Raw genomic sequence first — 56,871 nt, forward strand, 5'->3', positions numbered from 1 at the left:
GCGGCACTGGAGTCGGGTGACAGCGTCGGCTCTACCGCGCTCAGCGATCTCTTGACCACTCAGGTGGCGGCGCTGACGGCGACCCAGTTGAAAGCCCTGTCGACCAGCGCGGTCGCGGCAATGCAGTATTCGCAGGTTCAGTCCCTGACGAACGTGCAGGTCGGCGCGCTGAGTACCGCCCAGCTTGGCGTGACCATCGGCAGCAGCATGGCTATCGCCGACCTCACGACAACTCAGATGGCTGGCCTGACGACGACCCAGCTGAAGGCGTTGACAAGCGGCCAGGTTCAAGCGCTGTCGACGCAGCAAGCGAACGCTTTGGTGACAGCACAGGTCCAGGCGTTGGGATCAAACGTTCAATATCTGGCATGACGGGTAGTTGACGGCGCGCTGTTTTCGGCCGGATCGTTTGGGGGCACTCAACCTGGTGTTTCCGGCGATCGGGTCGAAGCAGCGATAATATGAAGATGGATGACTGCAGCTTCCGTCGCGAAACCTGCAGTCATCCGGAGAGGCCGGCTCGACACGTATCCAACGATGCCTTGCCGATTGGGCAAGTTGGGCGTAAGCAGACGTACTACGTACGTGTAATACGCCCGTATGATGATTTATCTTTTGGGTGACCGGTAACAGGCCGGGGCAACATGGGCGAACAAACTAACTTGACGGACGTACTGCTCGACCAGATCAATCGGGGGGAGAGAGATAGCGCCTTGGAACAGATCGCTGTTCTGTTGAGTCAGCAGCCCAATCACCCTGGGCTGCTGACCCTGAAGGCTGAGGCACTGCGGCTTTCGGCGCGTACCGTAGAGGCGATCGACGCATACCGCCGCGCGGGTTCCGTCGGTGGCGGCGCGCGCAACTGGTTGCTAGCGGGACTGCTCTGTGGTGAGCATGGGCGCCCCCATGAGGCGCTCACCTTTCTGGCCTACGCCGTTGCCGAAGACCCGGCAGATGAGAAGGCGCTGGAGGCGCTGGTTAACGCATTGCTTGAGCAGATCAACCGACGGGAGGTCGTGCCCGCGTTGGAGCAGATCGACAATCTGCTCGGCCGGTTTCCGGCTCACCTTGGCTTGCTGACACTGAGGGCTGAAGCGTTGCGTTTCGCTGGACGTGTCAACGAAGCCGTCGAGGCATACCGAAAGGTGGCTGTCGCAGGTGGAGGCTCGCGTAACTGGCTTGCTGCGGGCCTGCTGCTTAGCGACGAACGACGCGTCGACGAAGCGCTCGAATATCTGACTCATGCGATCGCCGACGAGCCGGGCAACGAAGAAGTGCTGCATGCGCTTGTCACCACGTCGTTCAACGCCAATCGTTCCGCGGAGGGGACGCCGTTCGCGCTCCGTCTGTTGGCCATTAGCCGGAATTCGCAGTTCCTGTCGGACGCGGCGTTGTTGTTGCAGACCGGCGGACGATACGACGAAGCGGCTGCTGTTTTCAAAAAGATCCTCGCGATGGGAGAAGATCATCCCGCCCGGCTGGGCGCGGCTCTGGTCCCGTCGCGGTACACCTGCGAATGGGACTGGATCGAGTCCCTTCAGGCGCGCATGAGCGCTTACTATGCCCGGGGTCAATATGGAGCGCCGGCAGAGTATCCACTAACTCACGTGACTTGGTGCACCAACGAGGCTTATAACCTGGAAGTCACCAAAGCCTTCACCGCATCGCGGATGATGGCCGACGTCCGTCCGCTGGCGGTGCCGGCACGCATGAGCGATACCGGCGGGCGCATTCGCGTGGGCTATCTGTCATGCGACTTCTGCAATCACGCGACCATGCACCTGATGGCCGGCGTATTCGAGAATCATGATCGGGACCGGTTCGAGGTATTCGCCTACGATTACAGCTCGCCGGATGATTCCGAGTACCGGCGACGGTTTCTCGATGCGGTCGAACATCACGTCGACATCACCGCTCTGACGGACGCCGAAGCTGCCGCACGCATTGCGCAAGACCAGCTCGATATCGTGTTCGACCTCAAGGGGCACACCGGCTGGGCACGCCCCGCCATCCTCGCGTACCGCCCCGCCCCGGTTCAGGTCGCTTATCTGGGCTACCCCGGTAGCAGCAGTACGTCGTACATCGATTATCTGGTCGGCGACCGCTTTGTGACGCCTGACAGCAGTGCGCCGTTCTATGTAGAGAAGTTCTGTCGTCTGCCGCATTCATACCAATGCAACGACCGCAAGCGCCGCCGTGCCGACGATCCGGGCACGCGTGCGTCGCACGGGTTGCCGGAAGACGTGGTGGTCTTTTGCACCTTCAATCAGGCTTATAAGATTGATCGCAACAGCTTCAACGTCTGGATGCGCGTGCTCAATGAAGTGCCTGACAGCGTGCTGTGGCTGTTGGGGCAAGGCGAGGCTGCCGAGCGCAACCTGCGTCGAAGCGCGGAAGCGGCCGGCGTGCACCCGGACAGATTGATCTTTGCTGGCTTTGCGCAACCTGAGCAGCATATCGCCCGCGTGGGTCTCGCCGACGCGGCGCTCGACGCGCTCGTCTGCAACGGACATACAACCACGTCGGATGCGCTATGGGCCGGCACGCCTGTCATCACGGCGCGCGGCAGCCACTTTGCTTCCCGCGTGAGCGAGAGTCTGCTGAATGCGATGGGTCTGGCTGAGCTGGTCGGGCGCGACGCCGATGAGATGGTCCAAATCGCGGCCCGTGTAGGGCGCGACGTCGAGTACCGCATTGCGTTGCGCTCCAAGGTCGCTTCAGGCATCGCCAATGCGCCGCTGTTCGATACTGAGCGCTTCACACGAAACTTCGAAAAAGCCGTCTGTATGATGATTGAGGCGAGCAGGAGAGGCGAGCCGCTTGCTCATCTTGATGTATCGGGTGTCGCGACATCGGTAACGCATGAGGCCGTCGAGCGTATCGCACCCGCCTCAAATGGGTGAATTTCATCAGCCGGTCGACGCGCGGAAGTCAGCGCAGGGCACCGCGTGCGGTGGTCCTGTTTAACCCGGCCTGACTACCGGCACAGGCAAGTGCGGAAGGAGGGGCGTGGATGGCCGTGCGCCGCAATCAGCATAACGAAAGAAGCCTCGATGCTTTGCGACCGACGAGGCTCTTTGTTTTGATGACGTTCAACGCCGATGTCTCTAATCGAATATCGGTGCGCAGTGACCGCGCGATGTCTACAGCGCTTCTTGCGGTGGATGTTTTGACGCAATCATCAGAAGCGAGATATTGTTGAAGAAATACATCCCTCTCACGTGCCACGACGTGTACTTTCGCACGACGTTCAGCAGCGTGTATGGCGTGAACCAGTAGTTGTGGTCGGGGTGCACGATCTCCACGAACGTATCATCCCTGTCTGCGAAATCGAAATGCCTTGGGTAACACTGTACTGCATCGGGTACTGTGATAACGACGGTTCCGAAATCAATGCGATCAATCTGCTCGAGAAACGTTGCGACATTGCCTACGTGCTCGATCACTTCTGGCTGTGAACGGCGGTCAGGAAGCGCGTTCAAATGGCGGGCAATATCGGCTCTCGCGGAAACGGTACAGCAAGTTGCCACCTTTTCAGAAATGGCGACATCGATACACCGGTGCCATCAATATGATGCTGCGTCTTGTGCAAGGAGCATGGCCGCTTCCGGATCCACCACGCACCGCGCTCGAAGTCTTTCATCGCGATATCGCTCCATCTTCAGGTGAGCCACGGATCGTTGATCCGTGTGCTCGACCTACTACCATGGGTGACGCCTCATTCGAGGGCACTCCCGATCGACGGAATTGGGACCTCTTTGCACCTTATCTCGACCCTTTGGGATGGCGATTTACTCAGATAATCCCATTGTGCCGACGTTTCTCCCGGCAAGCACGCCTCCCGCACCGTTCATGACTCGCTTGAATAACCTCTTTACGCCGACATTGAGCTTCTGAATGAAATTCGCCGTGACTGTGATTTCGCCGCCTGGATACATTCATTCCGCGGCGTTCTTCGAAATTGCTGAAAGCCTGCACTACGGCTTATTGCTGCTCGGTCACGATAGCGTCTTGACGAGCGAGGGACAGTTACCTGGCAGGCAGCACATCGTGCTGGGAGCGAATCTTCTGCCGCATTACGCGCTACCGCTTGCGCCCGACGCCATTCTCTACAACCTTGAACAGATTCAGTGCGGTTCGTCTTGGATATCTCCGGCGCTGATTGAAATTTATCGGCGCCATACGCTGTGGGACTATAGTCCCACGAATGCGGCAGCGCTAGCCAGTCTAGGTGTCGGCGTCTCCAGGATTTTGCCTATTGGTTACGCCAGCGAGCTTACTCGAATCAGACGGCCGACCGAGCCGGACATCGACGTGCTGTTCATTGGCTCGATGTGTCCTAGGCGGCAGCACGTCATTGACCTGATGCGCTCCCGCGGGCTTAAAGTAGAAGCGGTCTTTGGCGTTTACGGACAACAGCGTGATGCTCTTGTGGGTCGCGCAAGGCTTCTCATCAATATTCACTATTATGAGGCGAAAGTACTGGAGATGGTGCGCATCTCCTACCTGTTGGCGAACCACTGTACAGTACTAAGCGAACGCAGCTCGGATGCAGCCGAAGACGATGCACTTGCGCAAGCGATCGCCTTTTCCGACTACGACGAACTTCCGCGGCGTGCCCAAGAACTGATCGAATCGCCAGATGAGCTTGCGCGCTTTTCCCGTAGCGGCTTTGAACTTATGCGGTCACGCCCCGCTGCTGAGTATCTTCGCGCAGCTTTGTCGTGAGATAGATCGTGATTTATAAATGATGAAGAGGAATGCATGGAAACCATGCTATCGCTACCCAAGAAGCTGAATTTTGGATCTGGAAAGAGCTGGAAGGAGGACATGTTCAATGTCGACGTCCTGCCCGAGCGCGGACCGGACCTGCTTTTCGATTTTAACCATCCCTTCCCATTCAATACGCCGCTTCTTACCGGCAGGTTTGGGGAGGTGTCAATTCAGCGTAATTACTTTGACCATATCCTGTCGGACAACGTACTCGAGCACATTCCGGATCTGATCACTGCAATGACCAATTGCATCGAACTCCTCGATGTTGGGGGAATACTCGAAGCAATGGTTCCTTATGATTTATCGTACGGCGCGTGGCAAGATCCCACCCATGTTCGCGCGTTTAATGAGCGAAGCTGGCTTTATTATACGGATTGGTGCTGGTACGTCGGCTGGACCGATCATCGGTTCGACCTGATTGAGCAAATCTATAACATTACCGAATACGGCACCGAGTTGATGCAGCAGTACAACGACATCACCAAGGTCGCCCGTTTTCCGCGCGCGGTGGACACCCTGCACGTCAAGCTGAGAAAACGCGCCACTACTGCCGAAGAGAAGCTGAGCTACCAAGCTTTCAATAGAAGCGCTTGATTGTCGCTGCTTCGGCGGATGAAGCTTCAGGCGAAGCAGCGACAATCTTGGCGGGATGACGAAACGCAAGTCATACGCGAGTGACGTGTCGGACGCATTCATTTGCATGCTCCTTTCGAGAAACGAGTCTTTGAATCCCCGTTTTGCGCCAGGGGGCCTACCTCCACAGCCCTTCCTGAGAAACTCGCTCACGTCAGGTCGCTTTCGCTTGCAGGATGTACCGCAGCGATGCGGCGCGACGAGTAAGGTTGTTCAGGACCCGCTGCCGGTAGCGCTCTTCATAGTAGGCAGCACCGGGATCGACATATTCCATGCCGTATCGCAGCGTGTTGTAGAAGAGTACCGCGATCTTGCGCGCCGTCGCGGTCACCGCCTTGGCGTTGCCGTGAATCTGCGTCAGGTCGACGCTGAGCATGTCGTACAGTGCTGCGCGCCATCAAAGCTGAGACTGTTCGGCTGCTTCATTCGGCACCGTGGGGCGGGCAATGGTGTGGTGGTCGGTTCGACGCCGGTCTGCAGATGCCTGAGCGCCAGTTCGATACGCTCATCGCATTGCGCGACGTGGGTCTGGTAAAAATCGTACAGGGCTACTGCCTGGGTCAGTTCGAACACGTGCTCGGCCAGGCAGTTGCCGATCAGCGTATCGCCTCAGGTGATGCCTTGCACCGCACGTCGCGGTATTTGGCCAGTTCGCCGGCGTTGCGCTCGCCGGCGACGATGGCACGGATGATCTTCATGCCGGTGGCACCCGTCACGTCCTGCACAACGTGATGCAGTTGCGGATTCATCTGCATCAGCGCCTTCTGCATGTGCTGGATATGTGCGGCGGCGTATTCGAGCAGGCGTTCGCGCTGTCGCAGATAGGAACGCAGGGTCGCCGCGTCCTGCCGCGGGCGGAAGCTTCCTCGCAGCAGCCCGTACGAGTGCAGCTTCTGCAGCCATTGTGCATCGTTCACATCGGTCTTGCATTCCGGTACGTTCTTCACATCCCGTGCATTGACGAGGAGTACCTCGAAACCGTGTGCCTCCACGATCTCGAATACCGGAATCCAGTAGATGCCGGTCGACTCCATCGCCACGGTCGTGATTCCAGCCTGCTTGAGCCAGTCGGCGAGATCGTGCAGGTCTTTGGTGAAACTGCGGAATGTACGGACCAGTTGCGGGCCACGTTCGGGTCCCAGTGCGACCACGTGGAACTGCACGCCGATGTCAATGGTCGCCAGCAAGCTGGTGGACCATGGATATTTGCGCCGCGGCGCTGGCGCGTCGGAATCTTGTGGCCGGCATGTTGCCCTCCTTCATCCGGCTGCTCAGGTCGGAGGGCGGGACGGCGGTATCAATCACAGCGGGTAGAGGGTTGACCGTGTTGCATACCTCGCGCTGATCGGCAAGCGCAACAGAAACCGCCGCCCTCGTTGCTGTGCTGAGTTGCTCGTCGTGCGCCAGAAGAAAACGGCGGATCGCTTCGAACGCCCGGATGTCGCCCCGGAATTTGCCCGTCTCGAGGCCGTGCCGCGTCCACTTCGAGATGGCTTCGTCAGCAGCAGCCAGCGTGCAGTCTCCGGAACCCGCTGGCAGCCCGGCTTTCCCAGTGCACCAGCGAGGACAAGGTGCTGCGCGAGCAATACGAAGTGCTGTACGGTTCCGCATCCGCGATCGAGCCAGCGCAGTGCAAAGTGATACTCGAGCGCGGTGCGAGTGAGGTCGCGTTACGGCAGCGGCTGGCGATCGCGCGGACTTTGCCGCACGCGCGTGTGCGGAACAGGGACCGGAGGGACGAATTTCTTGTGCAGCATGACTATGGGCGGTAACCGTTTGCCGGTATAACGGCACCCTCCCGGCCAATCTGAACCGATTCTCGGACGCCGGCCCGCGGAAATCGGTCCCGAGCAGTAGAGGCGGACCGCTTCAACCTGGGTCCCTACCGCGCAACTCACGGCCTGAACCGCCCCTTACTGGACCGTCGCGTTATGTGACAGCTCAACCGCATTACCCTTTGGCCGATTGCTCACATTGAACTCCTTAACCGAGCGCAACGTCGCGCCCACCGGCGTCTTGCTGATCTTGCCGTTCCACGTGACCATCGGCCCAACGCCCACCGAGTGCTCCTGCGCGCCGCCCACAAGGTCTGCGAGACCGCCGGTGTGATGACCGAGCTGCTGGATATAGCCGCCCACCACGCCCACACCCCAATCTGCACCAAAGCACTTGAGCGCGAGCACATTGAGCACGCTGACCGGCGTGTTGTGATATCGCGTCTGGTTGTTGGTGGTATAGAACTCGACCCCGTAATTCAGCGACAACTCGATGTGTCCTTCGGCAGTAGCTTGGCGTCCGCGAAAATCGGCGTGAAGGTCCACGTATTCTACCCGGCGTTGGCGAGTCGGTCGGTGTTGTACGCACAGGTCGGAGTACAGATCTGCACGCTTAATGCGATGTGATCGGTCCTGGTCAGGTGATAGCGCGCCACCACAGGCGTAAAGAAGATATCGGCAAACTGCATGAGGCAACCGGTCAGCGCGAGTTGCAATTCTGATGAGTCAATGCGCTCGGGCAATGCTCTGTCGCAAGCCGTCACCCGCCTCGCACCCGGCAAGTGCATCAACAGTGCCGCTGATCTCGCGATATCGACTACGCTGCAAACGGCGGTCAACGGGCTGAACCAGGGCGTGTCGAACTTCAGGCAGTGAACGGGAAACTGCCGGGCTCTCCGAAGGCGCTTCCATTACATACGTGCCCCGCCACGCCGCAAAGACAGCAGGTCAGTGACGCAACACCGTAAGCGGCGCTCCGCGCGCGTTTAACCGTGTGCCGAAACGCCGTACATTTTATTTAGCGCGCGCGTATGGCGGCCGCTCTCCAGTAGCGCTGCCAGCCGCGCGAGACGCGGCGCGGCCAGTTCGCGCACCGCTGTCTCGTCTGCGAGGATCTTCCGGGTCAGGTCATGCTTGCGTACGCGCTGCGAGTCGTCGAGCGGGATGCTCGCGTCGACTGGCCGCAGGGTATCGACCAGTGCCGAATACCGCGCCTGCAATTCGATGACGGCATCCCAGTCGTCTTCGCGCGCTGTGCTCAGCATCCGTTCCACCACATGGAGAATGCTGTCATAGCGCATAAGTAACTGATCGGCGGTAGTGATCGCTTCCATATCGAATCAGGCGGTGGCGGTCAGTTGTGTCAAGCCGGCCGAACTCTTGAGCTCCGGCTTGATGCCGTTCCAGCCGTCTTCGATAGTCGCGAGCAGGCCATCGATTTCATCGAGCAGCGCCGGGTCGTTCTGCACATTCGCCTCGAGCAGGCGGCGCGTCATATAGTCGTACAGGGCATTCAGGCGCTGCGCGAGATCGCCGCCCTGCTCGAGGTTGAGTCCCTGCTGCAAGCCGCCGCCGACAATCATGATGGCTTGCGAAATCAACTTGCCTTTCTCGGGGATGTTGCCGTTTTGCATGTGCACGCGGCCCATACGGATCGCGCGGCGCGCGCCCTGGAAGAGCAGTGCGACCAGCTCATACGGGCTTGCGCTGTTCACGCTGGTTTCGAGGCCAATGCGTGCATAACTGTCTGCTCCAAACTTACTTGGCGAATACATGAATACTGTCCTCTTCTTGCGGGTGGGCCGGCGTACGGCTTGCCTTACGGCGTGGTTCCGTCAACCGCCGGATGAGGTGGGCGGGTTGAAGGTCAACTGCAGGAAGCTTGCGGTCGATTGCATCTGGACTACCAATGCGTTCATTGCCGAGAACTGGGCCTGGTACTGCTGCTGCACCTGCGTGATGTATTGCTGCAAATTCGTTTGCTGTGTCTGCAGCGACGTAATTTGCGTATTGAGCGTGTTCGTCGCATTCGTGATCGAACCGCTAGTCGAATTAGTCGCGCTCGCGACGATGCCGTTCAGCAGCGCAGCATAGCCCTGCGAGTAGTTGACCGAGCCAAGTGCGCCGGTGCTAGTCCCGGTCACCAGAATCTGCAGGCCGGCGGCCGGGCCGCTGTTGCCGACTGTCAGCGCCTGACCATTGCCAGTTGCCGCATAGCCGTCGATCGTGCCTTGCACATCGCGGCCGGTAGCAGACGTCGGCGAGCTGCCGAAGAGCTGCGTCGCACCTGTACCGACGATCGAGACCGAGGACTGCGAGCCGTAACTGGTCGATGTCACGTTGAGCTGGCCGTTGCTGTTCTGGGTCACGTCGACTGACACACCGGCCTGCTGCAGCGTGGTGTTGGTGTTGATGGCAGTCTGCAGTGCCGTTGCAAGCTGCGAGGGCGTATAGCTACCGGCCCCCAGCGTCACGTTTGCCATCACGCCGTCCACCGTCACGCCCAGCGGCAGACCGCCGGACGCGATTGTGGTCGTGTTGCTGACGTTGCCGCCGAAGAGCTGGGCCGAAGCGTCGGTGCCGCTGCCGTTAGTGGCAATCGAAATCGTCTGATTGGTGCCGCTCGCCGGTACCACGCTCAGCACGCCGTTGTTTTGGGTCACGGTGGCGGCGGAGCCGATTGCGCTTTGCAGCATGGTAGCGACAGCGGCGGGCGTAGCGTAAGGGCCTGCAGTCAGGTTCACGGTGGTCGGCGTGCCACCTATCGTCAGGGTGAGCGTGGCCCCCGACGCAATCGTGGTCGGGCTGCTGAGTGCGACGCTGCCGGTCGCGGCGTCGGGAAGTGCGGCCGAGCCGGTGAAGGTCCCCTGGGCCGCGGCCTGCGTGATGTTGACCGCATACGAACCGGGCTGCGTATTGGTGCCGCCAATCAGGTAGGTGACGTTGCTGTTGGTCGCGGAGCCAGCGGTGCCGAATAGCGCAGCGAACTGGTTCGGATTGCTTTGCAATGCCTGAGACAGCGTCGAATCGTTGACTGACAATGAGCCGTCGTTGTTGAGCGAGATGCCGACGGCGGACAGCGACGAATAGCCGCTGCCGGTGCCCGACAGCGCGCTTGCGACCACCTGTTGCAGCTGGTTCCGGATCTGCGTCGTGGTGGCGTCGCCGATCAGCGGGCCATTGGTGCCGCCGGGATTGTAGGCCGTCAGGTTGTTGATCGTGCTCTGCAGCGTGTTGTAGGCCGATACGAAACCATCGATATTGGTCTGGATCGCACTCGAATTGTTTGCGACCGTGAGCGTCGACTGGCCCGTCTGCAGGAGGTTCAGGGATATGCCGGGCAACGCGGTTGCGACGGCATTGGTCGAACTGGTGAGCGTGAGGCCGTTGACTGTCAGGTTGGCGTTCTGCGCCGGCGCGGTCTGGATCATTGCGCCGCTGGATGGGCCGCCGGTGCTGGGCGGGTAGGTCAGCAGGGAGCTGATGCCGGCATCGCCTTGCACCGAGATCTGCATGCTTTCGTTCGCGCCGGTTGTGTTCGACGTCAGCACGAGCCGGTATGGCGTGCTGCTTCCGTCGTTGACGATCGAGGCGGTGACGCCGAGGTTGGCGCTGTTGATTGCATCACGCAGACCGGCCAGCGTGTCGTTGCTGCTGTTGACCGTGATGCTGCCGCTGCTTTGCGACAGATTCGGTGTGAAAGTCGGATTGCTGGTCGAACCGCTTTGCGTGCCGAACGTAAACGTCACGATCGAACTGCCGCTGCCGCTCGAGAGTTGCGTGTTCAGGCTGGCTTGGCCGGCCGTCGCGAGCGACTGCGCCTGGGCCAGTTGCGTCGTGTTGATGGTGTATGTGCCAGTCTGGGCGCCGACCACCGCGCTCGCGGAGAGCGCCGACGTATTGCTGGAGGTCGCGCTGAGCGTTTGGAACGCGGTTGGCAGCGTCAGTTGCGTCAGCGATTGCTGAAACGTCGAGAGTGCCGAGCTGAGCTGGCCGTAAGCGGAAATCTCCGTCTGGACGCCGCCTACCTGGTTTTGCAGTTGCGTGAGCGGGATGCTCTCTATCTGCATCAGCCCCGTTAGCACCTGGCTGATTGGCAGTGTGGTGCCGAGGCCAAGGCCGACCGACGAGATGATCGACGAAGCAGACGGCGTCGACGAGCTGCTGCTGGACGAACTGCCGGTACTGGTCTTGACGCTGGTGGTGCCGGACGTCGCCGTGCTGCTGGTCGGAGAGATCGTTGTAGCCATGCTGAGCCTGTGCCTTCTGGAGCGGCGCATCGCGCCGGCCTTGCAGCGAATGTGGCGGTGTGTGAGCGAGGCTGCCAGCATCCGCCGCTTGTGTGTCGGTTTTGGAGGCGGCGCTGTAAGAGCGACGCCTCCAAAACCGGCCGGCGCATACGCGCCGGCCGTCTACTATCTGCTTACTGCGTTACGCCAGAAACGTTACTGCAACAGCTTCAGGACTTGCTGCGGCAACTGGTTCGCCTGCGCGACCATTGCCTGGGCGGCCTGCGACAGGACCTGCGCACGCGACAGCGCCGACGTTTCGCTGGCGTAGTTCGTGTCCTGAATCGACGATTGCGTCGACTGGGCGTTTTGCACCGACGAGCTCAGGTTCGAGATGACCGACGTGAAACGGTTCTGCACCGCGCCCAACTGACCTTGCAGCGTGCTGATCTGGCTCAGCGCAGCGTCGACGGTCTGGATGGTCTTTTGTGAGTCGGCAACCGTCAGCACGTCGACGTTCGCAAGCGAGCCGCCCGAAGAGGCGACGTAGCTGTTTTGCTGGACATTGGTGGCAAGACCCGTAGTAGCGCTGTCCGTGATCGTAAGGTTCTGGCCCGCCGTTGCTTGCGAGTCTTTCAGGACAAGTTGGCCTTGTGCGTTAACGCTTGCAGTTATCCCTGCCGCTTGCAGACCTGCGGTGTTGTTGATGTTTTGGGCAACCGTTGACGCTGTGTCAGTCGCGGCCACGGCAACAGTCACGGCGGCTGCGCCAACGTTGCCGCCAGAAAACGACAGGCTGCCGGCGCCACCTTGCGTGAAGGTACTGCCCGTGTACGTCTGGACCGTTTGCAGGTTGTCTGCGGAGTTCGTGGTGTTATCCGTTTGCTGCGCGATGTCGTCCGCGCCCGTGCCCGAGAGCGCCACCTGGCTGGCCGACGACAGCGTGACCGAACCATGCAGCGTGCCTGTCGACGTGCTGACGTCAGCCCCAGCAGTCAGCTGCGTGAGCTTGCCGACTACGCCGTTGATTGTCTGTGCTGTGTTGTCCAGGCCGCCGTTAAAGTCGGTACCGCCGGTCGTGCCTTGGGCGATCGTGATGTTGCTACCGTCCGCTGCGTTGAACGTGAAGGTTTTGCCATCCGCGCCGAGCGTTGCGGTCACGCCGGTCGTGCCCGATGCAGCGTTGATTGCGCTGAGCACGGTCGTGGCGCTCACGGTGGCGCCAGCGGCGACCGACAGGCCGCCCGACTGGCCGAATACGCTTTGGCCGTTGATCGACAGGTTGAAGGTCTCAGCCACCCCGCTCGCATTGGTATTAACAATGTTGGTGAATGTTGCGGTCTGCGTGTTCGAAGCGCTTGCGGTGAGGCCGGGGATGTTCGCGTTGGTGATCGCTTGCGCTGCGGCGTACGCGCTGTCCGCGCTCTGGCCAGGGGCGCTGCCCGCGACGGCAGCGCCGATCGTGACGGCAGGCGAGCCACCCACTGAGACGTCCAGCGATTCGACCGAGAGGCCGCCGCTGGCCAGGCCTTGAAGCGAGAACGTCGTATTCGACGTCTGGCCGATTTGCGACGTCTGTGCGCCCTGGGTCAGGTTGACCCCGATCGTCTGGCCGGCGTTCGCGCCGATCTGGAAATTCTGCGTGCCGAACGAACCGTCGAGCAGGCTCTGGCCGTTGAAGGCGGTCGTCGTCGCGATCGTGTTGATCTGTGCGAGCGACTGCTGGACTTCCTGGTTCAGCGCCGCGCGGTTCGCAGCCGTGTTCGATGCGTTCGATGCCTGCACGGCGAGCTGGCGGATCGTCTGCAGGTTGTTGGTGATTTGCGTCAGCGCGCTTTGGCCGGTTTGCGCCAGCGAAATGCCGTTATTCGCGTTCTGCTGCGCAACGGTCTGGCCGTTGATCTGCGCTTGCAGCGTCGTTGCGATCGCGAGGCCGGCGGGGTTGTCCGCTGCGCTGTTGATCGAGAGACCCGACGACAGCTGGGTGATCGCGTTGGTCACCGCAGCCTGGTTGTTCATCAAATTGTTCTGCGCGATCTGCGACGCAATGTTGGTATTGATAACCGTAGTCATTCCAGCACTCCTTTATTCAATAGTTAGCGCATTCCGGCAACTCCGCCGTAACGTTCGGCCGTGCACCGCACTGTCCATTTGCCGCCGTTAAATGGGTTATCGGATAGGCTCTGGAAATCTTTAGCCCCGATATCTGGTCAGTGCCGCAACATTCCACCTTTCTGACCGCACTGAAGGCAGGCTCACCAGTCAGTGGAACAGCCAGTCCGCATCATCAGCGCACGCTCGCGGCCAGTCGGGTGCCGCAGCGGGGCCGCCGCTCCCGCCGCTTGCCATCGCGCGATGCCCTTTCGGCCGCTTTGGCGTCGAGCCCCTGTATCTGCGCGAGAAGACGCCGTCCATCCGCCTCATAGTCTCGTTCGGCCCCGTCCGAACTGGCGCACGCCGGTCATTCGATGCTGCTACGCAACAAGTGGTGATTCCCCAAGTTAGCCCTAACTTAGCCCGCTGTTTCGACCTTTGTTGCCCGCCGACCTGATTAAGAATGGCGGCATTCACTTGTCAACACCCTTGCTTATGCTTATGTCGGACCCGCTTTGTCGAATGTGCGCCGGCCTGCATACCGGTCCGGAAATCGACGCATACGCCGAGGCGCATGCGAGCGCATCCGCATTGCTGCGGCTCGCCGCGATCCTCGATGCTCAATGCCGCCATGCGGACGCCGCCACTCTATTAAGGGCTGCACATATTGCCGTGCCGGCATTACCCGGCTTGCAGGCGCGCCTCGCGCTTTCGCTTTCGGCCGCCGGCGACCATGCCGCGGCGCGTGAACAGTTCGAAGCCGTTCTGGGGGGCGATGCATCGACCGATGCATCAAGCGCGGACAATCCCCCGATAGCGTCGCGACTCCAGCTTGCCTATTCGCGCACGCTCCTCGCGCTCGATGCGCCGGAAGAAGCGTTGGCGCAAGCGGACCATGCGGTCGCGGGCAATGCCGACGACGCCTGCGCCCACGCTGCGCGCGGCGACGCATTGGCGGCGCTGTGCCGGTTGCCGGATGCGCTCGCCGCCTATCAGCGCGCGGCCATGCTCGAACCGTCATCGGCATGGGCACACTATGGAATCGGCAAAACATTCATGGAGCTCGGCCGGGCCATGGCCGCGTTGCAGGGACTGTCGCGCGCCCTGGAGCTTTCGGAACGCACGCGGCAGGATGCTGACGCAGCGGCGCGGACTCTCACGCCACCGGCGCCGCTCAGCTATCCGTGTTTGCCGGTCCACGCTTTGCCCACCTCCGCTATCTGCGAGTCGATCGGCCTGGCGTTGGGCAAGGGCGGCCAACCCGGGGAGGCACTGCCCTGGTTCGAACGTGCGCTGGAACTCGAGCCGAACCGGGCGACGGCTCTGCGTCATATGGGTAACGCGCTGGCGATGATGCGTGCCGACGACGCGGCGCTGGCGTGCTTTCAGGCGGCCCGTCGCGTGCGTCCTGACTGGGACGAGGCCTGGCTCGACGAGGCGGGCCTGCTGCTGCGCCGAGGCGACTATGCGGGAGGCTGGCGCGCGTATGGCAAGCGCGAAGGGCAGCGGATGCTCGAAAGTCTGCCGTCGTGTTGGTCCGGCGAAGAGCCGCTCGCCGATAAGACGATTCTGCTGATTGCCGAACAGGGCCTCGGCGACACGATCCAGTTCGCGCGCTATGCGCCACAGGTAGCGGCTCTCGCGCAGCGCGTGATCCTCGAGGTTCAACCGCCGCTGCGGCCGTTGTTCGACGAAGTGAGCCGGGACTGGGGTGTCGAAATCGTTGCGCGCGGCGACGCGCGACCCGATGGTGACCATCAATGCTTGCTGCTCAGTCTGCCGCGCGCACTCCGGACGACGCCTGACACCGCCCCTGAGCCGAGCGGCTATCTTCGCGCGCCCGTGGAGCGGCGAGCGCTTTGGCGCGAGCGGCTCGCGGCTCGCAGCGCGACGGGACGATTGCGGGTTGGTCTCGCAACGGCCGGCAATCCGCAGTTCAAGAACGACGCGCTGCGCTCGATTCCGCTCGCTGCTTTCGAAGCCTGCTTTGACTTACCGGGTGTTGACTGGGTGATCCCGCAGCCAGAGATCCGCGACGCGGATCGCGCTGTGTTGGAGCGGCATGCCGGCGTAATCTCGTTTGGTGCCCAACTGGAGGACTTTGCCGATACGGCGGCACTGCTCGAACAACTCGACCTGGTGATCTCGGTCGACACCTCGATCGCCCATCTGGCCGGGGCACTGGCGCGCCCGGTGTGGATCCTGCTGCCGCACTTTCCGGATTGGCGCTGGATGCACGATCGCACCGACACGCCCTGGTACCCGAGTGCGCGGCTTTTTCGCCAGACGGGAGCGCATGACTGGGGCGGAGTGATCAAGCGCGTGCGCGACGAGCTTTCGTTACGAGTCGCGCGGTTCACGTGAATAGGCGGCCATTTCGTCCTCTGTTCCTTCTTTGAGTTCCGTCCGGTTCCAGTAATCTAAGCTGGGGGCGCGATTTGAAATCTTCGCGCAGGCAGCTTCGCGCCCCCGCTTGTACCGGATTTTTTTTCTACGAAAGGACATAGACATGTCACGCATCAACCGCCTGAAGCTGTCCTTGGTTGCCAGCACACTGACTCGTGTCCCGCCTCGCGCGAATCAGGAAGATGCAATGTCAACGGCGATGATGCCCGAAGGATGGTTTTGCGACGAGGTGGGTTATGTGGGCGAGACCACTGCGGACGCTCGTGTCCTTACGCTTGCCCGTCCACCGCGGCTTGACTGAAACCTGCGTAAGACAACGCATGCGAGGGTGACTCCTCTCACCCTGTATCACTTTATCGAAGCGTCCCATATCCATGAATCCTGTTCAAACACCGCTCGCTGTGGAGGCGGGGCATGCGCCGCCTTATCAGCCATTGGGTCTGGCCACTTTGCTCAGAGAAGCAACAGCGGGAAACGATCTCACGCCGCTTGGGGATCGCTTGCTCGCGCACAGCGAGCGCCATGAAGATCCGTACGCTCTGCTCGATTTGTCCCTGGTGCTGGAACTCAAATACCAGAAAGCGTCCGCACTCACCGTTCAAAACCTGGCAATTCAAATGCGCAGGCACTACCGGCTAAAGAGTGCGCATTCGGCCGAGGCGCCGGTAAAGGTGCTCGTGCTCAAATCGCCTGGCGATCTCATGGCGAATACGCCGTTCGAATGCCTGGTTGAGAACGCCGACCTTCAGGTCGACGTGTTGTACGTTGATGGAGATTTGCATCAGGACGCGAGTTTGCCGGAACACGATGTCATTCTCGTCGCCGCGTGCGCGTCGGATGAAAACGCTGAGCCACTCGCTCGAATCGCATCGCTGACCGGTCGCGCTGATTGTCGAGTGCTCAACCGGCCCGAGCGCATCTTGCACACGACGCGTGACGCCGCCTATGCGCTGCTGGGCAAAATCCACGGGATTTGTATGGCGCACACCGTGCGGCTGTCCCGCGAGCGGATTCTCGAAGCTGCGTCGGGCGCGTTCGATCTGTCAGATGTGCTGGACGAACACTACCCGTTGATTGTGAGGCCGGTGGGCTCGCACGCTGGACAAGGGCTGGTGAAAGTATCTGACGGGCTTGACCTTGCGCGTTATGTGAACGGCACGGACATTCAGGAATATTACGTCGCACCCTTTATCGACTACAGCAGCGCAGACGGCTTGTTCCGTAAGTACCGGATCGTGATGATCGAGGGAGCGCCTTTCGTGTGTCATATGGGGATTTCGCGCGAATGGATGGTCCACTATCCGTACGCCGAGATGATTGCGCACCCTGAGCGCCGGGAGGAGGAGGCGCGCCTGATGGCGAGCTTCGATTCCGACTTCGCGGTGCGTCACCGCGAAGCGCTTCGCATGATTGCTGAAACGACTGATCTGGATTACGTAGGATTTGACTGCGCCGAAACGAGCGATGGCCGCCTGCTCATCTTCGAGATTGCCACCGCGATGGTCGTGCATGACATGGACGATCCAGGCACGTTTCCTTATAAGGCGCCGCAAATGCATCGAGTCTTCGACGCATTTCACCAGATGCTGCGCCGCGCGGCTGCGGGCTCATGTTAATTCAACCGAAGGCTTGTCCACGAACCATGAAATCCAACACATTGAATTTTTCCGGTGGTCCCGGTGCGCTTCCGGAAACCGTGCTGGAGCAAACCCGTGAGGCCGTTGCGCGCCTGCCGGAGACGGGCATATCTGTGCTCGGCATGAGTCATCGATCAGACTGGTTCCGGTCGATACTGAATGAAGCAGAACAGAACCTGCGCTGCCTGCTCGGCATTTCCGATGACTACGCGGTCACATTTCTGCAGGGTGGCAGCAGTCTGCAGTTCGCGATGATTCCAATGAATTTCGCCGCGCAGGCCAGCGCACCGCCGGAATACGTGACGTCCGGCTATTGGAGCGGCCGGGCGACGTCGGAAGCGGCCAAAGTGAGCGCGAGAAAGGTCGCCTGGGATGGTCGCGCGACGGGCTATCGGCAACTGCCCGACCTTCGGGCGCTGGATGTGTCGAGGTCGGCCGCTTATCTGCACTACGTGTCGAACGAGACCGTGGAGGGCTTGCAATTTCCTGTTTGCGAAGATCAGATGCCGGTGCCGCTCATTGCGGATATGTCGTCCGATTTTCTGTCGAAGCCGTTCCGGCCAGATGTATTCTCGATGATGTATGCCCATGCACAGAAGAATCTGGGTCCTGCAGGGGTGACGGTTGCGATCATCAAACGGTCTCTTCTCGAACGGGTTCCGGATGGCCTGCCGGCCATTCTCGACTTTCGCACGCATGTGTCACATGGCTCGAACTACAACACGCCGCCCGTATTCGCGATCTATGTCATGACGTTGATTACGCGTTGGCTGCGCTTCGAGATTGGCGGTTTGCATTCGATGCAAAGCATCAACGAAAGAAAGGCGAAGCGGTTATACGAAACACTGGACGCTTTGGGCGATGCGGTGACGATCCACGCGGATCGCCCGTGGCGCTCGCAGATGAATGTGGCGTTTACGTTTGGCGATGCGCGACTCGACGATGCATTTATCGAGGCGGCGCGGGAACAGGGGATCGTCGGGCTGGAGGGCCATCGTTCGATTGGAGGGTTGCGGGCGTCGCTATATAACGCCGTTACGGAGGAGGCGGTCGATATCCTGACGAATGCCCTGACGGAATTTAGTCTGCAACGCGTGTGAGCGCCAACAAGGGGGCAGGCAGTCATGTCTCCCCCGATTCCTCGTATTCTGCAAATCCGAATTTCAATCGTGTACGACTTGATTAGGGCGCTCGACCGGGTCGCCGAGCGGCACGGCAGCACGCCGGCCCCCGTCGCACTGGCATGCCTGATCGCGCGAGGGACCTGGTGCAAACGCTAAACCCCTGGTAGGATGGTGAGTTTCCTGATATTATCGGGAGTGAATTGAGATCTTTGCCTGTTTCGTCAATATTTTTCATTGATGAAAGGTTGGCGAAACGGCAGCAGACGTGGCTTTGGCATTACGTCTGTCCGCGTTCCGCGGTGAACTCCCCACCTCTCTTTTCCGGCCTCCGTGGCCGTTATGCCTCTCGTTTCATTCGTGGTTTGGCCGGGTTCTGCCCGCGTTTGCCTGTTACTGGCCACGAATCGGAACGACCGGAGGGCCGGCGCGTGAGCGGTATCCCGCCACGCAATTTACCCCTATCAAGTGATTGAGTTAGGAATTACATGACGACGATTCTTCTGAAAGAAAACGAGCCGTTCGAAGTGGCGATTCGCCGCTTTCGTCGCGCAATCGAAAAGAATGGCCTGATCGCTGAACTGCGTGAGCGCCAATCGTACGAAAAGCCGACCACGGCACGTAAGCGCAAGAAGGCTGCTGCTGTGAAGCGCCTGCACAAGCGCCTGCGCAGCCAGATGCTGCCGAAAAAGCTGCACTAAGCAGCCTGTTTCGCACGCCGAACGGCGGTGTGAGCTTCGAAAGAAGCCACATCGCCGTTTTGCTTTTGGGGGCGCTGCTTTGCGCTGGGCTTGCACGGTTGAGTCGCCGGTTTGCTTTTTAAGCGGGCGCCGCGACAGGTGCTTTGCCGATGTAGCATGCCGGAAGCGCTTTCAATTCGCGGGCTTGGCTAGTTTGCCGTTTGTGCTGGTCTGGCGGCGCCGCCCGGTGCCCGCCGGCACATCAGCCCGCTTTACGATTGCGTCCCTTCTTGCCGAGCGCCGCGCATCGCGCACGGCACATACAGCTCGCCTCGTGGTCGTTCACCATGCCGACCGCCTGCATGAACGCGTAGCAGATCGTCGAGCCGACGAACTTGCAGCCATAGCGCTTCAGCCCCTTGCTGAGCGCGTCCGAAATTTCGGTGGATGCCGGCGCCTGTTTATACGATGCCCAATCGTTCTGGATTGGTGTCTGATCGACGAACGACCATACGAAGTTGGCGAGCGAGCCGTGTTCGGCCTGGATCTGCTGCACGGCGCGCGCGTTGGTAATGGCCGACTCGATCTTGCCGCGATGGCGCACAATACTTTCGTCCAGCACCAGCGCATCGACGTGTTTAGGCGTAAAGCGCGCGACCTTGCCGATATCGAAGTCGGCGAATGCGCGGCGATAGCCGGTCCGTTTGTTGAGAATCGTCGACCATGACAAACCCGCCTGCGCGCCTTCCAGCACCAGCATTTCGAACAGATGCTGATCGTCGCGCGAGGGCACGCCCCATTCGGTGTCATGGTAGTGTGCGAGCGCTTCGCTCGATACCCAGTTGCATCGCTGTGTCACTTTCGCGCTCCCGCGTTGTCATGTCGACCGTCAGCATAGCGGAAGCCGCGCGTGCCGCAAGCTGGCCATTCAGCCGATTGCCGGATTGAAACTGACCTGCCACGCTATGCGTTCTTCACCACCTGAATTCACTCGATTCGATGAATAAAGACCTCTTTCTGATCGGCATTGATGGCGGCGGCAGCGGTACGCGCGTCGTACTCGGCGACGCACAGCGCCGCGAACTGGCGCAGGCGGCGAGCGGGCCGTCGGGGCTGGGGCTCGGCGTGGAACGCGCGTGGCAGGCTATCGGGGCCGGCTGCGCCGACGCCTTTGCACGTGCCGGCGTACCGCTGGACTGGTCGCGCTGCGTACTCGGCTGCGGATTAGCAGGGGTCAATAATCGCGACTGGCTGGCCGCGTTTCGCGCGCAGGCGCCGGCGGTAGCCGGCCTCGCGGTGGAAAGCGATGTGTACACCACCTTGCTCGGTGCGCATGGCGGCGCGTCCGGCGTAGTCGTCGCGCTTGGCACCGGGAGTCAGGCGGCCGTGCTTGACGGCGATGGCGAATGCCGAACCGCCGGCGGCTTCGGTTACCCGTCGGGCGACGAAGCGAGCGGCGCATGGCTCGGGCTGCGGGCCATCGTGCACGCGCAGCAGGTGCTCGACGGGCGTGTGCCTAACGACGATCTGGCGCAGGCGCTGCTCGTCCACACCGGTGCACATGACCGCGACAGTCTCGTGGTCTGGCTGTGCGAAGCCAATCAGACCGCTTATGCGCGGCTTGCGCCGATCGTCATCGCGCATCGCACGCATCCGTTCGCAGCGCGTTTGCTCGGCGAGGCGGGCGTGGAAGTGGGCAAGATGATTGCCGCGCTCGACCCGTCGGCGACTCTGCCAGTCGCGCTGTGCGGCGGTCTCGGCGCACCTTTGCGCGAGTACGTGCCGCAGATCTATCAGGCCCGCTTGCGCGAGCCGTTGGCGGACTCGGCACACGGCGGTCTGCAGTTGGCGCAGCGCGAAGCGATTCGCCTCGCCGGTTGAGCATCGTCTGGCGCGCCGGTTGCGATCTCGCGGACGCGGCGCGCAACGGTAAAATGCGATCTTTGACGCTGCCCGGCTGCTCACACTATGTACAAAGTCATTGCCACGGATCTCGACGGCACGCTGCTCAACGCCGATCACCAGGTGGACCCGTTCACGATCGCTACCGTGCGCAAACTGGAAAGCGATGGGCTGCACTTCGTGATCGCTACGGGGCGCCACTACTGCGACGTCGCGAGCATTCGCGACCTGCTGGGTGTCAGCGCCTATCTGATCACGTCGAACGGTGCACGCATTCACGCGCCGGACAACTCGGTAATCCACGCCGACGACCTGCCTCCGGCCATCGTGCAGCGGCTGGTGCAGCCGGAAATCGCCGGCGCGCACGGCCGTGTGATCGTCAATCTGTTCGCCGACCAGGCGTGGCTGATCGATCGGGATGCGCCGGACCTGCTGAAATTCCACCAGGATTCCGGCTTCACCTACGAGGTCGCCGATCTGCCGAAGCACGACGGTGCCGACATCGCGAAGGTCCTCTACATCGGTGAGCCTGACGATCTCGCACACGTCTCGGCCAACCTCGCGCGTGAATTCGGTGACGCGCTGTACGTCACCTATTCGCTGCCGGACTGTCTGGAGGTGATGACGTCGAACGTATCGAAGGGGCGTGCTTTGCAGATCGTGCTTGAGCGCCTCGGCGTCGACGCCTCGCAATGCGTGGCATTCGGCGACAACATGAACGATATCGACCTGCTGGAGACAGCCGGCCATCCGTTCATGATGAACAACGCCAATCCCGATCTCGTCACACGTCTGCCGAACGTGCCGCGCATCGGCAACAACTTTGAAGCGGGCGTCGCGCAGCATCTGCGCAAGCTTTTCTCGCTCGACGACGAACTGACGTCCTGAAAACGGACCGGCCCGCATCCTCTTTCGGGGATGCGGGCCGCTTGTTCGCGTCCCTCCGCGACCCAACCCAACGCTACGATCAGCCGTGCCACCCGCCACGGCGATCGCCGCGGTCATCGTGACTCCGGTGGCGACCGCTACTTTATTAATCAGTTGAGCCCGCGGAAGCGCCCGCCGCAGCCGCAGAAGGAACACCCGGCAGCGCCGCGCATGGGCAATCCGCAGCGCGGCCGTTTAGCCCCTGGCGGTCAAGCTTGAACGTCGCGTGAGCCGTGCCGCTTTGCCAGTCGAGGCGAACAATATAGATACTGTCGAAGTCGTCGCTTTGCCAGTTGGGGACCTCGGCGGCATTGCCGCCATGCGTGCTCATCATCTTGCGCAACAGCTTCACGATCAGCTTGTGTTCCCACGCAACGACAATCAGCTTGTTGCTATTGGATGGATTGACGAGCGCCGTGCCGAGTTGGTCGATCTGGGCGAAACCGTACGGCGTTTGCACCGGCATCTGGAATTGGATGGCGGTCGGCTCGATGGTCGCAAGCGGCCGAATATAGTAATAGGGATGGCCGCTGTCGTCCTTTTGCTGGCCGGGATCGGGCGCGTAGATCGCATCCGGTTTGCCGAACTTGGCGGCGATCACGGCCGGCAACGCCAGCGCACGGTTGAGCCCCTGGCAATTGAGCTGGCCGTATCCCTTGGCGGGTTTCTCGCCGTGGCGCACGAATACGAGCGTTTCGGTATTGCTGTCCGCCGCATGGGCCGCGGGTAACGCTAGTACGCCCGCACACAAACTGCCGACGGAGAGTGCGACGCCATGCAGGAATCCGCGGAAACGGGTCATCGGTAGCACCTGTGCGAGCTTGGGAAGTCGCACGATTCTAGCAGCGGGGCATTGGCAGGCCACTGGGCTGCCCGCATTATGCGTACAAAAACGAAGCGGGCGCCGCAGCGCCCGCTTTGACTGTCTGGATACGCACAGCTGGCGCACGCGCTGATCAGTCGAGCGCCAGTTCCTGCGAATTGCCGCGGCGGCTTTCGGCGATGAGCGGGTACAGCACCCCTGCGATCACCGCGCCGAGAATCGGGGCGACCCAGAACATCCACAGTTGATCCACCGCCGCGCCACCGACGAACAGCGCCGGCCCGGTCGAGCGCGCCGGGTTGACCGACGTGTTGGTAACCGGAATCGAGATCAGGTGGATCAGCGTCAGGCACAGGCCAATGGCGATTGGCGCGAAACCCGCTGGCGCGCGCTTGTCGGTCGCGCCGAGGATGACGAAGAGGAAGAAGCCGGTCATCACCACTTCGCAAATGAACGCGGCCGCGAGCGCGTAATGGCCCGGCGAGCGCTCGCCGTAGCCGTTGCTGGCGAAACCGCTGGCGACGAGGTCGAACCCCGGCTTGCCCGACGCGATCAACGACAGCACCAGCGCACCGAGCACCGCGCCGATCACTTGCGCGACGATGTACGGCAGCAGGTCGCGAGCCGGAAAGCGGCCGGCGACGGTCAGGCCGACGCTCACCGCCGGATTCAGGTGACAGCCGGAGATGTGGCCGATTGCATAAGCCATTGTCAGGACAGTGAGGCCGAATGCGAGCGAAACGCCCACGAAGCCGATGCCCAGACCGTGGACCGGGCCGGCGAAATTGGCGGCGAGGACGGCGCTGCCGCAGCCCCCGAGCACGAGCCAGAAGGTGCCGAACAGCTCGGCGGCAAGACGTTTTGACAACTGCATGATTGGTAATCCTAAAATGTTTGACGCCTGGAGAGGCATGAATGCTAAGCGCAGATGCATGCCATTGAGCGCGCAATTTTAGGGAAAGACAGCCAGATTAGGTGTCAAGAATTGTCAATGTGGAGTCGCCTTTAGCTATTATTGCCTGGTAAAGACGTCGTTTTACAATTCATCGACGCTTAATAATTATCAGATGATTTCTTCCTAAATCGGTATTATTGTCCATTGCGAATTTTTATAATTGCAGCTAGTCTGCGAGCGAATGAGTTCTAAAAAAAGGGAGAACCGAAATGTCGCAATATGCAGACCTCAAGGCGCAGATTGCCAAATTGCAGGCACAGGCAGACGAAGCCCGGCGTACTGAAATCGACAATGTTGTCGCCGACATCCGCCAAAAGATCGCTGAATACGGTCTAACCGCGCAAGACCTCGGTTTCGCGGTTGCCGCACGGCGCGGACGCCCGCCGAAGAAGGCGCCGCTGCCGGCCAAGTACCAAGATCCGAAATCGGGCAATACCTGGAGCGGGCGCGGCAAACCGCCAAAGTGGATTGTCGGCAAGAATCGCGAACGCTTTCTGATTGGCGCGGCTTGAAATGCCTTACCGGTAGAGGCGCAAGCCAACTGAAGGTTGATCGTGCCGGGTTGTTAATTCGCGCCGCGCTAATCTGGGATGGAAGCGCCTCCATGCTTGTATTAAAAAAGCCGCCCTTGAGAGGCGGCTTTTCCGTAGTGGAAGCGGGTTAACTCCTGCAAACCGCTCACGCAAACGATTCAACAGGCAAATGTACTCATGATTGGCGTGCGAATCGGAAAGCGGCGTAAGCGGCAGAAGCACAGCTTAAGCGGTTGAGTGCATAAAAAGGTCAGCCGCTTAAGCACGTTGCTCAACCCACCGCTACCCGGCGCAACATCGGGCGGCGCGTCGCTTCGATCAGTGCCGAATAGCCGTCCACGTAATTCCTAGCCATCGTTTTCGAACTGAAGCGGCGTTCGAACTGCGCGCGAATCTCGCTGCGCGACAGTTCGTCCAGACGCTGCAGCGCGGCCACCGCACCTTGAACGTCCTCGACAATGTAGCCGGTCACGCCGTGGTCGATCACTTCCGGCACTGAACCGCGGTTAAACGCGATCACCGGCGTGCCGCACGCCATCGATTCGATCATCACCAGACCGAACGGCTCCGACCAGTCGATCGGGAACAGCAGCGCCTTGGCGCCTGAGAGGAACTCGGGCTTCTGCGCCTCGTTGATTTCGCCGACGAACTCCACGTGCGCCATGGAGAGCAGCGGTTCGATTTCCTTCTTGAAGTATTCCTGGTCGACCTTATCCACCTTGGCGGCGATCTTCAGCGGCAGACCGCTTTGTGCGGCGATCTTGATAGCTGTATCGACGCGCTTCTCCGGACAGATACGGCCGAGGAACGCCAGATACTCCGGCTTCTTGTGCGTCTGGGGTGTGAGCAACTGCTCGGGCAGGCCGTGGTAAATCGTGTTCAGCCAGTTGGCCTGCGGCAGTGGCGTGCGCTGCGAGTCCGAAATCGATACCACCGGCACGTTCGAGAACGCATCGAACACCGGTTGCAGTTCCGGCAGGTCCAGACGGCCATGAAGCGTCGTCACGAACGGCGTGTCCATGGTGGTGAAGAGCGGGAACGGCATGTAATCGAGGTGAAAGTGCAGCACGTCGAATTCATGCGCGACCTTGCGCACCTTTTCCATCATCAGGACATGCGGAGCCAACGCATCGCGGATGGTCGGGTCGAGGCGCAGCGCACGAGGCCAGCAGGCGTCGAGGTTCGCGGAGGTGACCGAATCGCCGCTCGCAAACAGCGTGACGTCGTGGCCGAGGTCGACCAGCGCTTCGGTCAGATACGAGACGACGCGTTCGGTGCCGCCGTAGAGTTTCGGTGGGACAGCTTCATACAACGGCGCAATTTGTGCGATTCGCATGCGTTTTCTCCTGTTTAAAACGGCTTCGCACAACGGCGCTCGAGTAGAGCGAGGAGCGAATGCCTGACGGACGGTTGGGCGCGGTAAGCCGCCGCCCGGGGTGCTCCGAACCTGCATCGGGTAATCCCCTAGGTGCATTATCGGGATCGGCCGAGCTAATTCGAGTTATTTTTCAAACACTTAATGTTGTTACAGCGCGAAACATGATGCGTTACAGGTCGGCAGGAGGGTTGGCCTGATACTCGGGGGGCATGAGTGATAGACATCCAGGTGCTGGGGGAACAGCAGCAAGAGACGGTCCCGGACCTGGAGCGGTCCCTACACTACGCGTGTTGCGCAGAAGTGAAAACGTCTTATAATTGTTCCTCACCGCAGCAAGGTGCGGACCTTGAGCCACTTATGACTCACCATTTGGTTCACCTTGCCGCTGAAAAATCATCCAAAGCGCATCGCGAATCTCAAGCTGCGCACCGCTTTCGCCTGCTGCAACCTTCTTTCTGCCCCCTCCGTGTAGGAAAAATTCCTACAAGAATGACGGATTAATCCGTCAGGCAGGCTGGGTGTCTGTCCGATTTTCGTCCGCTCCCCATTTCGACACAATGCTGGCAAGACCAGAAACGAGCCGATTCGTGCGGTTTAAGTGCGCGCGTTCGAGCAAACGTTTCCGTAACGGCCTGACCAGCCAGATACACCCCGGGGGAATCATGAGCGCAACAAGCGAAATGCTCAATGAGATCAGAGAAATCAACCTTTCTTATCTCCTGCTCGCCCAGCGTCTGCTGCGCGAAGACAAGCCGATGGGCATGTTTCGCATGGGGATTTCGGACCAGTTGGCCGACGTGCTCGCCAATCTGTCGTTGGCGCAGACCGTGAAGCTGGCGGCGTCCAATCAGGTGCTGTGCCGTTTCCGTTTCGATGACCATGCCGTGCTGTCCGCCCTTGCGGACAAAGGCAAATCCAGCGCCGTGGCCCAGGCGCATTCCGCGATCCTGATGGCAAGCCAGCCAGTCGAGCAACTCGGCTGATGGCAGCTTGTAGTTCAAAAAAAGCGATTGGTACACGCCCTATTGCACGACGACGAGCCCGTGCTCAGTCTCACGCGCGCCCGGACGCTGGTGCGCTTCTTCGACTCCGGAATGCTGCAAATGACCGCCTGCTCCCGGTGCGGCGGACATTTTCTCGCGCATGCACACGATCCGCAGCACGCCTTTGTCTGCGGGCTTTGCCAGCCGCCTTCGCGCGCGGGCAAGACCAGCAAACTTGCCGCCGCCCAGGCCCGCGAAAGCCTCGCTGAGCTCGGGGTTTGAGCCGCAGGGCCGCATCGGCCCGCGGCGCGCGACCCGGTACACGCGTCGACAACCGCCATTCGGCGTGCCTTCCGGCCCGATCGCCGGTGCCGGGCCCGGCTTCGCCGGTTTAAGCCGCCTCTGGTTTACACCGGAGCGACGCGCCGCTTTTCCGTCAAAGTTTTCTGCTCCGTTGCCGTAAACCAGATTAACGACGGTCACCGTCGCTTCTTTGTGAGGGCTCGGCAGTGCTGATTTTCGTGGGAACACTCGTGACGCTTTTGTCCGTTTTCGGCGGTTATGCGCTGGAAGGCGGCCATCTCGGCGCGCTGCTGCAGCCTGTCGAAGTGCTGATGATCGTCGGCGCCGGCGTCGGCGCGTTCATTCTCGGTAACGGGATGAAGACGATCAAGGCGACGGTGCGCGTCATTCCAACCCTGTTCAAGGGCGCGAAATACAACAAGGACGTCTACATGGAGCTGATGGCGCTCCTTTACGTCCTGCTGGCCAAGGCGCGCAAGGAAGGCACGCTGACGCTGGAAGCCGACATCGACGATCCGTCGAAGAGCCCGATCTTCACCCAGTATCCGAAGATACTCGCCGACAAGCACATCATCGAGTTCCTGACCGACTACCTGCGTCTGATGGTCGGCGGCAACATGAACGCGTTCGAGATCGAAAGCCTGATGGACGAGGAGATCGAGACACACCACCAGGAAGGCGAAGCGCCCGCGCACGCCCTGAACAAGGTCGGCGACGCCATGCCGGCGTTCGGGATCGTGGCCGCGGTGATGGGCGTGGTGCACACCATGGCCTCCGCCGACAAGCCGCCCGCGGTGCTCGGCGAGATGATCGCCCAGGCGCTGGTCGGCACCTTCCTCGGGATTCTGCTTTCGTACGGACTGATCGGACCGCTCGCGAGCGTCGCCGAACAGCGCGTGACCGAGTCGACCAAGATGTTCCAGTGCATCAAGGTGACGATTCTCGCCAGTCTGAATGGCTATGCGCCGGCGATTGCCGTCGAATTCGGCCGCAAGGTGCTCTTCTCGACTGAACGCCCGTCGTTCGCCGAGTTGGAAGAGCACGTGCGCCGCGTCAAAGCCAAGTAACGGGCGCCGGGAACCGATTCGATGAGCAAGGACAAAGACCGCGCCATTGTCGTCAAGCGCTCCGCACCGGCCAGGAAGGGCCATCACGGCGGGGCGTGGAAGCTCGCCTACGCGGACTTCATGACCGCGATGATGGCGTTCTTCCTGCTGATGTGGCTGCTGAGTTCGGCCTCCTCCGTGCAGCTGAGGGGCATCGCCGATTACTTCAACCAGCCGTTGAAGATCACCCTGTGGGGCGGCGATCGCAGCGCCGAGGACACGAGCATTCTGAAGGGCGGCGGCCGCGACATTTCGATCGATGCACAGGGTGTGACGCGCGCCACTGACGGCTCGACCGCGAGCGCCGAGCGCACCGCTTCACACAACAACGAAGACTCGGTCAAGCAGCTGCAGGGCGAGATGGAGCGCCGCGAACAGGTCCGTCTGCACGATTTGCAGGTCAAGCTGATGGCCGCGATCGAAGCGAACCCGGTGCTGCGCCAGTTCAAACAGCAGATCCGGATCGACTCGACACTGACCGGCCTGCGCATCGAAATCGTCGACTCGCAGAAACGGCCGATGTTCGCGACCGCGAAGGACGCGGTCGAACCGTACATGCGCGACATCCTGCGCGAAATCGGCCACACGCTGAACGACGTGCCGAACCGCATCATCGTGCAGGGTCACACTGACGCCGCGCAGTACGCGGGCGGCGAGAAGGGCTACAGCAACTGGGAACTGTCCGCGGACCGCGCCAATGCGTCGCGCCGCGAGCTGATCGCGGGCGGTATGGACGAAGCGAAGGTGATGCGCGTGCTCGGCCTCGCGTCGACGCAGAACCTGAACAAGGCGGACCCGATGGACCCGGAAAATCGCCGCATCAGCATCATCGTGCTGAACAGGAAGTCGGAGGAGGCGCTTGACCATGACGACTCCACCACGACCACCCTGTCGGATGACGCAGCCGGCTCCAAGCCGCTGCTGCAAAGACTTGCGCCACCGGTGACGGTTGCGCCGAAGGTGCCGGCGATAGCGCCGGCAGCCCAGTAACAGATAGCGGTCGGCTGGCTGGAGCCGGCGCCCATGTGGCGCGGCCAGCCCGGCGATCCATAGCGTAAGTGCAGCGAGGTTTTCATGATCAGGCACATTCTGGCAATCGACGATTCGGCATCGATGCGGCAAATCCTCGCCGCCACGCTGACGACGGCCGGCTATGAAGTGACGCTCGCGGCGGATGGCAATGAAGGGCTCGAAAACGCGCTCGCCATGTCGTTCGACCTCGTGCTGACGGACCAGCACATGCCGGGCAAGACCGGGCTCGATCTGATTACCGAGTTGCGCGGCAATCCGGCCTACCAGGCGACGCCCATCCTCGTCCTCACGACGGAATCGGGCGAGCCGTTCAAGGCGGCGGCGCGGGCCGCAGGGGCGACCGGCTGGATCGAAAAGCCGCTCGACCCCGACATGTTGACCGAGCTGGTGGCGGCGTTAGCCGAACCAGACCCGGCATGAACGCCTCATAAGCGCCACCCTTACACAAGTTATAGAAGCTCTCGACGCGGCGGCACGGCAGCCCAAGCCTAGACAGGAACTCTCGCGGTGACCCAGGCATGACACTCGACATCACTCAGTTCTATCAGACGTTCTTCGACGAAGCGGACGAATTGCTCGCGCAGATGGAGCAGTTGCTGCTCAATCTGGATATCGCGCATCCGGACCCCGAAGACCTCGCGGCGATTTTTCGCGCGGCGCATTCGATCAAGGGTGGCGCGGCGACCTTCGGCTTTACCGCACTGACGGAAACGACCCACATTCTCGAATCGCTGCTCGACCGCGCGCGCAATAACGAACTCGTGCTGCGCAAGGACATGATCGACACGTTCCTCGAAACCAAGGACGTGCTGTCGGGCCAGCTCGCCGACTATCGCGCGAGCGCCGAGCCGGATGCGGCGCTCGCCAAGGCGATCTGCGCGAAGCTCGAACAGTTGAATGCGGAAAGCCACTTCGGCGCCGAAGCGGCCGCGGCGCCGGCCGTACCGGTGGCAGCCGCAGCACCAGTGGCAGCACGACCAGCAGGTCAAGGCGGTACCCCGCCCGAGCACGTCGTCGAACAGGCGGTGCAGGCGGCGGGTGAATGGACTGACGGCGAACCGGCACAGACCGGGCAAGCCGCGGGCGCCGGCGATGAAGCCGGCCCCCATCTGAAAATTACGCTACGGGGCGTAGGTGAGAAGGACCAGGAACTGCTGGCCGAAGAGCTCGGCAACCTGGGCAGCATAGTCGGAAGGGTCAAAAGCGGCGGCGAATTGACGCTGTGGCTCCAGACCGATGTGACCTCCGACGACATCATCGCCGTGTGCTGTTTCGTGATCGACGAAAGTCAGATCTCGATCGGCCGCGGCACCGCACCGGCGGACGAGACGCAGCAAGGCGAACCTGGAACGCCGGACGCTGCCGACTCGACCCTGGCGCAAGCAGCACAGACGGCACTAGCAGCAGGGGCGGAGCAGGCAGCATCGTCGGCACGGGCGGCCTACACCGCTGCGCCCGCTCAAGCCGCCGTCACGCACGGACTGTTCGACGCTTCGGCGTCGCCAGCGGCTACCCCGGCGCTCGCCGCGGCTGCACCCGCAGCCGCGAGCAACGCGCCGGCGGCAAGCGCGGCGGCGGCCGCCGAACAGGACCGCAAGGCAGCGGCGCGTCCGGCCGCGGCGGCAGGCGGCGCGGAGGGCAGCTCGATTCGCGTCGGCGTCGAGAAGGTCGATCAGCTGATCAACCTGGTCGGCGAACTGGTGATCACGCAGGCGATGCTGGCCGAGACCACCAGCACGTTCGATCCGGCCTTGCACGACCGGCTCTTCAACGGCATGGCGCAGCTGGAGCGCAACGCGCGCGATCTGCAGGAAGCGGTGATGTCGATCCGCATGATGCCCATGGATTACGTGTTCAGCCGCTTCCCGCGTCTGGTGCGCGATCTGGCGGCGAAACTCGGCAAGGAAGTGGAACTCGTCACCTTCGGTCAGGCGACCGAACTCGACAAGAGCCTCATCGAACGGATCATCGATCCGTTGACCCACCTCGTGCGCAACAGTCTCGACCACGGCATCGAAACCGTGGAAGTGCGGCGCGCGGCGGGTAAGGATGCGACCGGCCAGCTGGTGCTGTCGGCCGCGCATCACGGCGGCAACATCGTCATTGAAGTGAGCGACGACGGCGCCGGTTTGCGCCGCGACAAGATTCTCGCGAAGGCCGTGAAGCAGGGCATGCAGGTCAGCGAAACGATGTCCGACGAAGAAGTCTGGAACCTGATTTTCCTGCCGGGCTTCTCGACGGCGGAGCAGGTCACGGACGTCTCGGGCCGCGGCGTCGGCATGGACGTGGTGAAGCGGAACATCCAGTCGATGGGTGGTCACGTGGAAATCACCTCGCATGCGGGCAAGGGCAGCACCACGCGCATCGTTCTGCCGCTCACGCTGGCGATTCTCGACGGCATGTCGGTCAAGGTCGGCAACGAGATCTTCATTCTGCCGCTGAACTTCGTGATGGAGTCGCTGCAACCGCGTGCCGAGGACATCTACACGGTGGCCAACGGCGAACGCGTGGTGCGCGTGCGCGGCGAATATCTGCCGCTCGTCGCGCTGCATGAAGTATTCGCCGTCGAAGACGCCAAGCAGGAACCGACCCAGGGCATCGTCACCATCATGCAAACCGAAGGGCGCCGCTTTGCGATGCTGATCGACGAGCTGGTGGGGCAGCAGCAGGTGGTCGTGAAGAATCTGGAAACGAATTACCGCAAGGTGCACGGCATTTCCGCCGCAACCATTCTCGGCGACGGCAGTGTCGCGCTGATCGTGGACGTGGCGGCGCTGAACCGCGAAACGCGCCACGCGCACGGCGCGATGAGTCTCGCATGACATCCGTAATGGCATCCGCGACGCGGGCAGTTTTCGCAACACTCATTCAATTCATTTCATCCCAACCGTTTGGGGGCTAACGTGGCAGAAGTCCAATCCATCAATTCGAGCGTCGCGAACGCGAGCAGTACGAATGGCCGCCGCGACGCGCAGCAGGCAGACGCCGGCGGTCAGGAATTCCTCGTCTTCACGCTCGGCGCCGAAGAGTACGGCATCGACATTCTCAAGGTGCAGGAAATCCGCGGCTACGACAACGTGACGCGGATCGCCAATGCGCCTGAGTTCATCAAAGGCGTGATCAATCTGCGCGGCATCATCGTGCCGATCGTGGACATGCGCATCAAGTTCCATCTGGGCCGTGTCGAGTACGACCATCAGACCGTCGTGATCATCCTGAACGTCGCGCACCGCGTGGTCGGGATGGTGGTGGACGGTGTGTCGGACGTGCTGACGCTCGCCACCGACCAGATCATGCCGGCGCCGGAATTCGGCGCGACGCTGACGACCGAGTACCTGACGGGACTCGGCACCGTCGACGGCCGCATGCTGATCCTGATGGACATCGAGAAGCTGATGACCAGCCGCGAAATGGCACTGATCGAAACGCTCAGCGCTTAAACGTTACTGCGCGTCACTGCGCATCAATATGTGTCAGTACGAAAGACAGATCGAACAGGGAGCGCCAAGATGTTGAGCAGGTGGTCGATTCGCACGTCGTTGACGATGGTGGGGATCATTCTGGTTGCGCTGACCGTCGTGGTCGGCGCGCTTGGTCTAACCGCGTTGAACGGCGCGAGCCAGTCGCTCGACCGTATCGCGCGCGGCGATCTGGTCGCCATTCACGCACTCGACGATGCGTCGTCGTACCTGTTGCGTTCGCGTATCGCGGCGGACCGCTTCAACGCGCTGTCGGCCGCGGGCAACGCGGACGAAGCGAAGAAAGCGATCGATCGTGCGCAGGAACTGCTGAGCCGAGGCAATCGGAGTTGGCAGATCTATCTCGATACGCCGAAGAAAGGCATCGACCAGGCGCTCCTCGACGACGTGGTCGCCAAGCGTACGAGCGTAATGCGTGACGGCGTCGATCGGGTGTTCGCGGCCCTGAATGCGAACGACATGGCTGCCTATCACGCGATCGACGATACGAAGATCAGCCCGATGTTCATCGCCTACGACGGCGCCGCATCGGCGGTGATCAAGGCGTTGCAGCAAAGTGCAATGGGTCAGCAGACTGCCGCGCAAGCGAACATCTCCCTGATGACCACGCTGATCCTCGGCGTCACCGTGTTCGCGCTGCTGCTCGTAGTGGGCATTCGCTTCGCACTGCGCGGCCTGATCGTGCAGCCGCTGAACGACGCGACGGCGTGTTTCGAACGGATCGCCTCGGGCGATCTGTCCGAAAACATCGAAGTGTTCAGCCGTAACGAAATCGGCCGCCTGTTCGCCGGCATCAAGCGGATGCAGGACAGCATGGCGACGATGGTGAGGTCGGTTCACAGCAGCACCGAATCGATCGACACCGGCGCGCACGAAATCGCGATGGGCAACACCGATCTCTCGCAACGCACCGAGCAGCAGGCTGCCTCGCTGCAGGAAACCGCCTCGAGCATGGAGCAGCTGACTGGCACGGTGCGCCAGAACGCAGAGAACGCGCGCCAGGCGAGCCAGTTGGCGGTCAATGCGTCGGATATCGCGACGCGCGGCGGCGACGTGGTGAGCCAGGTTGTCACGACGATGCAGGACATTGCGACCAGTTCGAACAAGGTCGTCGACATCATCGGCGTGATCGAAGGCATTGCCTTCCAGACCAATATTCTCGCGCTGAACGCCGCGGTCGAAGCCGCGCGGGCAGGCGAACAGGGCCGCGGTTTCGCGGTGGTCGCAGGCGAGGTACGCAGCCTCGCGCAGCGCAGCGCCAGCGCCGCGAAGGAAATCAAGGAACTGATCGGCGACTCGGTCGACAAGGTGCAAAGCGGCTCGGCGCTGGTCGGCCGTGCGGGCAGCACGATGGACGAGATCGTGCAGGCGGTGCGCCGCGTGACCGACATCATGGGCGAAATCAGCGCGGCTTCCGAAGAGCAGTCGGGCGGCATCGAACAGGTCAATCGCGCCGTCGTGCAGATGGACGAGGTGACGCAGCAGAACGCCGCGCTGGTCGAACAGGCCGCGGCGGCGGCGGCGTCGCTCGAAGAGCAGACGCGTCAGTTGCAAGCGGTGGTGAACGGCTGGAAAGTAGCCGGCGGCCAGGCGCGCAGCAGTATGACGGCGGCCCGTCCGCAAGCTGCCGCAGGTCCGAACGGCAGCAGGAGCGTCAGCCAGCACGCGCAGTCGGCAAAGGCAGCGCCGCAAGCGTCCGCCCACACCGCAGCGCACCTGACAGCAGGTAAGGCGACAAGCACGGCAACGCATGCAGCACCGGCTTCGGTCACTCAGGGTGCCGACACCCCACGTGTCGAACCAGCTCTCAAACCGAAGACGGCCCGCGCCGCATCCGAATCCGCAGTACGTCTGGCCCCAGCAGGCGGCGCGGCGGCCGGATCGGACGCGGACTGGGAAACGTTCTAGGAAGTGGCACAAAGACATGCGGTCATTCGGCATCTCGCTCCTTGAGGGGCGAAACTTCGAAGCACGCTTACAAAGCGTGTCGCGGGCCGACTGTGTGTTGGCAGAACTCGCGGGCGGGCGCGACCCCGCGAACACAATCCCGTTCGGCAGAAGCAATCCTTCTGGCGAACAGTGGGATGGCTCGTATTGCAGGCAGGAACTCTCATGATGGCAACGCGCGCACAACAACGTCCGCAAGTGGCACTTCCGCAAGCGGCACCTCTGCAACCGGTACGTCCCGAGCGGGCGGAACCGGCTAGAGCCGGCGAGCACGGACGGGATTTCGAATTCACGTCGGCGGATTTCGCCCGGATTCGCGATCTGATTCATCGCGGCGCGGGCATTTCGCTGTCGGATCACAAGCGGGATATGGCATACAGCCGTCTGGCGCGCCGCTTGCGCGCCCGTGGCCTCGAGACCTTCAAACAGTATCTCGATCTGCTTGAAGCGGAAAACGATCCGGCCGAGTGGGAAGCGTTCACCAATGCGCTGACCACCAACCTGACCGCGTTCTTTCGCGAAGCGCATCATTTTCCGATCCTCGCCGAATTCGTGCCGCGCCGCGCGCAGCCGGTTTCGGTGTGGTGCTCGGCGGCCTCGACCGGCGAGGAGCCGTATTCGATCGCGATGACGCTGATCGAAGCGCTCGGCGACAGCGGCGCGCGTCAGGCCACCGTGCTCGCCACCGACATCGACACGCAAGTGCTGGCGAAAGCCGAAGCCGGCATGTATCAGTTCGACCAGGTGAAGCACCTGTCGCCCGAGCGGCTCAAGCGCTTCTTCCTGAAGGGTACCGGCGCGCACGCGGGCATGGTCAAGGTGCGCCCGGAAGTGCGCGCACTGGTGCGTTTCGAACAACTGAATCTGACCGATCGCGATTACCAGTTGCGCTCGCAGTTCGACGCGATTTTCTGCCGCAACGTGATGATCTATTTCGACAAGCCGACGCAGGCGCAGGTGCTCGCGCGCTTCGAGCCGCTGGTGAAATCGGGTGGTTTGCTGTTTGCCGGCCACTCGGAAAACTTCACGTATGTGACGCAGGCGTTCAAGCTGCGCGGCCAGACCGTCTATGAACTGACGCGTGACGCAGGCGCTGCCGCACGCGCCGCGAGCCATGCCGGCAGCGCAACGACTAACAGGGTGGCCGCATGAGCAGCACCCTGCCGATCGCCAACAATCTGTACTTCGACAACCACTTCCAGCGCCCCGGCGTGAAGCTGTTGCCGAATGAGTTTTACACGACGAGCGAAGACATGGTGCTCGTCACCGTGCTCGGCTCGTGTGTCGCGGCCTGCATTCAGGACCGCACTGCCGGCATCGGCGGTATGAATCACTTCATGCTGCCCGACGACGGCACGGATGTCGCGCAAGCCGCGTCGGATTCGATGCGTTACGGCGCGTATGCGATGGAAGTGCTGATCAACGAACTGATCAAGGCCGGCGGCCGGCGCGAGCGCTTCGAAGCCAAGGTGTTCGGCGGCGGCGCGGTGCTGGCCGGCATGACGACGATGAACATCGGCGATCGCAATTCGGAATTCGTGCGCCGCTATCTGGCGCTCGAAAAAATCCGCATCGTCGCAGAGGATTTGCAGGGCAATCATCCACGCAAGGTCGCCTTCATGCCGCGCACCGGCCAGGTGATGGTGAAGAAGTTGCGCCTGCAGCAGGAAGCCGGCGTGGCCGAGCGCGAACAGGCGCTCGTGCGGCAAAGCGCCGAAGCGCGTGCCGAGCGGCTCGCGGCGGCGCGCAAACGGGTCGAGCTGTTCTCGACGCCGGCTGCCACGCGGCCCAAGGTCGAACTATTCGGCACCGCAGCGGGCGGTGCGGGTGCCGGCGCATCGAAGCCGCGCATCGAGCTGTTCGGCGCAAGCCCGCGCCCGATTAATTCAAACAACGCCAGAACTACAGAGGAGGCGTGAGCGCTGTGCAAAAGATCAAAGTACTGTGCGTCGACGATTCGGCGCTGATCCGCAGCCTGATGACGGAAATCATCAACGGCCAGCCGGACATGACCGTCGTGGCGACCGCACCCGATCCGCTGGTCGCGCGCGATCTCATCAAGCAGCACAATCCGGACGTGCTGACGCTCGACGTCGAAATGCCGCGCATGGACGGTCTCGACTTCCTCGAAAAGCTGATGCGTCTGCGGCCGATGCCGGTCGTGATGGTGTCGTCGCTGACCGAGCGCGGCAATGAAATTACGCTGCGCGCGCTGGAGCTGGGCGCGGTCGACTTCGTCACCAAGCCGAAGGTCGGCATTCGCGATGGCATGCTCGAGTACTCGGAAAAGCTCGCCGACAAGATTCGCGCAGCGGCCCGCGCCCGGGTGCGCCAGGCCGCGCCGGTGCAGCCTGCGGCTGCTCATGCCGCGCATGCGCCCGCCGCCGCCGCCGCCGCGCCGCTTTTCAACAATCCGCTGCTCAGTACCGAGAAGCTGATCATCGTCGGCGCATCGACGGGCGGCACCGAAGCGATCCGCGAAGTGCTGGTGCCGCTGCCGCCGGATGCGCCCGCCGTGCTGATCGCGCAGCATATGCCGCCGGGCTTCACAAAATCTTTTGCGCAACGCCTTAATGGTTTGTGCCGCATTACCGTTAAAGAGGCAGAGCACGGCGAACGCGTGCTGCCGGGACATGCGTATATCGCGCCCGGCCACGCTCACCTGTTGCTGGCCCGCAGCGGGGCGAATTATATTGCTCACCTGTCGGACGAACCGCCGGTGAACCGGCATCGGCCGTCGGTCGACGTGCTGTTTCGTTCGGCCGCGCAGCACGCGGGCAAGAACGCGGTCGGCGTGATCCTGACCGGGATGGGGCGCGACGGCGCCGCCGGACTGCTGGAGATGAAAAAGGCGGGGGCGTACACCCTCGCACAGGATGAAGCGAGCTGTATCGTGTTCGGCATGCCGCGCGAAGCCATTGCGCTCGGCGCCGCGGACGAAATTGCGTCGCTGCCGGAGATGAGCCGCCGCGTGATGGCGCGTCTGTCGTCGATGGGGGACCGCGTACAGCGGGTATGATGCGCGCCATGTGGATTGAACTGGCGGTCATGCACCGCATCATGGATCAAGCAAAGGGAATGAAATGGATAAGGGAATGAAGATTCTGGTGGTTGACGACTTTCCGACGATGCGCCGGATCGTTCGCAACCTGCTCAAAGAGCTCGGCTACTCGAACGTCGACGAGGCGGAAGATGGTCAGGCCGGCCTCGCGCGTTTGCGCGGCGGGTCGTATGACTTCGTGATCTCCGACTGGAACATGCCGAACCTCGACGGTCTGGCCATGCTCAAGGAAATCCGCGCCGACGCCAGCCTCACGCATCTGCCGGTGCTGATGGTGACGGCCGAGTCGAAGAAGGAAAACATCATCGCGGCGGCGCAAGCCGGCGCGAGCGGTTATGTCGTCAAGCCGTTCACGGCCGCGACGCTCGACGAGAAGCTCAACAAGATTCTCGAGAAGATGGCGAAAGCCGGGAGCTGATGTGACTCTGCCGACCAACGCGCAAGGCGCCGACGCGGTGATGGAAAGCGGCGACTTCGCGTCCGACCGCATCCTCGCCCGGATCGGACAACTGACGCGCACGCTGCGCGACTCGATGCGTGAGCTCGGGCTCGACAAGCATGTCGAGCGGGCGGCGGAAGCCGTGCCCGATGCCCGCGACCGTCTGAAGTACATCGCGAACATGACCGAGCAGGCTGCCGAGCGCGTGCTGTCCGCGATTGACGTCGCCAAGCCGATCCAGACGCAACTGCAGCAGGACGCGGGCGAGCTCGACTCGCGCTGGGAGCAGTGGTACGCGGCGCCGATCGAGCGCGAAGAAGTGCGCGCCTTGATGAACGACACGCGGACCTTTCTGCGCGGCGTGCCCGAAGCGACCAGCGCGACCAACGCGCAGCTGATGGAGATCATGCTGGCGCAGGACTTCCAGGATCTGACCGGCCAGGTCATCAAGAAGATCACGGACGTCGTCTACCTGATCGAGCAGCAGCTGCTCGGCGTGCTGGTCGAGAACATCGCGCTCGAGCGGCGCGAGCAGTTCGCGGCGAATGCGGCCGCCCTGGCGGCTGAGCCGTCGTCCACCGGCAGCCCCGAACATCTGCTGAATGGTCCGCAGATCAATCCGGAAGGCAAGACGGACGTGGTGCAGGACCAGTCGCAGGTTGACGATCTGCTGGCGAGTCTCGGCTTCTGAGCGGCCGGCTGCCCGCAAGGGCGTAGGGGCGGGCCGCCGGATCGCCGGATCGCCGGATCGCCGGATCGCCGGATCGCCGGACCGCCGGACCGCCGGGCCGGTATGGGTGGCAAGCTACGCTCCCGAGTGCGCTAGCTGTCTGCCGATACAATCCACAGGCATACTGCGAACTCGAGCAGCGGCACGGCTTTCTGGTGAGAAATAGTCACCGGGCGGTGGCACGGTGAAGCATTCCTTCAGAGTGCGACCGCAGTCGTGCCGTATGATCTGCATACATGCAGCCGGTTCGTACGAGGTGCGAGCCGAGCGGCAGCAGTTCGGGAGGAGCCTTGTCATGTGGAGTCATGTCCGTCGCGCCGGGTTCGTTATGGCGCTAGCTTTGCCCTGTTCGCTGTCAGCCGTGCGGTCCGCCTATGCGGGACTGGGCGGCGCCCCGATGACGCCCCCTGCGGATGCGCTGGTTTCTTCCCGCACCGTTGAACCCGGCACCAGTTCGGCAACGGCGGCTCAAAGCGTCATGCGTTCTGCCTCCAGCGCGGCCGCTTCTACCTCAGCCCCCACCTCGGCTTCCGCGTCTTACACCGTGCGTGAAACTACGCTCGGCAACGGCACGGTGGTGCGCGAATACCTCGCCGCGGACGGTTCGGTCTTCGGCATCGCGTGGCGCGGTCCGCAAATGCCGGATCTCAGCGATCTGCTCGGCAGCTATTTCCCGCAATATGTCGCCGGCGTAAAAGCCGTGCGCGCGGCGAGCGGAGGCGCTCGTGGCCCCGTTGCGGTCGACCAGGGCAACCTCGTGGTGCGCTCCGGCGGCCACATGGGCGCGTTCAACGGTCAGGCCTGGTTGCCGCCGGCGTTGCCCGCCGGCGTTAGCGGTTCCGACATCCAGTAAGGGCGAGGACGAGCGATGCGAACCATGCAAAGTGCTGTGAAGCTCAAGGGCTGGATGCAGGCAGTCGTGGCCGTGGTGTTGGTGGCGGTGGTGGCCGCATGCGGTGGCGGCGGCTCCGGTTCCAATAATAATTCGTCGAACGCGTTGAACGGCGGCTCGTTGCCGCCCAGTCCAACCCAGCAACCGATCGCGGCGAACGCGGCGAACACCGTGCCGATCACGGTCGGCGCGGGCGTGAAGGGCGTGATCAATATTCCGACGGTTAGCGTGACCGTCTGCCCGCCAGGTACGACATCCAATTGTCAGACGATAAAAAACATCCAGGTCGATACCGGTTCGTTCGGGCTGCGTCTGGTCAGTTCGGTGGTAAATACTTCGTTGTTGCCGATCAGTACCCTGTCCAGCGGTGCGCAGCTCGCCGAGTGCGCGACCTTCGCCGACGGCTACACGTGGGGCACGGTGCGTACCGCGACCGTGCAGATCGGCGGAGAGACGACGGCCGGGGCCATCCCGATACAGATCATCGGCGATCCGGCCGCAGGTACGATACCGGCGAAGGGCTGCGGCGGCGGTCCGGCGGAAAACACCGCTAGCGATCTCGGCGCCAACGGTATTCTCGGCATCGGCACGGCGCCCACCGATTGCGGCGCAATCTGCCAGAACGCGACGACTGCCGCTAACTACAGCAATTATTTCGCGTGCCCGGGCGGTACCTCTTGCGCCCGTACCGCGGTGCCGCTTAACCAGCAGGTCGCCAATCCGGCCGCCAACTTTGCCGGCGACAACAACGGCGTGATCGTGCAGATGCCGCCGGTGTCGAACACAGGCGCACCGTTGGCAACCGGCACGCTGGTGTTCGGGATCGGCACGCAGTCGAACAATGCGCTGGCGGCCGCACAGACCTTCACCACCGATCCCTTCGGCGACATGAACAACAGCGTCTATAACGGCACGACCGTGCAGGCGTTCCTGGATTCGGGTTCGAACGCGTACTTCTTCGCCGATAACTCGCTCGCGCTGTGCACTAATTTCGCCAGTTTCTATTGTCCGTCGTCCGCGCAGACCCGGTCGATCACCCTGGCCGGCCTGAACGGCACGAAAGCTAGCGTCAGCATCGGCATCCTGAGCGCGGCCACGCTGTTCGGCAACAGCAGCAACTATGCGTTCAACGATCTGGCCGGCCAGATCGGCGGCAGCAGCAGCTTCGATCTCGGTTTGCCGTTCTTTTATGGCCGTTACGTGTATTACGGCTTCGATCAGACGTTGAACGGCGGTCAGGCGCCTTACGTCGGCTTCTGAGCCGCATGACGCACGCGTAAGAACCGCTTGGCCACCCGCGCGAAATCGCGCGGGTGGCCGCTGGCCGCAGTGGCTGTTTCATCCCTCGAAATACCCCCCTTTCTCCGCCCTTATCCGCCGATCGGTGCTTGCGTCGAGCGGGAATAATCGCTCTCACTGGAAAGAGGCGCCGTGCCTCAGCCGACTGGAGAGCGTTTGTGGCAGAGGATAGCGACCTCGAAAAAACCGAATCAGCCACTCCCCGGCGCCTGCAAAAGGCGCGCGAGGAAGGGCAGATCGTGCGTTCGCGGGAGCTGTCGACGTTTGCGCTGCTGGCAGCGGGCTTCTTCGGCGTATGGGGCATGTCCGGCAGCATCGGCGAGCATCTGCAGGGCATGCTGCGCTCGGCCTTCACGTTCGACCATGCCACGGTGTTCGAAACCCGCCGCATGATGATCGGCGCGGGCGCTGCGGGCCGCGAAGGCCTGTATGCGCTGCTGCCGGTTCTGGCGTTCACCGGCGCGGCCGCTTTGCTCGCGCCCATGGCGCTGGGCGGCTGGCAGCTGTCTTCGAAAGGCCTCGAGCCCAAGTTCAACCGGCTCAATCCGATCGCGGGGCTCGGCAAGATATTCTCGATCAACGGGCCGGTTCAGCTCGGCATGTCGCTCGCGAAGACGCTCGTCGTGGGCGGTATCGGCGGCACGGCGATCTGGAATCGCCGCGAGGAAATTCTCGCGCTGGCGACCCAGCCGCTGCACCTTGCGCTCGCCAGCGCCATGCATCTGATCGCGGTGTGCTGCGGCATGACGGTGGCGGGCATGTTCGTCGTGGCCGCGCTCGATGTGCCGTATCAACTCTGGCAGTTCCATAAGAAACTGCGCATGACGAAGGAAGAAGTGAAGCGCGAACACCGCGAAAGCGAAGGCGATCCGCACGTCAAAGGCCGGATTCGCCAGCAACAGCGCGCCATGGCCCGCCGCCGCATGATGACCCAGGTGCCGAAGGCCGACGTGGTGGTGACCAACCCGACGCACTTCGCGGTCGCACTGCAGTACACCGATGGCGAGATGGGCGCGCCGAAGGTGGTCGCCAAGGGCGTGAATCTGGTGGCCGCGCGGATTCGCGAAATCGCCGCCGAAAACAACGTGCCGCTGCTGGAAGCGCCACCGCTTGCGCGTGCGCTGTATCACAACGTCGAACTGAACCGTGAAATTCCCGGCCCGCTATATGGCGCGGTCGCCGAAGTGCTCGCGTGGGTGTATCAGTTGCGGCGTTTCAACACCGAAGGCGGCGTCGCGCCGGTCGCACCGACCGAGTTCGACGTGCCGCCGGAGCTCGACAAAGGCGGCGTTTCGGACGATGAAGCCGAGCAGGAAGCCGCCGACGCGCTTGATTTAGCCAATAAGTCAGATAACCACAACGCTTCAGGAGCCTCCGCATGAACGCTCGCGCCGGATTCCTGTCCCGACGGCCGGATGCCTTGAGCGGCACCAATTTGCGCGCCCTCGCCGGGCCGGTGCTGATCTGCATGATCCTCGGCATGATGATTCTGCCGTTGCCGCCGTTTCTGCTGGATCTGCTGTTCACCTTCAATATCGCGCTTTCCGTGATGGTGCTGCTCGTCAGCATGTACACGATGAAACCGCTCGACTTCGCCGCTTTCCCAAGCGTGCTGCTGTTTTCGACCTTGCTGCGCCTGTCGCTGAACGTGGCGTCCACGCGCGTCGTGCTGCTCGAAGGCCATACCGGACCGGACGCGGCGGGCCAGGTGATCGAGTCGTTCGGCCACTTTCTCGTGGGCGGCAACTTCGCGGTCGGTATCGTCGTTTTTATCATTTTGATGGTCATCAACTTCATGGTGATCACCAAGGGCGCGGGGCGGATCGCGGAAGTGTCCGCGCGCTTCACGCTCGATGCGATGCCCGGCAAGCAGATGGCAATCGACGCCGATCTGAACGCCGGCCTCATCAACGAAGATCAGGCCCGCAAGCGCCGCCAGGAAGTCTCCCAGGAAGCCGAGTTCTACGGGTCCATGGACGGCGCCAGCAAGTTCGTGCGCGGCGATGCGATCGCCGGCTTGCTGATCATGGTGATCAACATCGTCGGCGGCCTGATCGTCGGGATGGTGCAGCACGGCATGGACTTCGCGTCCGCGGGCAAGACCTACACGCTGCTGACAATCGGCGACGGCCTCGTCGCACAGATCCCGTCGCTCGTGATTTCGACGGCGGCCGGTGTGATCGTCTCGCGCGTCGCGACCAACGAAGACATCGGTACGCAGTTGACCGGCCAGCTGTTCACGAACCCGCGCGTGCTGGTGATCACCGGCTGCATTCTCGTGTTGATGGGCCTGATTCCGGGCATGCCGCACTTCGCGTTTCTGATCCTCGGCGGCGGTCTGATTCAACTCGGCCGCACGATGAAAAAGCGCAGCGAGGAACGCAAGAGCGGCGCGACGCTCGTCGACGTCGCGCCGGCCGCGATGACTCCGGTGGAAAACGCCGAAGCCAGCTGGGACGACGTAACGATGATCGACACGCTCGGGCTCGAAGTGGGCTACCGGCTGATTCCGCTCGTCGACAAGAATTCGGACGGCGAACTCCTCAAGCGGATCAAGAGCATCCGCAAGAAGTTCGCGCAGGAAATCGGCTTCCTGCCGCCGGTGATCCATATCCGCGACAACCTCGAATTGCGGCCGAACGGCTACCGGATTGCGCTCAAAGGCGTCGAAGTGGGCGTCGGCGAGGCGTATCCGGGGCAGTGGCTGGCGATTAACCCGGGGCAGGTGTCCGCCGCGCTGCCGGGCACGCCGACGCAAGATCCGGCGTTCGGCTTGCCGGCGATCTGGATCGACACGAATCTGCGCGAACAGGCCCAGGTGTACGGCTACACGGTGGTCGATTCGAGCACGGTGGTGGCGACGCACCTGAATCACCTGGTGGTCACGCACGCATCCGAACTGCTCGGCCGCCGCGAAGTGCAGGCGCTGCTGGAGCGGATGCAAAAAGACACGCCGTCGCTGGTCGACGATCTGGTGCCGAAGTCGCTGTCGCTCACCACCCTGCAAAAGGTGCTGCAAAACCTGCTGGAAGAAGGCGTGCCGATCCGCGACATGCGCACGATTCTCGAAGCCCTGTCCGAACACACGCCGAAGGTCACCGACGCGCATGATCTCACCGCCGCCGTGCGCCTCGCGCTGGGCCGCGCGATTACGCAGCAGTGGTTCCCGGGTGCGGGCGACATGCAGGTGATGGGCCTCGATTCGAATCTGGAGCGGGTGTTGTCGCAGGCGCTTTCCACGGGCGCCAATCCGGGTCTCGAACCGGGCCTCGCGCATACGCTGCTGAACGAAACGCAGAAGGCGATGACGCGTCAGCAGAACCTTGGGATCGCGCCGGTGCTGCTGGTGCAGCACGCGCTACGGCCGATGCTCGCGCGGTTTCTGCGCCGCAGCCTGCCGCAGTTGAAGGTGCTGTCGTACGCGGAAGTGCCGGATACGCGGAATATCAAGGTGGTGAATCTGATCGGGGCACACGGTTAAACCCCGTGCGTGCGAATCGAAGCACGTTCCATCGCCCGAATTGCCTGCCTTTAGCGGTCTTTATCCATCGATCGTGGCTCGACGGGTTTCGCAATAATGATCTCAATGGGAAGCGGTATGTTGCCGGTCCGTAAGTCCGTATACCTCATCGGGGGTCCAGCTTGAACATTCGTAAATTTGTCGGTGCTACCAGTCGCGATGCTTTGCGTCTCGTGCGCGAAGCCTTGGGTCCGGATGCCGTCGTTTTGTCCAATCGCACGATGGACGACGGCCGCGTCGAGATCGTCGCGGTGGCCGACAGCGACCTCGCCGCCATCACGCCGAAGGCGCCACGCGGCAGCGCCGGCGCACCGATGAATGCGATGGCCGGACAGCAGCCCGCGCTTGCCGCACCGCGCGCCAATCCGACGATGCAAGCGAATCCGTATGCGAGCGGCATGCCCGACGTGTTCTCGTCCGTATTCGGCGCAAGCCCGGAAGCGGGCGCCGAGAATATGACGCCGAACGTCGCTAGCGCTGCTGCAAGCTCGGCCGCGAAGGCCACCGGTTCCGCCGCGCCGAAGCCGGCACTGCCAAACACGCCTAAAGCACCGCTGGCCGCGCCCGCGGCGGCGTCGCTCTCGCAATCGATCAGCATCGGGCAACCCGGCGCCGGCGTTGCGGCGACGCGTCTTTCCGAAGACATCAGTGCGGCTCTGCACAAAGCCGCCGGTGTGCCGGCAGCCGATGCGCAGCGCACGATGGCCGAATCGAATCCCTGGCTGATCGACCACGCGCGCCGCGTCGCGGCCGAACAACAGCAGCAAGGCGCATACAGCGCGCGCCCCGCAGCGATGACTCCGGCTGCCGCAATAGCCAAGGGCCTCGGCGCCGCGGTCGAACCCGCCGCGCAAGGGGGTTCACAGCCGGCCTCGCGGCAGGCCGCTGTCCAACCGGCCGTATCGCAAGTCACCGATTCGCCCGAGTGGGCCCGCGAAGGCGCGCAAGTCGCCGCGCGCCGCGCCGCTCAGAAAGTTGCACCGCCGCTGCCCACCGGCGACGACGCCCGCACCCCTGCTTCAGTTGCCGAAGCGATCAAGGCGCGCATGGAGCAGGTCGTCAACGACACCGTGATGAACGAACTGTCGTCGATGCGCGGCATGATGGAAGAACACTTCGCCGGCCTGCTGTGGGGCGATCGCCAGCGCCGCAGCCCGGCGCGCGCCGCGCTCACCAAGCACCTGTTCGCCGCCGGATTCTCCGCGCAGCTTGTGCAGATGATGGTCGACAACCTGCCCGACGACGTCGACAACGTGGAAGGCGGCATGGACTGGGTGCGTTCGGTGCTCGAATCGAACCTGCCGGTGATGGAAGACGAAGACGCGCTGATGGAGCGCGGCGGCGTGTTCGCGCTGATGGGCCCGACGGGCGTCGGCAAGACCACGACTACCGCCAAGCTCGCCGCGCGCTGCGTGATGCGCTTCGGCGCCAGCAAGGTGGCGCTCCTCACCACCGACAGCTACCGGATTGGCGGCCACGAACAACTGCGCATCTTCGGCAAGATTCTCGGCGTGTCGGTACACGCGGTAAAAGACGGCGCCGATCTGCAACTCGCGCTCTCCGAGTTGCGCAACAAGCACATTGTGCTGATCGACACGATCGGCATGAGCCAGCGCGACCGCCTGGTTTCCGACCAGATCGCGATGCTGTGCCGCGCCGGCCAGCCGGTGCAGCGTCTGCTTCTGCTCAACGCGACGAGCCACGGCGATACGTTGAACGAAGTGGTGCAGGCCTATCAGCGCGCACCCGATCAACAGCCGCTTGCCGGCTGCATCCTGACCAAGCTCGACGAAGCCACCAATCTGGGCGGCGTGCTCGATACCGTGATTCGCTACAAGCTGCCGGTGCACTACGTGTCGACCGGTCAGAAGGTGCCGGAAAACCTGTACGTCGGGACGAAGAAATTCCTCATCAAGAGCACGTTCTGCATTCCGCGCGACAACTCCCCGTTCGTGCCGCACGACGACGACATTCCGGCGCTGCTGTCCGCGCTGTCCGCACGCTCGACGGCCGAACTGCACGAGGTCCGCTTTGGATAAATTCTTCTCGGATCAAGCCGAAGGATTGCGGCGCTTGTTGGCGAGAAGCGGCTCGCGCGTGATTGCCGTGACGGGTGGATCGGCCGGCGTCGGCTCGACGACGACCGTGGTGAACCTCGCCGCGGCGCTCGCGCAGCAGGGCAAGGACGTGCTGGTGATCGACGAATGTCTCGGCGACAAGTCGGTGAGCGCAATGCTCGGCGGCGTGCGCGGCGCGGGCAATTTTGCGGCGGTGATGAAGGGCGAGATGACGCTCGACGACGCCACCGCACGGCACGCACTCGGGTTCTCGGTGCTGGCTGCCTCGCGCAACAACCGCGAAGGCCACACGGCCGAGCAGTTGGGCGCCGTGCTGCACGGTCCCGCCGACATCGTGCTGATCGACGCACAACTCGATCAGCAAGGCCACCTGTCGCCGCTCGCGATGCAGGCGCACGACCTGATGATCGTCACGCGCGTGGCTGCGCAGGCGATCACCGACGCGTATGCGTGCATGAAGCGCCTGCACTACGCCCACGCCACCGCGCAGTTTCGCGTGCTGGTGAACCACGTGCAGAGCGTGGCCGACGCGCATACCGCTTTTGCAAACCTGGCCGGCGTGGCCGGACGCTACCTGACGGTGGCGCTGCAAGACGCCGGTTGCATTGCCGCCGATGCGCGGATGGCGCGAGCCCAGGAGTTGTCGCGGTGTGTCGTCGATGCCTTCCCATCGACACCGGCTGCGCGCGATTTCCGGCATCTTGCCGCCGAATTGCAGTACTGGCCGATGCGGCCAGCGATGTCGTCGCAAACGCCCTGGATGGCGCCTGCGACAGTTACAGCGGCGCAACTCGCCGACCAACCGTCCGTGCAGCACGCCTGAGAGGCGGCACACGGACAAGGGGAGCACGATGTATAACGCTCAGGGAAAGATTTCCCAAGCCGATGTTCTGACGAAGTACGCGCCCCTGGTGCGTCGCCTCGGCTTGCAGCTCGTTGCCAAGATGCCGGCGAGTGTCGATCTCGACGACCTGATCCAGGCCGGCATGATCGGACTGCTGGACGCGGCGAGCCGCTACAAGGAAGACCAGGGCGCGCAGTTCGAGACCTATGCCAGCCAGCGGATTCGCGGCGCGATGCTCGACGAATTGCGCAGCAACGACTGGTTGCCGCGCAGCTTGCGGCGTACGTCGCGCGAAGTGGAGTCCGCCGTGCACAAGGTTGAACAGAATCTGGGCCGTTCGGCGAGCGAAACGGAGATCGCCGAGCATTTGCAAATGCCGCTCGACGAGTACCAGTCGATGCTCCAGGACCTGCACGGCAGCCAGCTGATCTATTACGAAGACTTCGACCGTTCCGCGGACGACGAGCCGTTTCTTGACCGTTACTGCGTCGATCATTCGGACCCGCTGTCGGCGTTGCTGGACGACAGCCTGCGCTCGGCGCTGATCGAGGCGATCGACCGCCTGCCGGAACGTGAGAAGTTGCTGATGTCGCTGTACTACGAACGCGGCATGAACCTGCGCGAAATTGGCGCGGTGATGGAAGTCAGTGAGTCGCGGGTGTGCCAGTTGCACAGCCAGGCCGTGGCGCGTTTGCGCACGCGCCTGCGCGAGATGGCCTGGGCGAACGCCGAGGCGACCTGAGTTTGATGGATTGAGGTTTGACCGGCGGTGCACGAAACGTCCGCCTTCTCTTCGCTCCGGTTACGCGTCCGCCATTTCATGCTCCGCGGCCAGCGCGAGAAACGCTGAGCGCGACATGCCGCGCGCCTCTGCGTAAGCGTCGATATCATGAACCAGCGCCTCGGGCAGCGAGATATTGATGCGCACCGCCTTTTTCAGCGCCGGAATATTCCGCGTGGTGACAAAACCCCAAGTAAAACCCGCGTAGTCCGGATTGCGCCGATGCTCGTCCAGCGTCAGCCGGTTGGGAATCGGCAAGCCTTCGTCGAGCAGCGTGTCCAGATGCGCCTCGATCGCTGCTTTCGCGTTGGCGTAGGCTTCTTCCAGCGAATCACCCGCCGAATGACAACCCGGAATGTCGGGGACGACCACGCCGAACGCATGGTGCGTGTCACCAGGCTCGATCGCGATCGGGAAAATCAGGTTCTTCATTTCAGGCCTGCCTGTTTCAAGATGCTGTTCAGTGTGCCGGGCGGAAGATCTTTCCTCGGATGCGGGATGGTCACGAGACCGGCTTTTACCGCGTGCCGGAAATGATGGTGGCTGCCCGATGTTCGGACCAGCCGCCAGCCATCCGCTTGAATCACTTTGACGACCTCGGCACTGTTCATATTGCACTCCTCGAATCATACACACGATTACACAACCTCGCTAGTGGATAACGCTCCGCGTGGCTCGTCCGGCGCAGCGTCGACAAGCTGCTCGTGACGGCGGAGAACCTCAGTGGGGGAACTCGTGATTTCAGCGTGGCGGAGGATTCCGCGCTACCTGGCCGGATGGCCAACGCGCGGTGGAGGAGGGCTTAGGCGCCCTGTGCCGGAGGGGAAAACCAAAAGGGCCCGTCAAAGACGAGCCCTTTTGGTTCAAAGCAATCTACTGAAGTGCGTCAGCGCGTGAAACGCGCCGCGCGAGCGAAATTTTCAAGCTGCCGGACGCGCCGGAATCCGCCCATCGGGTCCGTAGAAACCGGCCTTCTGCGGCACGGCCACCTGCAGCGCCGTCAGCGCGCGCTGGTTGTATTCCATCCGCACGCGGATCAGCTCACCGTTGCTTGTATTGAAGCGCCGCGCCCGCTCGGCGGCTTTTTGCAGCAGCGCCCATTGCTCGGCGAGCCGTGTATCCGCGCTGGCCGCCAGTTCCATGCCGGGCCAGCCGGCCGGAAAGCCCATTTCCGCGAGCAGTGCGTCGCGCGCGGCTTCGAGCCTGGCGAGCGTGCCGATCAATTCGGTTTTCTTCTCGACGATCGGCGGCAGCAGTTCCAGCGGCGACAAGGCAGTCAGCGCCTTGGTCTCGAGCGTCAGAATCGAGGCGAACGCCTCGACGGCCGAATATTCTTCGATGAGGGTGGCAAGCAGGGCGTCTTTCATCTCAACAACTCGCTGAACACGGCGGCTCGCGCATGATTCGCGAGCCGGGTTTGTCGAATGCCGCCCGGCAATTCACCATACTTCGATGCGTCGATTAGTTGCCGGTCGACGAGGTTTTGCTTTGCAACAGTTCGCGCGCGGTATTCAGCACGCCGTCGGCGATCTTGCTCGAATCGATCGTCAGCGAGCCGTCCTTGATGGCTGCCTTGATCGACTCGACACTCGCCGTGTCGATATCGGCCGAACCGGACGCCGCGAGGCTGCGCAGATGCTGCGACAGACCCGACAGGCTGACGCTGGCGTCGCCCGAACCGCTGGTGGTGGGCTGCGAGGCCGTGCCCGCACTCTGCGCGTTGCTGTTCGCGCTCGCCGCGTCGCTTTGCTGCGAGCGGGACAAGGCGTCTTTCAACGACGACAGATTCGACTTGGTTGTGGAATCGACTTTCACGATTGGCTTCCTGAACGATTTGATTCTGATAACGGCAACCCGTGATCAAAACTTTAACGCAATCGCTCCAGGCTTTGCCTTTCCTTTCAAGACGATCCGACCCCGCGACGGGTTCGATACCCGCTCTGCCCACCGCACCAGCCGCCGCACTAGCCGCTGCGTCTGCATCCGCGCCGGCGCGCAGGCGGCCGGACTTGCCGCCGCGCCGTCTCACAACTGGATCTCCACCGTCGAACCATCTTTGACGATGCCGGAAATGATCTGGCCGTTAGCCGTCTTCACCCGTATCTGCTGGCCCGGCGACGCATTGTTCATTGCGCTGCCTTCGGCTGAAATCGCGAAACCAATGCCTGCCGCGACAACCCGCACCGTTTGCCCGATCGACACCGCCGACGCGCTTTTCAGCATGTCGCGGCGCAGCGGCATGCCGCCGGCGATGCGCTCGAGCGACACCGAGCCGACTGCCTGCGACGGGTCCGTGACGATTGCCTGCGGCAAACCGGTCAGGTCGCCATCGCGCGCGACGAGGTCGGCGGCGGTGAGCACTTCGCCCGGCGCCATCGCGCGGGCGGCCAGATAGTAGGTGGCGCGCAGCGAAATGTGCGCTTGCAGATAGATGGTCCACGGCCGTTCGCCGGCGCAGCGCACGCCGACGGTCATGCGGCCCCACAGGCGCGCGCCGCTTGGCATGAAGGGCTCGAGCGTCGTGCAGGCCGCGAGCCCGCGCGGAAACGCCGGCGCGACGGTGATGTCGACCTTGCCCGGCAAGCCTGCCGATTGCTGCTGCAAGAAGGCGAGCGCGGCGCTGCGAATCGCCTCGGCGTCTTGCTGGCCAGCCAGCGGCACAGGTTGCGCCAGCGCTGCGGGCCGCAGAGTCTGTTGCGCGACCGCCGGCGCGGCCTGCCGCATCGACGGCGTGCGTGCGATGGTGGCCGGCGGCATCGGCATCGGCATTGGCATCGTCGCGGGGGCCGCCGTGGTAACAACGGGCCTGCCATTCGCGCCCAACTGTGGCGGCTCGCCGCGCGAGGCAAGGCTGTCGAAGGTGGCGGACGATGCGCTTGCCGGCACGGGAATCGTCACGACCCCGTTCGCGTCGGGCTTGAAACTGGTGCGGATCATCTGCGGCGCGGCAGCCGGCTCGCCCGCGCCCGGAATGACGATTGAGCCGCTCGCGTTGGCGGCGCGCGTGAATGGATCGGCGTCGCGCGCGACTGGCTCCGGCGTCAGCGACTGCGCGGTAGCCGCGGCGAGCGTCGCCGCGGACCCGGTGCGTTTCGCGGGCGTTGCCTGTATCTGCGCGGCCAGATCGGCGAGGGCAGCCGGATTCTTTTCACCCGGGCCAGGAATCACGATGGGGCCGCCGGCGTCCTGAGCCTGCTGAGCTTGGGTCGTGGCCGGCAACAGCACGATGCCGCCGGCGACCCATACCGCCAGGTTCACGACGAGGCGGGTCAGGAGACCGGCTGCACCGCGCGAAGCACGCCGCAGCGCGCCTGCACCCACGCGATGCGCCGCCGCGCAGCTTGCGCGGGGCGTCAGATCGAAGTTGGGTTGGTCCATCGGGTTGCTCCGTCGAATGCATCGGTACGCTTTGCATTCTAGTGAGCGCCCCCATTGCGCAAACGTTGAATAGAAGCCCCCTTTCCCGGTTATTCGTCCGATTGCCACTTGCGTTCGGCCCATAAGATGCACCTCATGCAAAAAGGTCTTCCCGGCCGACGCAGGTCTCATGCGAGACAAGCCCGGGAAGCCTCGGGAACGTTCTCCGGAGATTTCAATGCTGGACAAGCTCGATGCCGAATTCGCCTTTGGCCGCCAGGCGCTCGATGTGCGCGCTTACCGGCAGGAACTGCTGTCGTCGAATATCGCCAACGCCGATACCCCCGGGTACAAGGCGCGCGACGTCGACTTCGCTTCGTCGCTGGCCGGCGCGCTGAAGAAGACCGCTGGCGGCTCGGGCACGGGCGCCTCGAACAACTCGACGCTTGCCATGACGCAGCCCGCCGGGGTGACGAGCGGCATGTCGATGGCGTCGACCGCGCCGGGCCACATGTCCGGCCGCGCGACGCTGACGCCGACCGGCGGCACGCCTGACGACTACGGCAATCTGCAATACCGCATCCCGACGCAACCCGCGCTCGACGGCAACACGGTCGACATCGATACGGAGCGGGTGCAGTTCGCGGACAACACGTTGCACTTCGAATCGGGCATGACGGTGCTGTCGGGCCAGATCAAGGCAATGCTCGCGGCAATCCAGTCGGGCTCGTAATAACGGGCGCCGCACAGATACACGCAGCACGCAGGAACAATCGCTACGGGATTTAACTTGAAGCCGGGTCGAACCGGGTGCAACGGCGTTGCATGGGAGGGGGAAAAACATGCCATCTTTAATGAACATTTTCGGTGTTGCAGGCTCCGCGATGTCAGCGCAGTCGCAGCGGCTCAACGTGACGGCGTCGAATCTCGCCAACGCGGACAGCACGACCGGCCCGGACGGCCAGCCGTACAAGGCCAAGCAGGTCGTGTTCGCGGTCAGCCCGATCGGTGGCGCGCGCACGGGCTCCGGCCAGCAGATCGGCGGCGTGCAGGTCACCGGCGTGGTCGACGACCCGACGCCGATGAAGACCGCCTACGACCCCGGCAACCCGGCGGCCAACGCGGACGGTTACGTCACGCTGCCCAACGTCGACCCGGTGCAGGAAATGGTCAACATGATCTCGGCCTCGCGCTCGTACCAGGCCAACGTCGAGACCCTGAACACCGCCAAGACACTGATGCTGAAAACGCTCACGATCGGAACCTGAGGAGAATTCCTTGACCACCAATACCACCATCGGCAGCAACGGCACGACCGTGTCGCAGACGCTGCTCGATACGATGAACGGCACGAACAGTGCCTCGAGCGCGAACAGTTCCACCAGCTCGACCGGCAGCACGTCGGGCACCTCGGCGACCGATCTGCAGAACACCTTCCTGCAACTGCTCGTCGCGCAGTTGAAGAACCAGGATCCGACCAATCCGATGGACAGCTCGCAGATGACCTCGCAGCTGGCGCAGATCAACACGGTGTCGGGCATCAGCCAGCTGAACACGACGCTCAGCTCGCTCGCCACGCAGATGTCGGCAGGCCAGCAGTCGCAAGCCGCGCTGCTGATCGGCTCGAGCGTGCTCGCTCCGGGCAGCTCCATTACCGTGGCGAGCGGCAAGACCACCGAATTCGGCGTGCAATTGGCGAACGCTGCGTCCGACATGCAGGTGGCCGTCAAGAACTCCGCCGGCAAGATCGTCAAAACGATCGATCTGGGGCCCCAGGCTGCCGGCACCGTCCCGGTCTCGTGGAACCCGGTCGACTCCACGGGGGCCGCCTTGCCCGACGGCACTTACACGATCAGCGCGACGGGCACCGTGAACGGCGCCCCCGGCGCCGGCACCACGCTGACTCAGGCGACCGTCCAGAGCGTCGTGCAGGGCGCGGGTGGCGCGCCTGGCCTCGTGCTTTCGAATGGCAATACGGTTGCCCTGACTTCGGTCGCGGCGATCCTCTAACCAGTTCAATTCAAACGATTTCAGACATTTTCCGGAACGGAGACCGTCATGGGTTATCAGCAAGGTTTGAGCGGCCTGTCGGCTGCGTCAAGCGATCTCGACGTGATCGGCAATAACATTGCCAACGCGAACACGATTGGCTTCAAGAGCGGCACAGCGGTGTTCGCCGATCTGTACGCGAACTCGGTGGCCACGGCCGTCAACAACCAGATCGGTATCGGCACGCAGCTCGCGGCCGTGCAACAGCAGTTCTCGCAAGGCACGATCAACTCGACCGGAACGGCGCTGGACGTCGCGATCAACGGCAACGGCTTCTTCCAGATGTCGAACAACGGCGCGGTCACCTATTCGCGCAACGGCGTGTTTCAACTCAACAGCAGCGGCCAGATCGTGAATGCGGAGGGGCTGCAGGTGATGGGCTACGCGGCGAACGCAGGCGGCATCATCAATAGCGCGCAGACCGTGCCGCTCACCGTGCCGACGACGAATATCGCGCCCTCGGCGACCACCAGCATTACGGCACAGTTCAATCTGAATGCGCAGGACGCGCTGATGTTGGGGACGCCGACGGCGATTTCTTCCGACGCTGCCGTGACGGCCAACGCGACGATCACGACGGCCTCGGCCGGCACGAACAACGATACTTACACGGTTACATTCGACGGTGCAGGGGGCTACACGATCAGCGCCGTTACGCCGGCAGGTGCCAATGTCCCCGCGCTAGCCAGTGCGGGGGCCTACACGCTTGGTCAGGCTATTCCGCCTATTACGTTAGGCAACGGTCAAACAGTTACGGTGACTGGTGCGCCGGTCGCCAACGATACCGTCACGGTTAGCCCGGCGCCGATCGCATTCAACCAGAACAGCCCGTCGACCTATAACTACACCTCTTCGGTTCCGTCGTACGATACGCTCGGCGGCTCGCAGACGGTCAATATGTATTTCGCCAAGACGGATTCCAATACATGGAACGTCTATGCGGGCGTGGCGGGTGGTGCTGCCCAGATCATCGGCCAGGCGCAGTTCAGCACGTCCGGCACGTTGTCGTCTTTCCAGCAGGCGACTATTGTCCCAGGCCCCCCTGCGACGGTTACGTATGCTCCACCCGCGGCGCCCGGCACCGTCACGTTCCAGATCCCGAACAGCGACGGCTCGTCTGCGCCGCAGACGCTCTCACTGAATCTCACCGGCACGACCCAGTACGGCAGCACGGACGGCACCAACAACCTGTCGCAGAACGGCTACGCGGCCGGCCAACTGACGAACTTTTCCATTGGCACGACGGGTGTTCTGACTGGCAACTACTCGAACGGTCAGACGGCAGCGCTGGGCCAGATCGTGCTCGCGAACTTCAACAACCCGAACGGCCTGGTGGACCTCGGCAACAACGAGTACCAGCAGACCGCACAATCGGGCGTCGCGCAGATCTCCACGCCGGGCAGCACCAATCACGGCACGCTGCAGGGCGGCGCTGTCGAAGAGTCGAACGTGGATCTGACCAACGAACTGGTGAACCTGATCACCGCGCAACGCAACTATCAAGCGAACGCGCAGACGATCAAGACCCAGCAGACCGTCGACCAGACCCTGATCAACCTGTAAGCGACCGGGACTCCCCATCATGGATCGGCTGATCTACACCGCGATGTCGGGCAGCACGCAAGCGCTCGAACAGCAGGCTATCGTTGCCAACAACCTGGCGAACGCCTCGACCACCGGCTTTCGCGCCCAGCTTGCGACTTTCCGCGCCGTGCCGATGGCGTTCGGCGACGGCAGTTCGATCAACGACGACACCACGCGCACCTTCGTGCTGTCGTCGACGCCGGGCGCCGACTACACGCCGGGGCCGATCCAGCAGACGGGCAACCCGCTCGACGTGGCGATTCAGGGGCCGGGCTGGCTGGCGGTGCAAACCGCCGACGGCGGCGAGGCTTACACGCGCGCCGGCAATCTGCACATTGACGAGAACGGTCAGCTGGTGAACGCCATGAACCAGACGGTGCTCGGCAACGGCGGCCCGGTATCGGTGCCGCCGGGTGCGGAAATCACCATCGGCAAGGACGGCACGATATCCGCACTGACGCCGGGCGATCCGCCGACCGCGGTGGTGACCGTCGATCAGCTGAAGCTGGTCAATCCGGATCCGCAGACCATGACACGTGGCGATGACGGTCTCTTTCGCACCGGCGATGGCAACCCTGCCGATGCCGATCCGGCCGTCACGCTGGCGCCGGCTTCGCTCGAAGGCAGCAATGTGAATCCGGTCAGCGCGATGGTCGCGATGATCACCAACGCCCGCCAGTTCCAGATGCAGACCAAGCTGCTGGAAAACGCGGATAAGAACGACCAGTCAGCTAACCAGCTGCTCAGCTTTAGCTAACGGGATGGGACCGGAGTGAGTGCCGAAGCACTAACTCCGGTCGACAGCTTTGCATGGGATCGGAGTAAGTGCTGAAGCACTAACTCCGGTCGACAGCTTTGCATGGGACCGGAGTAAGTGCTGAAGCACTAACTCCGGTCGACACAGGAGAAGAATAGTGAATCGCTCGCTCTATATCGCCGCTACCGGCATGAATGCGCAACAGTCGCAGATGGACGTGATTTCGAATAACCTCGCGAACGTCAGCACCAACGGCTTCAAGGGCTCGCGCGCAGTGTTCGAGGATCTGCTGTATCAGACCATCCGCCAGCCGGGTGCAAACTCGACGCAACAAACCGAACTGCCGTCCGGCATCCAGCTCGGCACCGGCGTGCAACAGGTCGCCACCGAGCGCCTGTACACGCAGGGCAATCTGCAGCAGACCGGCAACTCGAAAGACGTCGCCATCAACGGCCAGGGCTTTTTCCAGGTGCAGATGCCTGACGGCACCACCGCGTACACCCGCGACGGCTCGTTCCAGACCAACGCGCAAGGCCAGCTCGTCACGTCGAGCGGTTATCAGGTGATTCCGGCGATCACGATTCCGAACAACGCGACCTCGCTGACCATCGGCAGCGACGGCGTGGTATCGATCACCGTGGCGGGCTCCACCAACAGCCAGCAACTCGGCTCGATGCAGATCGCGACCTTCATCAACCCGGCCGGTCTGGATGCGAAGGGTGAGAACCTGTTCGCGGAAACCGCGTCGTCGGGCGCGCCGA

At 62.5% G+C, this 56,871-nt stretch carries 55 protein-coding genes and 2 pseudogenes (1 of these 57 only partly in view); 40 read left to right on the plus strand and 17 right to left on the minus strand.

Annotation, left to right across the window (positions count from 1 at the left end; all coding sequences use genetic code 11):
- Both P3T22_RS27830 and P3T22_RS27835 read left to right on the plus strand, forming a co-directional pair.
- Nucleotides 1-372, plus strand: a 372-nt coding sequence (locus P3T22_RS27830; protein ID WP_429326694.1) for a hypothetical protein, incomplete at its 5' end; no start/stop codon positions are given.
- A 272-nt stretch (nt 373-644) separates the two neighbouring features.
- Nucleotides 645-2,903 carry a hypothetical protein gene (locus P3T22_RS27835; protein WP_429326695.1) on the plus strand — a complete coding sequence of 753 codons (2,259 nt, stop codon included), beginning with the start codon at nt 645-647 and terminating at the stop codon, nt 2,901-2,903.
- A 240-nt stretch (nt 2,904-3,143) separates the two neighbouring features.
- On the opposite strand, the gene P3T22_RS27840 is transcribed toward P3T22_RS27835, so the two are convergent.
- Entirely contained in the window at nt 3,144-3,305 is a 162-nt protein-coding gene (locus tag P3T22_RS27840; protein WP_429326696.1) for a hypothetical protein, read from the minus strand.
- A 30-nt stretch (nt 3,306-3,335) separates the two neighbouring features.
- Here P3T22_RS27840 and P3T22_RS27845 point away from each other — a divergent pair, with 30 nt between their 5' ends.
- The 3 genes from P3T22_RS27845 to P3T22_RS27855 all read left to right on the plus strand — a co-directional run bounded on the left by P3T22_RS27845 (nt 3,336) and on the right by P3T22_RS27855 (nt 5,370).
- Nucleotides 3,336-3,458 (plus strand): hypothetical protein, encoded by a 123-nt coding sequence (locus tag P3T22_RS27845; protein ID WP_429326697.1) that lies wholly within the window; start codon nt 3,336-3,338, stop codon nt 3,456-3,458.
- Between the two features lie 439 nt (nt 3,459-3,897).
- Complete coding sequence (locus P3T22_RS27850; protein WP_429326698.1) at nt 3,898-4,728, plus strand: hypothetical protein; 831 nt, start codon at nt 3,898-3,900, stop codon at nt 4,726-4,728.
- A gap of 36 nt (nt 4,729-4,764) precedes the next feature.
- Nucleotides 4,765-5,370, plus strand: a complete 606-nt coding sequence (locus P3T22_RS27855) for a hypothetical protein (RefSeq protein ID WP_429326699.1) — start codon at nt 4,765-4,767, stop codon at nt 5,368-5,370.
- 193 nt (nt 5,371-5,563) lie between these two features.
- On the opposite strand, the pseudogene P3T22_RS27860 reads toward P3T22_RS27855, so the two are convergent.
- The 3 genes and pseudogenes from P3T22_RS27860 to P3T22_RS27870 all read right to left on the minus strand — a co-directional run bounded on the left by P3T22_RS27860 (nt 5,564) and on the right by P3T22_RS27870 (nt 7,673).
- A pseudogene (locus P3T22_RS27860) lies at nt 5,564-6,596 on the minus strand (IS110 family transposase).
- Nucleotides 6,580-7,020 (minus strand): hypothetical protein, encoded by a 441-nt coding sequence (locus tag P3T22_RS27865; RefSeq protein ID WP_429326700.1) that lies wholly within the window; start codon nt 7,018-7,020, stop codon nt 6,580-6,582. The pseudogene P3T22_RS27860 and the gene P3T22_RS27865 overlap by 17 nt, the downstream one beginning before the upstream one ends.
- Nucleotides 7,021-7,322: 302 nt before the next feature.
- Entirely contained in the window at nt 7,323-7,673 is a 351-nt protein-coding gene (locus P3T22_RS27870; RefSeq protein WP_429326701.1) for a transporter, read from the minus strand.
- Between the two features lie 240 nt (nt 7,674-7,913).
- On the opposite strand from P3T22_RS27870, the gene P3T22_RS27875 reads away from it, so the two are divergent.
- The gene (locus P3T22_RS27875; protein ID WP_429326740.1) at nt 7,914-8,060 is read left to right on the plus strand and encodes a hypothetical protein; all 147 of its coding nucleotides are present in this window, start codon (nt 7,914-7,916) and stop codon (nt 8,058-8,060) included.
- A gap of 110 nt (nt 8,061-8,170) precedes the next feature.
- Here P3T22_RS27875 and P3T22_RS27880 read toward each other — a convergent pair whose 3' ends face one another.
- From P3T22_RS27880 to P3T22_RS27895, 4 genes are all read right to left on the minus strand, one after another.
- Nucleotides 8,171-8,518, minus strand: coding sequence for a flagellar protein FliT (locus tag P3T22_RS27880; protein ID WP_429326702.1), 348 nt, complete (start codon nt 8,516-8,518; stop codon nt 8,171-8,173).
- 6 nt (nt 8,519-8,524) lie between these two features.
- Nucleotides 8,525-8,959 carry a flagellar export chaperone FliS gene (gene fliS / locus P3T22_RS27885; protein ID WP_429326703.1) on the minus strand — a complete coding sequence of 145 codons (435 nt, stop codon included), beginning with the start codon at nt 8,957-8,959 and terminating at the stop codon, nt 8,525-8,527.
- A 60-nt stretch (nt 8,960-9,019) separates the two neighbouring features.
- Nucleotides 9,020-11,434, minus strand: a complete 2,415-nt coding sequence (gene fliD / locus P3T22_RS27890; RefSeq protein ID WP_429326704.1) for a flagellar filament capping protein FliD — start codon at nt 11,432-11,434, stop codon at nt 9,020-9,022.
- 195 nt (nt 11,435-11,629) lie between these two features.
- Nucleotides 11,630-13,486 (minus strand): flagellin, encoded by a 1,857-nt coding sequence (locus tag P3T22_RS27895; RefSeq protein ID WP_429326705.1) that lies wholly within the window; start codon nt 13,484-13,486, stop codon nt 11,630-11,632.
- Between the two features lie 522 nt (nt 13,487-14,008).
- Between P3T22_RS27895 and P3T22_RS27900 the strand changes: the two genes are divergently transcribed.
- The 5 genes from P3T22_RS27900 to rpsU all read left to right on the plus strand — a co-directional run bounded on the left by P3T22_RS27900 (nt 14,009) and on the right by rpsU (nt 19,372).
- Nucleotides 14,009-15,871, plus strand: coding sequence for a tetratricopeptide repeat protein (locus P3T22_RS27900; RefSeq protein WP_429326706.1), 1,863 nt, complete (start codon nt 14,009-14,011; stop codon nt 15,869-15,871).
- 145 nt (nt 15,872-16,016) lie between these two features.
- A complete protein-coding gene (locus tag P3T22_RS27905) occupies nt 16,017-16,214 on the plus strand; it encodes a hypothetical protein (protein ID WP_429326707.1) in 198 nt (65 codons plus the stop codon).
- A gap of 73 nt (nt 16,215-16,287) precedes the next feature.
- The gene (locus P3T22_RS27910; RefSeq protein WP_429326708.1) at nt 16,288-17,529 is read left to right on the plus strand and encodes an ATP-grasp domain-containing protein; all 1,242 of its coding nucleotides are present in this window, start codon (nt 16,288-16,290) and stop codon (nt 17,527-17,529) included.
- A gap of 26 nt (nt 17,530-17,555) precedes the next feature.
- On the plus strand, nt 17,556-18,650 hold the full coding sequence (locus P3T22_RS27915; protein ID WP_063497660.1) for a phosphoserine transaminase: 1,095 nt from the start codon (nt 17,556-17,558) through the stop codon (nt 18,648-18,650).
- Between the two features lie 509 nt (nt 18,651-19,159).
- The gene (gene rpsU, locus P3T22_RS27920) at nt 19,160-19,372 is read left to right on the plus strand and encodes a 30S ribosomal protein S21 (protein WP_006050883.1); all 213 of its coding nucleotides are present in this window, start codon (nt 19,160-19,162) and stop codon (nt 19,370-19,372) included.
- 241 nt (nt 19,373-19,613) lie between these two features.
- On the opposite strand, the gene P3T22_RS27925 is transcribed toward rpsU, so the two are convergent.
- Nucleotides 19,614-20,210 carry a DNA-3-methyladenine glycosylase I gene (locus P3T22_RS27925; protein ID WP_063497659.1) on the minus strand — a complete coding sequence of 199 codons (597 nt, stop codon included), beginning with the start codon at nt 20,208-20,210 and terminating at the stop codon, nt 19,614-19,616.
- Between the two features lie 140 nt (nt 20,211-20,350).
- Here P3T22_RS27925 and P3T22_RS27930 point away from each other — a divergent pair, with 140 nt between their 5' ends.
- Together P3T22_RS27930 and P3T22_RS27935 are read left to right on the plus strand one after the other, a co-directional pair.
- On the plus strand, nt 20,351-21,232 hold the full coding sequence (locus P3T22_RS27930; protein WP_063497658.1) for a BadF/BadG/BcrA/BcrD ATPase family protein: 882 nt from the start codon (nt 20,351-20,353) through the stop codon (nt 21,230-21,232).
- An 87-nt stretch (nt 21,233-21,319) separates the two neighbouring features.
- Nucleotides 21,320-22,141 (plus strand): Cof-type HAD-IIB family hydrolase, encoded by an 822-nt coding sequence (locus P3T22_RS27935; RefSeq protein WP_063497657.1) that lies wholly within the window; start codon nt 21,320-21,322, stop codon nt 22,139-22,141.
- A gap of 145 nt (nt 22,142-22,286) precedes the next feature.
- Here the strand turns inward: P3T22_RS27935 and P3T22_RS27940 are convergent, their stop codons facing one another.
- On the minus strand, nt 22,287-22,982 hold the full coding sequence (locus tag P3T22_RS27940) for a histidine phosphatase family protein (RefSeq protein WP_429326709.1): 696 nt from the start codon (nt 22,980-22,982) through the stop codon (nt 22,287-22,289).
- 154 nt (nt 22,983-23,136) lie between these two features.
- Entirely contained in the window at nt 23,137-23,877 is a 741-nt protein-coding gene (aqpZ, locus tag P3T22_RS27945; RefSeq protein WP_063497655.1) for an aquaporin Z, read from the minus strand.
- Nucleotides 23,878-24,167: 290 nt separating this feature from the next.
- Between aqpZ and P3T22_RS27950 the strand changes: the two genes are divergently transcribed.
- Complete coding sequence (locus tag P3T22_RS27950; RefSeq protein ID WP_028198479.1) at nt 24,168-24,470, plus strand: H-NS histone family protein; 303 nt, start codon at nt 24,168-24,170, stop codon at nt 24,468-24,470.
- A gap of 292 nt (nt 24,471-24,762) precedes the next feature.
- On the opposite strand, the gene P3T22_RS27955 is transcribed toward P3T22_RS27950, so the two are convergent.
- The gene (locus P3T22_RS27955; protein ID WP_063497654.1) at nt 24,763-25,827 is read right to left on the minus strand and encodes a glycosyltransferase family 4 protein; all 1,065 of its coding nucleotides are present in this window, start codon (nt 25,825-25,827) and stop codon (nt 24,763-24,765) included.
- Nucleotides 25,828-26,531: 704 nt separating this feature from the next.
- Here P3T22_RS27955 and flhD point away from each other — a divergent pair.
- The 20 genes and pseudogenes from flhD to P3T22_RS28055 all read left to right on the plus strand — a co-directional run bounded on the left by flhD (nt 26,532) and on the right by P3T22_RS28055 (nt 48,324).
- Nucleotides 26,532-26,852, plus strand: coding sequence for a flagellar transcriptional regulator FlhD (gene flhD, locus P3T22_RS27960; protein WP_063497653.1), 321 nt, complete (start codon nt 26,532-26,534; stop codon nt 26,850-26,852).
- Nucleotides 26,853-26,855: 3 nt separating this feature from the next.
- Nucleotides 26,856-27,134 (plus strand): annotated as a pseudogene (locus P3T22_RS27965) (FlhC family transcriptional regulator); the annotation flags it as partial.
- A 227-nt stretch (nt 27,135-27,361) separates the two neighbouring features.
- Complete coding sequence (gene motA, locus P3T22_RS27970; RefSeq protein ID WP_063497651.1) at nt 27,362-28,222, plus strand: flagellar motor stator protein MotA; 861 nt, start codon at nt 27,362-27,364, stop codon at nt 28,220-28,222.
- A gap of 21 nt (nt 28,223-28,243) precedes the next feature.
- The gene (motB, locus tag P3T22_RS27975) at nt 28,244-29,251 is read left to right on the plus strand and encodes a flagellar motor protein MotB (RefSeq protein WP_429326710.1); all 1,008 of its coding nucleotides are present in this window, start codon (nt 28,244-28,246) and stop codon (nt 29,249-29,251) included.
- 84 nt (nt 29,252-29,335) lie between these two features.
- The gene (locus P3T22_RS27980) at nt 29,336-29,713 is read left to right on the plus strand and encodes a response regulator (RefSeq protein ID WP_063497649.1); all 378 of its coding nucleotides are present in this window, start codon (nt 29,336-29,338) and stop codon (nt 29,711-29,713) included.
- Between the two features lie 98 nt (nt 29,714-29,811).
- Nucleotides 29,812-32,115, plus strand: a complete 2,304-nt coding sequence (cheA, locus tag P3T22_RS27985) for a chemotaxis protein CheA (protein ID WP_429326711.1) — start codon at nt 29,812-29,814, stop codon at nt 32,113-32,115.
- A gap of 81 nt (nt 32,116-32,196) precedes the next feature.
- The gene (gene cheW, locus P3T22_RS27990) at nt 32,197-32,733 is read left to right on the plus strand and encodes a chemotaxis protein CheW (RefSeq protein ID WP_063498122.1); all 537 of its coding nucleotides are present in this window, start codon (nt 32,197-32,199) and stop codon (nt 32,731-32,733) included.
- A gap of 69 nt (nt 32,734-32,802) precedes the next feature.
- Complete coding sequence (locus P3T22_RS27995) at nt 32,803-34,680, plus strand: methyl-accepting chemotaxis protein (protein WP_429326712.1); 1,878 nt, start codon at nt 32,803-32,805, stop codon at nt 34,678-34,680.
- Nucleotides 34,681-34,884: 204 nt separating this feature from the next.
- Nucleotides 34,885-35,871: a CheR family methyltransferase gene (locus P3T22_RS28000; protein ID WP_429326713.1), complete on the plus strand. Its 987-nt coding sequence runs from the start codon at nt 34,885-34,887 to the stop codon at nt 35,869-35,871.
- A complete protein-coding gene (gene cheD, locus P3T22_RS28005) occupies nt 35,868-36,638 on the plus strand; it encodes a chemoreceptor glutamine deamidase CheD (protein WP_063497645.1) in 771 nt (256 codons plus the stop codon). The genes P3T22_RS28000 and cheD overlap by 4 nt, the downstream gene beginning before the upstream one ends.
- Nucleotides 36,635-37,738, plus strand: a complete 1,104-nt coding sequence (locus P3T22_RS28010; protein WP_429326714.1) for a protein-glutamate methylesterase/protein-glutamine glutaminase — start codon at nt 36,635-36,637, stop codon at nt 37,736-37,738. The genes cheD and P3T22_RS28010 overlap by 4 nt, the downstream gene beginning before the upstream one ends.
- A 64-nt stretch (nt 37,739-37,802) precedes the next feature.
- Nucleotides 37,803-38,198, plus strand: a complete 396-nt coding sequence (gene cheY, locus P3T22_RS28015; RefSeq protein ID WP_063497644.1) for a chemotaxis response regulator CheY — start codon at nt 37,803-37,805, stop codon at nt 38,196-38,198.
- A 40-nt stretch (nt 38,199-38,238) separates the two neighbouring features.
- Nucleotides 38,239-38,910, plus strand: a complete 672-nt coding sequence (cheZ, locus tag P3T22_RS28020; protein WP_063498120.1) for a protein phosphatase CheZ — start codon at nt 38,239-38,241, stop codon at nt 38,908-38,910.
- A 334-nt stretch (nt 38,911-39,244) separates the two neighbouring features.
- Nucleotides 39,245-39,802 (plus strand): DUF2844 domain-containing protein, encoded by a 558-nt coding sequence (locus P3T22_RS28025; RefSeq protein WP_429326715.1) that lies wholly within the window; start codon nt 39,245-39,247, stop codon nt 39,800-39,802.
- Nucleotides 39,803-39,817: 15 nt separating this feature from the next.
- Entirely contained in the window at nt 39,818-41,101 is a 1,284-nt protein-coding gene (locus tag P3T22_RS28030) for a DUF3443 domain-containing protein (protein ID WP_429326716.1), read from the plus strand.
- Between the two features lie 197 nt (nt 41,102-41,298).
- Nucleotides 41,299-42,522, plus strand: a complete 1,224-nt coding sequence (flhB, locus tag P3T22_RS28035) for a flagellar biosynthesis protein FlhB (protein WP_429326717.1) — start codon at nt 41,299-41,301, stop codon at nt 42,520-42,522.
- Nucleotides 42,519-44,621 carry a flagellar biosynthesis protein FlhA gene (gene flhA / locus P3T22_RS28040; RefSeq protein WP_063497640.1) on the plus strand — a complete coding sequence of 701 codons (2,103 nt, stop codon included), beginning with the start codon at nt 42,519-42,521 and terminating at the stop codon, nt 44,619-44,621. The genes flhB and flhA overlap by 4 nt, the downstream gene beginning before the upstream one ends.
- A gap of 161 nt (nt 44,622-44,782) precedes the next feature.
- A complete protein-coding gene (flhF, locus tag P3T22_RS28045; protein WP_063497639.1) occupies nt 44,783-46,699 on the plus strand; it encodes a flagellar biosynthesis protein FlhF in 1,917 nt (638 codons plus the stop codon).
- A complete protein-coding gene (locus P3T22_RS28050) occupies nt 46,692-47,561 on the plus strand; it encodes an AAA family ATPase (RefSeq protein ID WP_429326718.1) in 870 nt (289 codons plus the stop codon). Before flhF ends, P3T22_RS28050 begins: the two co-directional genes overlap by 8 nt.
- A 28-nt stretch (nt 47,562-47,589) precedes the next feature.
- Nucleotides 47,590-48,324, plus strand: coding sequence for an RNA polymerase sigma factor FliA (locus P3T22_RS28055; protein ID WP_063497637.1), 735 nt, complete (start codon nt 47,590-47,592; stop codon nt 48,322-48,324).
- Nucleotides 48,325-48,384: 60 nt separating this feature from the next.
- Here P3T22_RS28055 and P3T22_RS28060 read toward each other — a convergent pair whose 3' ends face one another.
- From P3T22_RS28060 to flgA, 5 genes are all read right to left on the minus strand, one after another.
- Nucleotides 48,385-48,795, minus strand: a complete 411-nt coding sequence (locus tag P3T22_RS28060; RefSeq protein ID WP_063497636.1) for a type II toxin-antitoxin system HicB family antitoxin — start codon at nt 48,793-48,795, stop codon at nt 48,385-48,387.
- Nucleotides 48,792-48,974, minus strand: a complete 183-nt coding sequence (locus P3T22_RS28065; RefSeq protein WP_063497635.1) for a type II toxin-antitoxin system HicA family toxin — start codon at nt 48,972-48,974, stop codon at nt 48,792-48,794. Before P3T22_RS28065 ends, P3T22_RS28060 begins: the two co-directional genes overlap by 4 nt.
- 309 nt (nt 48,975-49,283) lie before the next feature.
- The gene (locus tag P3T22_RS28070; protein ID WP_063497634.1) at nt 49,284-49,730 is read right to left on the minus strand and encodes a flagella synthesis protein FlgN; all 447 of its coding nucleotides are present in this window, start codon (nt 49,728-49,730) and stop codon (nt 49,284-49,286) included.
- 94 nt (nt 49,731-49,824) lie between these two features.
- A complete protein-coding gene (gene flgM / locus P3T22_RS28075) occupies nt 49,825-50,178 on the minus strand; it encodes a flagellar biosynthesis anti-sigma factor FlgM (RefSeq protein WP_063497633.1) in 354 nt (117 codons plus the stop codon).
- Nucleotides 50,179-50,388: 210 nt separating this feature from the next.
- A complete protein-coding gene (gene flgA, locus P3T22_RS28080) occupies nt 50,389-51,741 on the minus strand; it encodes a flagellar basal body P-ring formation chaperone FlgA (RefSeq protein WP_429326719.1) in 1,353 nt (450 codons plus the stop codon).
- A gap of 217 nt (nt 51,742-51,958) precedes the next feature.
- Between flgA and flgB the strand changes: the two genes are divergently transcribed.
- From flgB to flgG, 6 genes are all read left to right on the plus strand, one after another.
- Entirely contained in the window at nt 51,959-52,453 is a 495-nt protein-coding gene (gene flgB, locus P3T22_RS28085; RefSeq protein WP_063497631.1) for a flagellar basal body rod protein FlgB, read from the plus strand.
- A gap of 109 nt (nt 52,454-52,562) precedes the next feature.
- Nucleotides 52,563-52,988, plus strand: a complete 426-nt coding sequence (gene flgC, locus P3T22_RS28090; RefSeq protein WP_063497630.1) for a flagellar basal body rod protein FlgC — start codon at nt 52,563-52,565, stop codon at nt 52,986-52,988.
- Between the two features lie 10 nt (nt 52,989-52,998).
- Nucleotides 52,999-53,730 carry a flagellar hook assembly protein FlgD gene (flgD, locus tag P3T22_RS28095; RefSeq protein WP_063497629.1) on the plus strand — a complete coding sequence of 244 codons (732 nt, stop codon included), beginning with the start codon at nt 52,999-53,001 and terminating at the stop codon, nt 53,728-53,730.
- A 48-nt stretch (nt 53,731-53,778) separates the two neighbouring features.
- Complete coding sequence (locus tag P3T22_RS28100; protein ID WP_429326720.1) at nt 53,779-55,332, plus strand: flagellar hook-basal body complex protein; 1,554 nt, start codon at nt 53,779-53,781, stop codon at nt 55,330-55,332.
- A 19-nt stretch (nt 55,333-55,351) separates the two neighbouring features.
- Complete coding sequence (gene flgF, locus P3T22_RS28105) at nt 55,352-56,110, plus strand: flagellar basal-body rod protein FlgF (protein ID WP_063497627.1); 759 nt, start codon at nt 55,352-55,354, stop codon at nt 56,108-56,110.
- A gap of 157 nt (nt 56,111-56,267) precedes the next feature.
- Nucleotides 56,268-56,871: the 5' portion of a flagellar basal-body rod protein FlgG gene (flgG, locus tag P3T22_RS28110; RefSeq protein WP_063497626.1), read on the plus strand. Its footprint extends 185 nt past the window's final position; 604 of the gene's 789 nt are visible here — the first part of the coding sequence; the start codon lies at nt 56,268-56,270; its stop codon lies off the right edge, out of view.

The organism is Paraburkholderia sp. GAS348 (assembly GCF_050434205.1).
Lineage (GTDB): Bacteria > Pseudomonadota > Gammaproteobacteria > Burkholderiales > Burkholderiaceae > Paraburkholderia.

What these genes read in the sequence shown, in the direction of transcription:
- P3T22_RS27835 (WP_429326695.1), top strand. Translation starts at nt 645, where the DNA reads ATGGGCGAACAAACTAACTTGACGGACGTACTGCTCGACCAGATCAAT.
- P3T22_RS27845 (WP_429326697.1), top strand. Translation starts at nt 3,336, where the DNA reads ATGCCTTGGGTAACACTGTACTGCATCGGGTACTGTGATAACGACGGT.
- P3T22_RS27850 (WP_429326698.1), top strand. Translation starts at nt 3,898, where the DNA reads ATGAAATTCGCCGTGACTGTGATTTCGCCGCCTGGATACATTCATTCC.
- P3T22_RS27855 (WP_429326699.1), top strand. Translation starts at nt 4,765, where the DNA reads ATGGAAACCATGCTATCGCTACCCAAGAAGCTGAATTTTGGATCTGGA.
- P3T22_RS27865 (WP_429326700.1), bottom strand. Translation starts at nt 7,020, where the DNA reads ATGCGGAACCGTACAGCACTTCGTATTGCTCGCGCAGCACCTTGTCCT.
- P3T22_RS27875 (WP_429326740.1), top strand. Translation starts at nt 7,914, where the DNA reads ATGCGCTCGGGCAATGCTCTGTCGCAAGCCGTCACCCGCCTCGCACCC.
- P3T22_RS27880 (WP_429326702.1), bottom strand. Translation starts at nt 8,518, where the DNA reads ATGGAAGCGATCACTACCGCCGATCAGTTACTTATGCGCTATGACAGC.
- fliS (WP_429326703.1), bottom strand. Translation starts at nt 8,959, where the DNA reads ATGTATTCGCCAAGTAAGTTTGGAGCAGACAGTTATGCACGCATTGGC.
- fliD (WP_429326704.1), bottom strand. Translation starts at nt 11,434, where the DNA reads ATGGCTACAACGATCTCTCCGACCAGCAGCACGGCGACGTCCGGCACC.
- P3T22_RS27895 (WP_429326705.1), bottom strand. Translation starts at nt 13,486, where the DNA reads ATGACTACGGTTATCAATACCAACATTGCGTCGCAGATCGCGCAGAAC.
- P3T22_RS27900 (WP_429326706.1), top strand. Translation starts at nt 14,009, where the DNA reads ATGTCGGACCCGCTTTGTCGAATGTGCGCCGGCCTGCATACCGGTCCG.
- P3T22_RS27905 (WP_429326707.1), top strand. Translation starts at nt 16,017, where the DNA reads ATGTCACGCATCAACCGCCTGAAGCTGTCCTTGGTTGCCAGCACACTG.
- P3T22_RS27910 (WP_429326708.1), top strand. Translation starts at nt 16,288, where the DNA reads ATGAATCCTGTTCAAACACCGCTCGCTGTGGAGGCGGGGCATGCGCCG.
- P3T22_RS27915 (WP_063497660.1), top strand. Translation starts at nt 17,556, where the DNA reads ATGAAATCCAACACATTGAATTTTTCCGGTGGTCCCGGTGCGCTTCCG.
- rpsU (WP_006050883.1), top strand. Translation starts at nt 19,160, where the DNA reads ATGACGACGATTCTTCTGAAAGAAAACGAGCCGTTCGAAGTGGCGATT.
- P3T22_RS27930 (WP_063497658.1), top strand. Translation starts at nt 20,351, where the DNA reads ATGAATAAAGACCTCTTTCTGATCGGCATTGATGGCGGCGGCAGCGGT.
- P3T22_RS27935 (WP_063497657.1), top strand. Translation starts at nt 21,320, where the DNA reads ATGTACAAAGTCATTGCCACGGATCTCGACGGCACGCTGCTCAACGCC.
- P3T22_RS27940 (WP_429326709.1), bottom strand. Translation starts at nt 22,982, where the DNA reads ATGACCCGTTTCCGCGGATTCCTGCATGGCGTCGCACTCTCCGTCGGC.
- aqpZ (WP_063497655.1), bottom strand. Translation starts at nt 23,877, where the DNA reads ATGCAGTTGTCAAAACGTCTTGCCGCCGAGCTGTTCGGCACCTTCTGG.
- P3T22_RS27950 (WP_028198479.1), top strand. Translation starts at nt 24,168, where the DNA reads ATGTCGCAATATGCAGACCTCAAGGCGCAGATTGCCAAATTGCAGGCA.
- P3T22_RS27955 (WP_063497654.1), bottom strand. Translation starts at nt 25,827, where the DNA reads ATGCGAATCGCACAAATTGCGCCGTTGTATGAAGCTGTCCCACCGAAA.
- flhD (WP_063497653.1), top strand. Translation starts at nt 26,532, where the DNA reads ATGAGCGCAACAAGCGAAATGCTCAATGAGATCAGAGAAATCAACCTT.
- motB (WP_429326710.1), top strand. Translation starts at nt 28,244, where the DNA reads ATGAGCAAGGACAAAGACCGCGCCATTGTCGTCAAGCGCTCCGCACCG.
- P3T22_RS27980 (WP_063497649.1), top strand. Translation starts at nt 29,336, where the DNA reads ATGATCAGGCACATTCTGGCAATCGACGATTCGGCATCGATGCGGCAA.
- cheA (WP_429326711.1), top strand. Translation starts at nt 29,812, where the DNA reads ATGACACTCGACATCACTCAGTTCTATCAGACGTTCTTCGACGAAGCG.
- P3T22_RS27995 (WP_429326712.1), top strand. Translation starts at nt 32,803, where the DNA reads ATGTTGAGCAGGTGGTCGATTCGCACGTCGTTGACGATGGTGGGGATC.
- P3T22_RS28000 (WP_429326713.1), top strand. Translation starts at nt 34,885, where the DNA reads ATGATGGCAACGCGCGCACAACAACGTCCGCAAGTGGCACTTCCGCAA.
- cheD (WP_063497645.1), top strand. Translation starts at nt 35,868, where the DNA reads ATGAGCAGCACCCTGCCGATCGCCAACAATCTGTACTTCGACAACCAC.
- cheY (WP_063497644.1), top strand. Translation starts at nt 37,803, where the DNA reads ATGGATAAGGGAATGAAGATTCTGGTGGTTGACGACTTTCCGACGATG.
- cheZ (WP_063498120.1), top strand. Translation starts at nt 38,239, where the DNA reads ATGGAAAGCGGCGACTTCGCGTCCGACCGCATCCTCGCCCGGATCGGA.
- P3T22_RS28025 (WP_429326715.1), top strand. Translation starts at nt 39,245, where the DNA reads ATGTGGAGTCATGTCCGTCGCGCCGGGTTCGTTATGGCGCTAGCTTTG.
- P3T22_RS28030 (WP_429326716.1), top strand. Translation starts at nt 39,818, where the DNA reads ATGCGAACCATGCAAAGTGCTGTGAAGCTCAAGGGCTGGATGCAGGCA.
- flhA (WP_063497640.1), top strand. Translation starts at nt 42,519, where the DNA reads ATGAACGCTCGCGCCGGATTCCTGTCCCGACGGCCGGATGCCTTGAGC.
- P3T22_RS28055 (WP_063497637.1), top strand. Translation starts at nt 47,590, where the DNA reads ATGTATAACGCTCAGGGAAAGATTTCCCAAGCCGATGTTCTGACGAAG.
- P3T22_RS28060 (WP_063497636.1), bottom strand. Translation starts at nt 48,795, where the DNA reads ATGAAGAACCTGATTTTCCCGATCGCGATCGAGCCTGGTGACACGCAC.
- P3T22_RS28065 (WP_063497635.1), bottom strand. Translation starts at nt 48,974, where the DNA reads ATGAACAGTGCCGAGGTCGTCAAAGTGATTCAAGCGGATGGCTGGCGG.
- P3T22_RS28070 (WP_063497634.1), bottom strand. Translation starts at nt 49,730, where the DNA reads ATGAAAGACGCCCTGCTTGCCACCCTCATCGAAGAATATTCGGCCGTC.
- flgA (WP_429326719.1), bottom strand. Translation starts at nt 51,741, where the DNA reads ATGGACCAACCCAACTTCGATCTGACGCCCCGCGCAAGCTGCGCGGCG.
- flgB (WP_063497631.1), top strand. Translation starts at nt 51,959, where the DNA reads ATGCTGGACAAGCTCGATGCCGAATTCGCCTTTGGCCGCCAGGCGCTC.
- flgC (WP_063497630.1), top strand. Translation starts at nt 52,563, where the DNA reads ATGCCATCTTTAATGAACATTTTCGGTGTTGCAGGCTCCGCGATGTCA.
- P3T22_RS28100 (WP_429326720.1), top strand. Translation starts at nt 53,779, where the DNA reads ATGGGTTATCAGCAAGGTTTGAGCGGCCTGTCGGCTGCGTCAAGCGAT.
- flgF (WP_063497627.1), top strand. Translation starts at nt 55,352, where the DNA reads ATGGATCGGCTGATCTACACCGCGATGTCGGGCAGCACGCAAGCGCTC.